Origin of the sequence: Zunongwangia atlantica 22II14-10F7 (genome assembly GCF_002094855.1) — a bacterium.
Taxonomy (GTDB): Bacteria; Bacteroidota; Bacteroidia; order Flavobacteriales; family Flavobacteriaceae; genus Zunongwangia; species Zunongwangia atlantica.
The window spans coordinates 230,686-288,356 of sequence record NZ_ARYN01000002.1 but is presented as its reverse complement, the minus strand read 5'-3'; the positions used below and the strand labels follow the sequence as shown (position 1 = coordinate 288,356).

Annotated in this window: 58 protein-coding genes (2 of these 58 only partly in view); 18 read left to right on the top strand and 40 right to left on the bottom strand. The window is 33.7% G+C overall.

Annotation, left to right across the window (positions count from 1 at the left end):
- The 8 genes from IIF7_RS03565 to IIF7_RS03530 all read right to left on the bottom strand — a co-directional run.
- A protein-coding gene (locus tag IIF7_RS03565; RefSeq protein ID WP_084840298.1) for a hypothetical protein crosses the window boundary here: on the bottom strand, nucleotides 1–157 show its 5' end (the start). Its footprint begins 191 nt before the window's first position; only the first 157 of its 348 coding nucleotides appear in the window; it begins with the start codon at nucleotides 155–157; the stop codon falls past the left edge of the window.
- A 42-nt stretch (nucleotides 158–199) separates the two neighbouring features.
- Nucleotides 200–685 carry a glycosyl-4,4'-diaponeurosporenoate acyltransferase CrtO family protein gene (locus IIF7_RS03560; RefSeq protein ID WP_084840297.1) on the bottom strand — a complete coding sequence of 162 codons (486 nt, stop codon included), beginning with the start codon at nucleotides 683–685 and terminating at the stop codon, nucleotides 200–202.
- Between the two features lie 225 nt (nucleotides 686–910).
- Complete coding sequence (locus IIF7_RS03555; protein ID WP_084840296.1) at nucleotides 911–2,329, bottom strand: serine hydrolase; 1,419 nt, start codon at nucleotides 2,327–2,329, stop codon at nucleotides 911–913.
- A 22-nt stretch (nucleotides 2,330–2,351) separates the two neighbouring features.
- On the bottom strand, nucleotides 2,352–3,008 hold the full coding sequence (locus IIF7_RS03550; protein WP_084840295.1) for a DUF2461 domain-containing protein: 657 nt from the start codon (nucleotides 3,006–3,008) through the stop codon (nucleotides 2,352–2,354).
- A 56-nt stretch (nucleotides 3,009–3,064) separates the two neighbouring features.
- Nucleotides 3,065–4,231 carry an MFS transporter gene (locus IIF7_RS03545; protein WP_084840294.1) on the bottom strand — a complete coding sequence of 389 codons (1,167 nt, stop codon included), beginning with the start codon at nucleotides 4,229–4,231 and terminating at the stop codon, nucleotides 3,065–3,067.
- A gap of 329 nt (nucleotides 4,232–4,560) precedes the next feature.
- Nucleotides 4,561–6,480: a S9 family peptidase gene (locus IIF7_RS03540; protein WP_084840293.1), complete on the bottom strand. Its 1,920-nt coding sequence runs from the start codon at nucleotides 6,478–6,480 to the stop codon at nucleotides 4,561–4,563.
- Between the two features lie 435 nt (nucleotides 6,481–6,915).
- Nucleotides 6,916–7,569, bottom strand: a complete 654-nt coding sequence (locus tag IIF7_RS03535; protein ID WP_084840292.1) for a hypothetical protein — start codon at nucleotides 7,567–7,569, stop codon at nucleotides 6,916–6,918.
- Between the two features lie 4 nt (nucleotides 7,570–7,573).
- Nucleotides 7,574–8,065 carry an RNA polymerase sigma factor gene (locus tag IIF7_RS03530; RefSeq protein WP_084840291.1) on the bottom strand — a complete coding sequence of 164 codons (492 nt, stop codon included), beginning with the start codon at nucleotides 8,063–8,065 and terminating at the stop codon, nucleotides 7,574–7,576.
- Nucleotides 8,066–8,257: 192 nt separating this feature from the next.
- On the opposite strand from IIF7_RS03530, the gene IIF7_RS03525 reads away from it, so the two are divergent.
- From IIF7_RS03525 to IIF7_RS03515, 3 genes are all read left to right on the top strand, one after another.
- The gene (locus IIF7_RS03525; RefSeq protein WP_084840290.1) at nucleotides 8,258–9,358 is read left to right on the top strand and encodes an SGNH/GDSL hydrolase family protein; all 1,101 of its coding nucleotides are present in this window, start codon (nucleotides 8,258–8,260) and stop codon (nucleotides 9,356–9,358) included.
- Nucleotides 9,359–9,386: 28 nt separating this feature from the next.
- Nucleotides 9,387–10,190 carry an alpha/beta hydrolase gene (locus IIF7_RS03520; protein ID WP_084840289.1) on the top strand — a complete coding sequence of 268 codons (804 nt, stop codon included), beginning with the start codon at nucleotides 9,387–9,389 and terminating at the stop codon, nucleotides 10,188–10,190.
- Nucleotides 10,191–10,295: 105 nt separating this feature from the next.
- Nucleotides 10,296–10,664 carry a PH domain-containing protein gene (locus IIF7_RS03515; protein WP_394335065.1) on the top strand — a complete coding sequence of 123 codons (369 nt, stop codon included), beginning with the start codon at nucleotides 10,296–10,298 and terminating at the stop codon, nucleotides 10,662–10,664.
- Between the two features lie 310 nt (nucleotides 10,665–10,974).
- On the opposite strand, the gene IIF7_RS03510 is transcribed toward IIF7_RS03515, so the two are convergent.
- The 20 genes from IIF7_RS03510 to IIF7_RS03410 form a co-directional block, all read right to left on the bottom strand.
- The gene (locus IIF7_RS03510) at nucleotides 10,975–11,553 is read right to left on the bottom strand and encodes an NAD(P)H-dependent oxidoreductase (protein WP_084840288.1); all 579 of its coding nucleotides are present in this window, start codon (nucleotides 11,551–11,553) and stop codon (nucleotides 10,975–10,977) included.
- A gap of 132 nt (nucleotides 11,554–11,685) precedes the next feature.
- Entirely contained in the window at nucleotides 11,686–12,084 is a 399-nt protein-coding gene (locus IIF7_RS03505; protein WP_139801258.1) for a hypothetical protein, read from the bottom strand.
- A 77-nt stretch (nucleotides 12,085–12,161) separates the two neighbouring features.
- Nucleotides 12,162–12,614: a hypothetical protein gene (locus IIF7_RS03500; RefSeq protein WP_084840286.1), complete on the bottom strand. Its 453-nt coding sequence runs from the start codon at nucleotides 12,612–12,614 to the stop codon at nucleotides 12,162–12,164.
- A 33-nt stretch (nucleotides 12,615–12,647) separates the two neighbouring features.
- Nucleotides 12,648–13,187, bottom strand: coding sequence for an STM3941 family protein (locus tag IIF7_RS03495; protein ID WP_084840285.1), 540 nt, complete (start codon nucleotides 13,185–13,187; stop codon nucleotides 12,648–12,650).
- 28 nt (nucleotides 13,188–13,215) lie between these two features.
- Nucleotides 13,216–14,163 (bottom strand): hypothetical protein, encoded by a 948-nt coding sequence (locus IIF7_RS03490; RefSeq protein ID WP_084840284.1) that lies wholly within the window; start codon nucleotides 14,161–14,163, stop codon nucleotides 13,216–13,218.
- A gap of 155 nt (nucleotides 14,164–14,318) precedes the next feature.
- The gene (locus IIF7_RS03485) at nucleotides 14,319–14,756 is read right to left on the bottom strand and encodes an SRPBCC domain-containing protein (RefSeq protein WP_084840283.1); all 438 of its coding nucleotides are present in this window, start codon (nucleotides 14,754–14,756) and stop codon (nucleotides 14,319–14,321) included.
- Nucleotides 14,757–14,846: 90 nt separating this feature from the next.
- Nucleotides 14,847–15,512, bottom strand: coding sequence for a spermidine synthase (locus tag IIF7_RS03480; protein ID WP_084840282.1), 666 nt, complete (start codon nucleotides 15,510–15,512; stop codon nucleotides 14,847–14,849).
- Nucleotides 15,505–15,918, bottom strand: a complete 414-nt coding sequence (locus tag IIF7_RS03475; protein ID WP_084840281.1) for a hypothetical protein — start codon at nucleotides 15,916–15,918, stop codon at nucleotides 15,505–15,507. Before IIF7_RS03475 ends, IIF7_RS03480 begins: the two co-directional genes overlap by 8 nt.
- Nucleotides 15,918–16,385 (bottom strand): hypothetical protein, encoded by a 468-nt coding sequence (locus IIF7_RS03470; RefSeq protein ID WP_139801257.1) that lies wholly within the window; start codon nucleotides 16,383–16,385, stop codon nucleotides 15,918–15,920. The genes IIF7_RS03475 and IIF7_RS03470 overlap by 1 nt, the downstream gene beginning before the upstream one ends.
- 150 nt (nucleotides 16,386–16,535) lie before the next feature.
- Entirely contained in the window at nucleotides 16,536–17,045 is a 510-nt protein-coding gene (locus tag IIF7_RS03465; RefSeq protein WP_084840279.1) for a hypothetical protein, read from the bottom strand.
- A 185-nt stretch (nucleotides 17,046–17,230) separates the two neighbouring features.
- Complete coding sequence (locus IIF7_RS03460; RefSeq protein ID WP_084840278.1) at nucleotides 17,231–17,896, bottom strand: response regulator; 666 nt, start codon at nucleotides 17,894–17,896, stop codon at nucleotides 17,231–17,233.
- Nucleotides 17,897–17,916: 20 nt separating this feature from the next.
- Nucleotides 17,917–19,824, bottom strand: coding sequence for a tetratricopeptide repeat-containing sensor histidine kinase (locus tag IIF7_RS03455; RefSeq protein ID WP_084840277.1), 1,908 nt, complete (start codon nucleotides 19,822–19,824; stop codon nucleotides 17,917–17,919).
- Between the two features lie 128 nt (nucleotides 19,825–19,952).
- Nucleotides 19,953–20,660, bottom strand: a complete 708-nt coding sequence (locus IIF7_RS03450; RefSeq protein ID WP_084840276.1) for a putative quinol monooxygenase — start codon at nucleotides 20,658–20,660, stop codon at nucleotides 19,953–19,955.
- Between the two features lie 229 nt (nucleotides 20,661–20,889).
- Nucleotides 20,890–21,243, bottom strand: a complete 354-nt coding sequence (locus IIF7_RS03445) for a hypothetical protein (protein ID WP_245801503.1) — start codon at nucleotides 21,241–21,243, stop codon at nucleotides 20,890–20,892.
- A 437-nt stretch (nucleotides 21,244–21,680) separates the two neighbouring features.
- Nucleotides 21,681–22,193, bottom strand: coding sequence for a hypothetical protein (locus tag IIF7_RS03440; protein ID WP_084840274.1), 513 nt, complete (start codon nucleotides 22,191–22,193; stop codon nucleotides 21,681–21,683).
- Nucleotides 22,194–22,926: 733 nt separating this feature from the next.
- Nucleotides 22,927–23,448, bottom strand: coding sequence for a hypothetical protein (locus IIF7_RS03430; protein ID WP_084840272.1), 522 nt, complete (start codon nucleotides 23,446–23,448; stop codon nucleotides 22,927–22,929).
- A 168-nt stretch (nucleotides 23,449–23,616) separates the two neighbouring features.
- Nucleotides 23,617–24,072: a hypothetical protein gene (locus tag IIF7_RS03425; protein ID WP_245801502.1), complete on the bottom strand. Its 456-nt coding sequence runs from the start codon at nucleotides 24,070–24,072 to the stop codon at nucleotides 23,617–23,619.
- A 226-nt stretch (nucleotides 24,073–24,298) separates the two neighbouring features.
- Entirely contained in the window at nucleotides 24,299–24,892 is a 594-nt protein-coding gene (locus IIF7_RS03420) for a hypothetical protein (RefSeq protein ID WP_084840271.1), read from the bottom strand.
- Nucleotides 24,893–25,318: 426 nt separating this feature from the next.
- A complete protein-coding gene (locus IIF7_RS03415; protein WP_084840270.1) occupies nucleotides 25,319–25,744 on the bottom strand; it encodes a hypothetical protein in 426 nt (141 codons plus the stop codon).
- Between the two features lie 18 nt (nucleotides 25,745–25,762).
- Nucleotides 25,763–26,155 (bottom strand): hypothetical protein, encoded by a 393-nt coding sequence (locus IIF7_RS03410; protein ID WP_139801256.1) that lies wholly within the window; start codon nucleotides 26,153–26,155, stop codon nucleotides 25,763–25,765.
- Between the two features lie 293 nt (nucleotides 26,156–26,448).
- Between IIF7_RS03410 and IIF7_RS03405 the strand changes: the two genes are divergently transcribed.
- The 6 genes from IIF7_RS03405 to IIF7_RS03380 all read left to right on the top strand — a co-directional run bounded on the left by IIF7_RS03405 (nucleotide 26,449) and on the right by IIF7_RS03380 (nucleotide 31,880).
- Nucleotides 26,449–27,303: a CHRD domain-containing protein gene (locus IIF7_RS03405; protein WP_084840268.1), complete on the top strand. Its 855-nt coding sequence runs from the start codon at nucleotides 26,449–26,451 to the stop codon at nucleotides 27,301–27,303.
- 145 nt (nucleotides 27,304–27,448) lie between these two features.
- Nucleotides 27,449–27,982, top strand: a complete 534-nt coding sequence (locus tag IIF7_RS03400; protein WP_084840267.1) for a DUF6252 family protein — start codon at nucleotides 27,449–27,451, stop codon at nucleotides 27,980–27,982.
- An 8-nt stretch (nucleotides 27,983–27,990) separates the two neighbouring features.
- Complete coding sequence (locus tag IIF7_RS03395) at nucleotides 27,991–29,052, top strand: hypothetical protein (RefSeq protein WP_084840266.1); 1,062 nt, start codon at nucleotides 27,991–27,993, stop codon at nucleotides 29,050–29,052.
- A gap of 79 nt (nucleotides 29,053–29,131) precedes the next feature.
- Complete coding sequence (locus tag IIF7_RS03390) at nucleotides 29,132–29,362, top strand: hypothetical protein (protein WP_084840265.1); 231 nt, start codon at nucleotides 29,132–29,134, stop codon at nucleotides 29,360–29,362.
- 29 nt (nucleotides 29,363–29,391) lie between these two features.
- Nucleotides 29,392–31,167, top strand: coding sequence for a tetratricopeptide repeat-containing sensor histidine kinase (locus tag IIF7_RS03385; protein WP_084840264.1), 1,776 nt, complete (start codon nucleotides 29,392–29,394; stop codon nucleotides 31,165–31,167).
- Between the two features lie 65 nt (nucleotides 31,168–31,232).
- Nucleotides 31,233–31,880 carry a response regulator gene (locus IIF7_RS03380; RefSeq protein ID WP_084840263.1) on the top strand — a complete coding sequence of 216 codons (648 nt, stop codon included), beginning with the start codon at nucleotides 31,233–31,235 and terminating at the stop codon, nucleotides 31,878–31,880.
- Here IIF7_RS03380 and IIF7_RS03375 read toward each other — a convergent pair.
- Entirely contained in the window at nucleotides 31,873–32,091 is a 219-nt protein-coding gene (locus tag IIF7_RS03375) for a hypothetical protein (protein WP_084840262.1), read from the bottom strand. The genes IIF7_RS03380 and IIF7_RS03375 overlap by 8 nt on opposite strands.
- A 227-nt stretch (nucleotides 32,092–32,318) precedes the next feature.
- Here IIF7_RS03375 and IIF7_RS03370 point away from each other — a divergent pair, with 227 nt between their 5' ends.
- Nucleotides 32,319–33,092 carry a helix-turn-helix transcriptional regulator gene (locus IIF7_RS03370; protein ID WP_084840261.1) on the top strand — a complete coding sequence of 258 codons (774 nt, stop codon included), beginning with the start codon at nucleotides 32,319–32,321 and terminating at the stop codon, nucleotides 33,090–33,092.
- Nucleotides 33,093–33,236: 144 nt separating this feature from the next.
- Nucleotides 33,237–33,890 carry a PAQR family membrane homeostasis protein TrhA gene (gene trhA, locus IIF7_RS03365; RefSeq protein WP_084840260.1) on the top strand — a complete coding sequence of 218 codons (654 nt, stop codon included), beginning with the start codon at nucleotides 33,237–33,239 and terminating at the stop codon, nucleotides 33,888–33,890.
- Between the two features lie 251 nt (nucleotides 33,891–34,141).
- Here trhA and IIF7_RS03360 read toward each other — a convergent pair whose 3' ends face one another.
- The 3 genes from IIF7_RS03360 to sbcD all read right to left on the bottom strand — a co-directional run bounded on the left by IIF7_RS03360 (nucleotide 34,142) and on the right by sbcD (nucleotide 39,794).
- Nucleotides 34,142–35,422: a carboxypeptidase-like regulatory domain-containing protein gene (locus tag IIF7_RS03360; RefSeq protein WP_245801500.1), complete on the bottom strand. Its 1,281-nt coding sequence runs from the start codon at nucleotides 35,420–35,422 to the stop codon at nucleotides 34,142–34,144.
- A gap of 123 nt (nucleotides 35,423–35,545) precedes the next feature.
- Entirely contained in the window at nucleotides 35,546–38,569 is a 3,024-nt protein-coding gene (locus IIF7_RS03355; RefSeq protein ID WP_084840259.1) for an AAA family ATPase, read from the bottom strand.
- 1 nt (nucleotide 38,570) lies between these two features.
- Nucleotides 38,571–39,794 (bottom strand): exonuclease subunit SbcD, encoded by a 1,224-nt coding sequence (gene sbcD / locus IIF7_RS03350; RefSeq protein ID WP_084840258.1) that lies wholly within the window; start codon nucleotides 39,792–39,794, stop codon nucleotides 38,571–38,573.
- A gap of 414 nt (nucleotides 39,795–40,208) precedes the next feature.
- On the opposite strand from sbcD, the gene serA reads away from it, so the two are divergent.
- Together serA and IIF7_RS03340 are read left to right on the top strand one after the other, a co-directional pair.
- Complete coding sequence (gene serA, locus IIF7_RS03345; RefSeq protein WP_084840257.1) at nucleotides 40,209–42,101, top strand: phosphoglycerate dehydrogenase; 1,893 nt, start codon at nucleotides 40,209–40,211, stop codon at nucleotides 42,099–42,101.
- A 121-nt stretch (nucleotides 42,102–42,222) separates the two neighbouring features.
- Nucleotides 42,223–44,181, top strand: a complete 1,959-nt coding sequence (locus tag IIF7_RS03340) for a glycoside hydrolase family 97 protein (RefSeq protein WP_084840256.1) — start codon at nucleotides 42,223–42,225, stop codon at nucleotides 44,179–44,181.
- Nucleotides 44,182–44,218: 37 nt separating this feature from the next.
- Here IIF7_RS03340 and IIF7_RS03335 read toward each other — a convergent pair whose 3' ends face one another.
- Entirely contained in the window at nucleotides 44,219–45,157 is a 939-nt protein-coding gene (locus tag IIF7_RS03335) for an oxidoreductase (RefSeq protein ID WP_084840255.1), read from the bottom strand.
- A 476-nt stretch (nucleotides 45,158–45,633) separates the two neighbouring features.
- On the opposite strand from IIF7_RS03335, the gene IIF7_RS03330 reads away from it, so the two are divergent.
- Nucleotides 45,634–46,545 (top strand): L,D-transpeptidase, encoded by a 912-nt coding sequence (locus IIF7_RS03330; RefSeq protein WP_084840254.1) that lies wholly within the window; start codon nucleotides 45,634–45,636, stop codon nucleotides 46,543–46,545.
- A 49-nt stretch (nucleotides 46,546–46,594) separates the two neighbouring features.
- On the top strand, nucleotides 46,595–47,341 hold the full coding sequence (locus tag IIF7_RS03325; protein WP_084840253.1) for a hypothetical protein: 747 nt from the start codon (nucleotides 46,595–46,597) through the stop codon (nucleotides 47,339–47,341).
- A gap of 71 nt (nucleotides 47,342–47,412) precedes the next feature.
- Here the strand turns inward: IIF7_RS03325 and IIF7_RS03320 are convergent, their stop codons facing one another.
- On the bottom strand, nucleotides 47,413–48,204 hold the full coding sequence (locus tag IIF7_RS03320) for a Cof-type HAD-IIB family hydrolase (protein WP_084840252.1): 792 nt from the start codon (nucleotides 48,202–48,204) through the stop codon (nucleotides 47,413–47,415).
- Nucleotides 48,205–48,413: 209 nt separating this feature from the next.
- Here IIF7_RS03320 and IIF7_RS03315 point away from each other — a divergent pair, with 209 nt between their 5' ends.
- Together IIF7_RS03315 and IIF7_RS03310 are read left to right on the top strand one after the other, a co-directional pair.
- On the top strand, nucleotides 48,414–50,879 hold the full coding sequence (locus tag IIF7_RS03315; protein WP_084840251.1) for a TonB-dependent receptor: 2,466 nt from the start codon (nucleotides 48,414–48,416) through the stop codon (nucleotides 50,877–50,879).
- Nucleotides 50,880–50,972: 93 nt separating this feature from the next.
- The gene (locus IIF7_RS03310; protein WP_084840250.1) at nucleotides 50,973–52,124 is read left to right on the top strand and encodes a PepSY-associated TM helix domain-containing protein; all 1,152 of its coding nucleotides are present in this window, start codon (nucleotides 50,973–50,975) and stop codon (nucleotides 52,122–52,124) included.
- Here IIF7_RS03310 and IIF7_RS21040 read toward each other — a convergent pair.
- Nucleotides 52,111–52,284, bottom strand: coding sequence for a phage holin family protein (locus tag IIF7_RS21040; protein WP_245801499.1), 174 nt, complete (start codon nucleotides 52,282–52,284; stop codon nucleotides 52,111–52,113). The genes IIF7_RS03310 and IIF7_RS21040 overlap by 14 nt on opposite strands.
- A 265-nt stretch (nucleotides 52,285–52,549) precedes the next feature.
- Entirely contained in the window at nucleotides 52,550–53,179 is a 630-nt protein-coding gene (locus IIF7_RS03300; protein ID WP_084840249.1) for a SanA/YdcF family protein, read from the bottom strand.
- Between the two features lie 124 nt (nucleotides 53,180–53,303).
- Here IIF7_RS03300 and IIF7_RS03295 point away from each other — a divergent pair, with 124 nt between their 5' ends.
- Complete coding sequence (locus IIF7_RS03295) at nucleotides 53,304–53,936, top strand: NAD(P)H-dependent oxidoreductase (RefSeq protein WP_084840248.1); 633 nt, start codon at nucleotides 53,304–53,306, stop codon at nucleotides 53,934–53,936.
- Here the strand turns inward: IIF7_RS03295 and ribB are convergent.
- The 4 genes in view from ribB to IIF7_RS03275 are tightly spaced (at most 35 nt apart) and all read right to left on the bottom strand, a layout consistent with a single transcriptional unit that may run on beyond the window.
- Nucleotides 53,933–55,081: a 3,4-dihydroxy-2-butanone-4-phosphate synthase gene (gene ribB / locus IIF7_RS03290; protein WP_084840247.1), complete on the bottom strand. Its 1,149-nt coding sequence runs from the start codon at nucleotides 55,079–55,081 to the stop codon at nucleotides 53,933–53,935. The two genes, IIF7_RS03295 and ribB, sit on opposite strands and share 4 nt — an antisense overlap.
- Before the next feature lie 35 nt (nucleotides 55,082–55,116).
- A complete protein-coding gene (locus tag IIF7_RS03285; RefSeq protein ID WP_084840246.1) occupies nucleotides 55,117–56,562 on the bottom strand; it encodes an LptF/LptG family permease in 1,446 nt (481 codons plus the stop codon).
- 10 nt (nucleotides 56,563–56,572) lie between these two features.
- On the bottom strand, nucleotides 56,573–57,214 hold the full coding sequence (locus IIF7_RS03280; RefSeq protein ID WP_084840245.1) for a LolA family protein: 642 nt from the start codon (nucleotides 57,212–57,214) through the stop codon (nucleotides 56,573–56,575).
- Between the two features lie 16 nt (nucleotides 57,215–57,230).
- Nucleotides 57,231–57,671, bottom strand: the 3' end of a protein-coding gene (locus IIF7_RS03275; RefSeq protein ID WP_084840339.1) for a DNA translocase FtsK. It continues 1,974 nt past the right edge of the window; 441 of the gene's 2,415 nt are visible here — the last part of the coding sequence; its start codon lies beyond the right edge, outside the window — the gene reads right to left on this strand; it ends in the stop codon at nucleotides 57,231–57,233.

Here is a 57,671-nt window from a genome sequence, read left to right as displayed (position 1 = left end):
TCTGGTCTAACATAATTTCGTAGTTAGGATTTGGAACCGAATCTGGCGAAAATAAATCAGTAATTAATTCTGCGGAATACGTCGCTTTCAGTTCCTGTCCAAAGAGCGGAGTCGCTAAAAATGAGGCGCATAAGATTAAAAAGAAGCTTTTATTCATATAAAATCGTGATGATTAATTATTTCATTGTTAATTGATAGATCATGCGATTCTTTTAGCCTCTTTTTTAGAAAGTACCTTTAAAAATCGGTCGATTCTGCCTTTATTTTCCTGTTGTAACAGTGAGGGATATAAATTCATTAAAATATTGACCAAAATGATCCAAAGCGAAAACAAAAATTCCGCTCTAATTACTTTAATTATGGCAAAGATCATCACAAATAAAAAGCCGATAAAATGACTAATTTCGGCAATAGTCATTTCCTGTCTTAATTCGATCAATTCTTTAGTGGTGGCTTTAGATTGTAACTGCAGCTTGGGATTAAAAAATTTGAAGAATGTGTTTTTTACGATCCATTTAAAAGCACCCAAACCAATAAATTTATTCAGTTTTCTACTTTTTACCAGGCTAATATTAGATAGTTTTCCGTAGAATTCCGTTTTTCTGAGCGCCGCATTTACGATCATTCCAACGATCCAGGAAATGAAACAAATAGATATACTAAAAGTGATATATTTCAAAGTCATCGAAAGATCAATCGAGGTTAAAACCCAAGGTGTCCAGTAGCTTAGGTTTTACTAAATTAAACAATCTTAGGTCTAAAAAGTAGAATTTTAGATTGAAAATATATATTTTTCTGTTAAAAATAGTGAGTCAGATTTTATTGAATTTCAGATGCTATACAGAATAAACAGAAAAAACTTTATGCGAAATAGCATTGTGATTTGAGTTTTCCCAATTGGCCAAAAGGATTAATTCTGACGCAATTTTCTGCATCGCTCTATATTTTCCAGCAAAGTTCCTTTTTCAGGATTAAGTTCGTAAGCTTTTTGATAAGCTATTTCGGCTTTTTTATATTCTTTTAATTTTTCTAGATTTTGGCCTTTAATGTCCCAAACTTCCCAGTCTTCGGGTAATTCTCGAGTCATGATCTCGCTTAATTGCGCGCTTATTTTCCAGTTTTTATTTCCGAAGTTAAGCCGCTCTAACCAATAAATATCTAATATGTTGCTTGGATTTTTCTCATTCTTAAGCTTATAATATTGTCCAACCAGATCATTAGTTTCTTTTCTTTCTATAGCATCGGCAAGGTCGTAAGCGATGGTGCGATTGGGGTGATTTAATTTAAATTCAGGATAAATGATCTTTAAACCAATATCATCAACCAGACTAACCGAATTAGAAAGCGCCACCACACCAGTTTTCGTATTCTTGTTATATGCAACAAATGAAGTATAGCCACCTGTGCCACCATTATGCAATAAAATTTCTGTAGAATTTTCTGGTTTTAAAACAAACCATCCATTCTTGTAAAACAGGTTGTTTACACCTAGATCGTCGATTCCGGTCACATGCAGATTTTCAATTTTTGGTGCTTGAAACTGATCGTTATTTTCTTTCTGAAATTTTAAATAGCTAACAAGATCTTGCGTACAACTTATCAAACCACCAGCATACCGGCTAGGTCCTGTAAATTTCCAGTTTTTATTTTTGGTGCCAATATTTGTGGGCTGCACCAGGAGTTTTTTATTTACAGTAGCATGTTCTAAGTGACTATGATACATTTCGCTATCCTGAAATAATTCACCAAAGAGATCTGGAAAATCACTTACAGTTTTCTTTTCTATAATTCTTCCCAAAACACCAAAACCAAAGTTAGAGTAGCTCCAGGTTTTACTTGTATCGATTTTTAAATTATGTAGTTCGGTTTCTAAAAGTGTATTGCTGTAGCCATTAAAAGGATCAGACCAGTCTTTAGGTGAAAATTGATTAGACAATCTAGGCAAACCAGATTTGTGATTTCTTAGCTCATTTACTTTTACAAGCATTAAATATTCATTTTCGATTTCTGGAAAAAAATCTGCGATCGACTTATCAAGCTGGTCTTCTAAATAAATTTCAGCAAGCCAGGCGGTAAAGGTTTTTGTTACTGAACCAATTTCGTACAAGCTTAAGTTAGTAGCTGTCTCTCCTGAAGTATCGATTTGCCCATAATTATAAAACTTCGTTTCTCCTGAAGGCAACAATATACCTATTGAAATACTCGGATTAATCTCAAGTTCAGTACGTCTTAAAATTTCATTTTCGACGGAATCTGAAATGATCTGTTGACTAAATACCAGATTAGAAAAAAAACTAAAAAGACCAAAAAGCAAAAACCTAACTCGCATCTAAATTGAATTTTAAATTAGCTTAATCTACCGCCTCGTTTAGAAAATGATTAAAAGGAAGCTGAATTTTATAGATTTTCAGCAATTGTTTTTCAAGGTCTTTTTGCGCCCAAAATTCGTTCGAAACAGGATGGATCATAGCATAGCTTTTATGCTTTAGCAATTCGACATCTTTAAATTCCTTCGGAAAATCCTTTGGAGCTCTTTTTAATTTTTCGCCATGAATTTCAGGGAAATAAGATTGAAATTGGTTGTTTTCAATGATATTTTTAAAATCTTCAGAATAATCATAAATATGCTGTCGAATCGCTTTTAAATTTTGGGAATCAGGTTTGTAAATTCCGCCGCCAATAAAACAATGATCGGGTTCAATATGCATATAATAGCCTGCGTGCCCACTTTTACGACCATCTTTTGCGAAAAAAGCTCCAAAATTAGTTTTGTAAGGCGCTTTATTTTTAGAAAATCGAACATCTCGGTAAATTCTGAACATGCATTTTTTAGGATCGTCTACATTTATTTGTGGATCTAGCGCTTTTAACTGTGGTAAAAAGTCTCCCAAAAATTGCAGAAACTCGTCCTTAGCTTCTTCATATCTTGATTTATTGTCATTAAACCAATTTCTATTATTATTGATTTGAAGATCGATTAAAAAGTGAAAAATTTTATCAAAATCCATAGTTGTAGCTCCTTTTAGGAAGGAAAGTTAGTACATTTTTTCAGCAAAATCCTGCTTCAATCAAATTTCTTCCTCAGTGCTATTAATCCTAAAATAGGACCGATAGCCAGAATCATAAAAATAGCGGTGCTATTTGTTGTTTCAGCAAGAAAATTCAGCAATAAAATGCTAAAGATCGTTATAGAGTAGCCAAGACAATTTACGATGGTTAGTGCCGTTCCTTTTACTTCTGGATCTGCATTTTGCGCCACCAGAGTAGAGAATAATGGTGAATCTGCAACCACCATAATTCCCCAAAATAAAAGAAAAGCGATGAAAATTTCTACGGAATTTATACTGAAGAAAAGGGGAGAAACAAGGCAGCAAATTCCTGAAAGGGCTAATGCTGAAATTGCCGTTTTTTTAGTTCCTTTTTTTTCAGCAATAAATCCGCCCAATACGCAAGCCAATCCGCCAACTCCAATAATCAAAAATGACCACAGCGAAAATCTGAAGCTGGTTTGATGAATTTCAGCATATAATTCTAGCATGACGGGAACAAAAGCCCAAAAGCTGTATAATTCCCACATATGCCCAAAGTAGCCAAAAGCTGAACTTCTAAAATTTTTATTCCTGAAAACCTTTAAAAATGATTTTAGATCTATGGATTTACTGGCACTTCTAAACGGACCGTCAGGTACAAAAAACTGAATTAAAAGTCCGCCTAAAACGGTCAAAATCGAGGTGCCAATTAATACCGACTTCCACGGAAGATTAGCCGTTAAACTTTTAAGTAAATGCGGAAAAGCGGTCCCAATAACCAGCGCACCGACTAAAAATCCCAGGGATTTTCCTAATCCCTTTTGAAAAAAATCTGTTGCGATCTTCATGCCTATGGGATAAATACCGGCTAGAAAAAAGCCGACGAAAAATCGTAAAAGGAGTAAACTTTCTATCGTATTTTGGGAGTAAATACTCGTTAAATTAAAAAGTGCACCGCCAAGAGCACTAAGAAAAAATACTTTTGAAGGCGAAAACCTATCGGCAATGCTAAGAATGGCGAAAAGCAGCGTCCCTAAAATAAACCCAAATTGCACCGCAGAGGTTAATAAACCTAAGGTTTCTTCTGGTAGTTGAAAGTTGGTAATAAGATTATTCATCACCGCGTTTCCTGCAAACCAAAGGGAAGTACAGCAAAATTGAGCAATTACGATAAGCGGGAGAATTCTCCTTTTAACCAACATGTATTTTTTTGTTGGGTAAAGATATGCATATTTGGTATGTTAGAATTTTGGATTGTTAGTAAGTTGGAATTTTAAATTATTGTCTATTGTCTACTGAGACTGCTCACTGAAGATTGAGACTGCCAATTGCTCAGTGAAAAAGACTTCTCGATACATTTTATTTTTTCGCTGCGCTACAAATTAAAACACTCGAAGTGACATTTTAAGATATTAGAATCTAGAAAATAGAGCTAAGACATGGATAAATAATGCAACACTATTTCATATTTACTGTAAAATGAGACTGTTCACTGAAAACTGCAACTGCCAATTCAATTGCCCAATAAATCCTAGTCTTTAACCTCTTTTACTTCCATTAAATATTTATCTAAAAAGGTTTTAATTTTTCCATAGCCTTCAATTTCGTTTTCTTTTTTCATAAAACCGTGGCCTTCATCATCAAAAACAACATATTCAACCGGAACTTCGTTTTTCTTAATTTCAGCAACAATTTCATCAGATTCTTCTGGTATTACTCTAACGTCGTTTAGACCTTGTAAAACCATAACCGGATTTTTAATTTCATCTGCATGAAAAAGAGGCGAGATTTCGTATAATCTAACCGAATCTTTTGTTGTTGGATCACCCATTTCGTCGTAAAGCGCCGTTCTAAAAGCTTCCCAGTAAGGAGGGATAGAATTTAGCGTTCTAAGCCAGTTGGTTACACCAAAAAGGTTTACACCTACTTTAAATTCGTCTGGTGCAGAGGTCATAGCAGCCATCGTCATAAATCCGCCATAAGACCCACCTAAAATACCAATCTTGTCTTCATCTATTACTCCGGTATCGATAAGAAAATCTTTGCCTTTTATGCAATCCTGCAAATCTTCAGAGCCATGTTTTTGATCGTCTAAGTGATTAAATTCTTTACCATAGCCGCCGCTTCCTCTATTATTTACGGCCAGTATTGCATAGCCATGATTCACTAAATATTGTATTAGTGTAAAATAACTTAATCTAGATTGACCGCCCGGGCCACCGTGTACCCAAACTAGTGCGGGCACTTTATTTTCTTCAGAAGCTGTTTTTGGTTGATAGTAGATGGCAGGAATCTCCAGGCCGTCAAAAGATGTATATCTCACCACTTTTCCTTCAACCAAATCTGCTTTATCGATTTCTGGGTTTAAGGTATTTGTAAGTTGTTTTAGTTCTTCGGTTTCAAAATTATAGACAAATAAATTACTAGGCGTTGCCGATGTACTTACTGTTAGCCGAATAAGTTTTTCACTTTTCGAAATTTCTACAGAAGAAATACTTCCACCTTCAATCTTGGGTAATTTTACCTCTTTGCCTGTTTCATTATCTAAAATAATTACTTTTGTTTTGGCATCTTCATTAATACCAATTACCCGATACTTTCCGTTTTCAGAATCATAAGCATACCAAACATCCCAATTTGTTTCGTAGAGTTTTTCAACCGCCCCGGTTTCCAGATCTCTTTTTGCCAGATATACAAAATCTGAATTCTCATCGGTAAGATAAAATAGGGATTTACTGTCTTTGCTGAAGAATTCTGGTTCGTATAAAGCATCACCCTCGTGTACACTTATATCCTCAGTTTCTCCAGTTTCAGTATTAAATAAGTACATTTTACCGTTGGCACTGGTAAGCATTTGTACCAATGCAATATATTTTTCATCCTGAGACATGGCATTGGGATCCAATCCTTCAGTATTTTCATACAGTATTTCCAGCTTAGTTTGTTTAGCGGTATCGATTTGCATTTTGTATAAATCGAAAAATCTTAGATCTCTTCTATTAGATCTTATGTACATAAATTCATCGTTCTCACTCCATCCCAAAAACTGATTTGCAACACTATCTTTTGGAGTTAAAACACTGGAAGAACCATCATCTTCTAAAAGATAAAGTTTATAATTTTCGTTACCGCCTTGATCTGCCGAGTATATAATTTGATTTGTTCCCGGAACATAAGATTCACTAAAATAACTGTCTATTTTAGAATCTGTAAGTTGTTCTTTTTCACCAGAGCTTAAAGTTATTTCATAGAGATTGAAAATTCCTGACTCATTTGAAGTATATAAAAGTTTTGATTCATCTTCAGAAAATGTACCGCCACCAATGTCAATATTTTTAAAAAATTGATTGATAGAGTAGGTATTAAAAGATTCTTCTTTCTTTTCTTCAGAATCTTTTTTACAGGAGATAACAAACAGAAAAACTAGGAAAAGAGTAGTGAATTTTTTCATGGGTTGGTTGGTTAGAAGTTGATAAATTACTAAGAAATAATATAATTTTAAATCTAAATATAATCTTAAAATTTATCATAAGTATTTTAAAATGAATAAATTATGAAATGGTATGGGGCGGAAGTGAAGTTTTGATTGGTTGGGATTTGAGTATTCTGGATTGTTGGTATGTTGGAGTTTTAGATTTTAAAGCATAGGGTATTTTAGATTACTGCAAACTGAGACTGTCATCTGATTACTGAAAAAGACTTCTCGATACATTTAATTTTTTCGCTGCGCTGTAAAATAAAACACTCGAAGTGACATTTTAAGATATGAGAATCTAGAAATTAGAGTTTAGATATGGAATAGTAGTGCTAAACTATTTTTATGTTTACTGTAAACTATAAAATGCGACTGCATACTGGCCACTGAGACTGTTCACTGAATAATCTATCATTCAAAATCTTCAATTTCAGCTAAAAATGATTTTGCTTCTTCGATCTGGCTGCCATTGCCTTGTAATATCCAGTTTACGTAATTTTTATCAGCATTTTTTGATTTCAGTTTTGCTGAAAAAAACAAAGCTAAAATTTGAAGAATTATGGTAACTCCTGCAAAGATCCATATCTGTTGTAGTGAAATAAATTCTGTAGCGTCAAAATTGAATAAAACTTTTAGTACAAAAATTCCGACGAAAGGACTAAAAGGTAAAATAGCTGCCGCGATCTTTAAATTAAATAGGATTGAAAGTTTAAGTTTTGAAAGTTGTCGCTGCAATATGGTAACAGGTTGCTGATAATCTAAACTCAAAATGCAATGTAATTGTTTAACAGAAGAAAATACAAAGGCAAAGCTAAAGAATAAGACTATACTGGCCGAAAATGCGAAATACCAGATTTCTAAATTGCGAATAAGAAATTGTACCGCATAGGAAATAAGCAGGCTAAAAAATACAAGGCTGCTAATAGGCAAAAAAAGCAGCTGATTAATTTTTGACTTTGCTTTATCTAATTTTAGCTCTTTTAAAACAGCTATGTTTAAACTTCTTATAGCTTCCAGTTTTTGTTCCTGATTTTGCCAGGCATCTCTTAATTGCTCGATATCCATAAGTTTATTTTTTAAATTTCTTTTTTAGCTCTTTTTTGATTCGGTTTATTTTAGTACCAACATTTGTTTCTGAAATTCCTAGAACTGCCGCAATTTCCTGGTGAGTTTTAGCATCTAAATACATGATCATTAAAGCCTTGTTTAAAGGTTTTAATTCCTGAATAAATTGGTTCAGTTTCTTAATGTTTTCGTCTTCCTCGGTTTTATTTTCCTCCTGAATATGAACAAGTTTTTCTTTTAACGGAACAAAATATTTTTCCCTGGTTTTTATTTTTCGGTTATACGAAATCACTACGTTAAAGGCGATTTTATACATCCAGGTGGTAATTTTTACGGCATGATCAAATCTATCATAGCTCTTCAAAAGATTAATGATGATCTCCTGGATAAGATCTTCCTGTTTTTCAGGATAATAACTATAAGCATTTACAATCTTAAAAATGAGATTTTTGTTTTCTTCGATATGTTGTAAAATGTCTTCTTTAGCCGATTTCATTACCTGTTTTTCTTAGGTCTTTGTATCATTAATCGTTTCTTGTTTTTAAAAATCACACTTTTTTCAGAAAAAAATCAAATTAAATAAGCTTTGTGCGGTGTTTGGCTTATAATATACTTTCTTTACAAAAGGATTTCAGATAAAAACATATTTTACTTAATTTAGTTTAAGGTTTTAGCAAAATTCATCATCATGAAAAAAATAATCTATGGACTGGCTTTAGTTGCCGGTTTTTCAAGTTGTAAAGAGACCGAAGATTTAACATCAAAATTTTATTCCGCTCAGGATTCTGAACATTTTACGATTTCAGGAAGGGTAGATAAAAGAGATTCATCGCTGGTAATGATTAGTCCGGCTTCAAAAATTGCCTTCAAAAATACACAAGATGATACTTTGAGTGTTTTTTCTAAAGTAGACGATCCTAAGCAACATGCATTTTGGGCCTTGGCTATAAACGGAGAATATAAAGGAAAGAAAAGAGTAGAGGGAGACACCATAAACGAATTAAAAATTCCGGTTTCCAAAAACGATACTTTAATTGAATTATATAAAGCTACCGAAGCAAGCACAGGGAATTTAATTTTTAGTGGTATAAAAGCAAAAGAGATTGCTGAAGCGCCTAAAAAGCCAGATCTTAAAATCGAGTTTATAGGAAACTCAATTACCTCTGGTTTTGGAAATGACAATAAAGAATTTCCCTGTGGTGAAGGTTCCTGGTTCGATGCGCATAATGCATATTATTCTTACGCAACGATAGCCGCAAATCGATTGGGTGCCGATTTTGTATTGTCCTCAATTTCTGGTTGGGGAATGTATAGAAACTGGAATGTTACGGGCCCAACCGTTCCCGATGTTTATGATAACTTATATTTAAGTACAGATTCTACTAAAACCTACACAGCAAAGGATTTTAATCCAGAACTTATCAGTATCAATTTAGGAACCAACGATCTTTCAGATGGCGATGGTCAGCATGAGCGTTTAGCATTTAGTGTAGATGATTATGTTGGGGCGTATATAGAATTTGTTCAACATCTTATCGATACTCGTGATAATCCAAAAATTGCCATTTTAGATAGTCCTATGATCTCTGGAGAAAAGGAAGAAATTTTACATCGCTCATTAGATAGCGTGGCTTCTTATTTTGAAACTAAAGGCAAAAAAATCCATGTTTTTGATTTTGAAACTATTCCTGAAACTGGATGCGGCGCACACCCTTCGATAGAAGAAGATAAAATGATGGCAGATCAAATCACGCCTTTTTACGAGGAAATTTTAGCTGCTGAAGAATAATCTTGAAATAACTTTTCAAAAAATAGAAATGAACTTAAAATTTAGTGTGTTCTTTTTATTGCTGTCTTTTCAACTACTGGCGCAGCAATATAAAGAGGTAAAGGATATTCAGTATTACGAAAATCCAACTTCAGAATATATGGAAAAACAATCCCGGTTGGATATTCATTTTCCAGATTCAGATAACAATAAAAAATATCCGGTGATCGTTTGGTTTCATGGCGGCGGATTAACCGGTGGAGGAAAAGAAATTCCGCAGGAATTAAAAAATAAGGAAGTTGTTGTGGTAGGTGTAGGTTATCGTTTGGCGCCAAAAATAAAGGCTGAAGAAACCATAGAAGATGCAACTGCAGCTATCGCCTGGGTATTTAAAAATATTGAAAAGTATCATGGCAATACTGAAGAGATCTTTATTTCTGGACATTCGGCCGGTGGATATCTGGCTTTAATGGTAATAATGAATAAAGAAAATTTAGCCCAATACGATATTGAGGCTAACGCTGTGGCGGGGTTAATTCCGTTTAGTGGGCATACCATTACACATTTTACGATTCGGGATCAGCAGGGCATTCCCGGGACGCAGGCAATTGTAGATAAATGGGCGCCTTTATTTTATGTTAGGAATGATGCACCGCCAATTTTATTGATCACAGGAGATCGTGAAATGGAAATGCTGGGTAGATACGAAGAGAATGCTTATTTCTATAGAATGATGAAAGTTGCAGGACAAAAAGAAATCGATCTTTATGAAATGAATGGGTATGGCCATAATATGGTTTATCCAGCTTTACCATTATTATTGAAATTTGTAAAAGAAAAATCCGACCAATAGCAGATAACCAACTACCCCAATAGTGAAATATGAAATTTAAAAGCCGAAAAGATTTCCTTTTTCTAAGCCTAAGCTTTGGTTTTACAGCCCTTGTTTGTTGTGTTTTTGTGTATCAGTTTTATTCTGAAGATACCAGAAACCAAAGTTTTTATAGTTGGCGATATTTTGATGCTATTGGTTGCAGGACTATTATTATGGCTTAATTTTGGAACCGAATACGAGCTTACTCCAAATTATTTTAAGTACAAAAGCGGGCCAATAAAAGGTAAAATTCCGTTAGAAAAAATCACCGAAATTGTTGAAGGTAAAAGTTTATGGATAGGTTTACGCCCTGCAACCGCAAGAAACGGATTAATCCTGAAGTACGATATTTATAACGAGATCTATATAAGTCCGCTTAGTAATCAAAGCTTTATTACTAAAATTTTAGAATTAGACGGTCAGATTAAAGTAACTCCTGTGAATAAAAAGTAGGCAGGAACAGTAAAAATAGAATAACTTATTTGATGAGGTAATTCTCAAATTTTAAATTATTGAAATATTCTTTCCCAACTTGTCTAAAGGTCATTTTTATATAAATTCATCTATATATTCTTAATTCACTTCGATTTAATATCGACTGAGCCTTTTCATAATTTTGACTCAATTTAGCAATTATGGCAGAGGTAAATTCTTCGATATTAGTATCATTAACACTATTTACTTCAAACTTATTATTAAAACCTTACACATATGAAGCAGGTTGCAAGCGTTGAATTTACTACTATTTCTCCTATAGCTGGTTTTATTTTTGATCTTGTCCTAATTTCTCAATTTTATTAATCCAATTTTGTCGTTTTTTATCATTCGATGATTTAATGGGACCAAAAGCCGTAATCTTTACTGGTTTGATTCCACAAAACTCTAAAATTCCTTTTTTCATTGAATTGTGTCCAGGATTTTTATAAATCAAGGAATAATACCATTTGGGTGTATCCATTGTCACAATAAGTCTTGCAGATTTACCTTTCAGTAATTTATCCCAAAGCAAAGAATTATCCCGATACTTAAAAGCAAATTTTGGTAGGAATACTCTGTCTATAAATCCTTTTAATAAGGCTGGGTAAGTTCCCCACCAAGTTGGATAGACAAATACCAAATGGTCTGCATCTAATATATCTTGTTGAATTTGTACCAAATCAGGTTCAAGTTCTGTTCGTTTTCTATAACCATAATGCAGATTCAAATCAAATTTTAAATCATTCAAGTTAACTAATTTGCAATCTGCTTTTGAAAGTTCAGCTCCATTTTTATAACTGATTGCTAAATCAGCACAAAAGCTTTCACTATCAGGATGTCCGTTTATTATTAAAATCTTTTTCATGATTGCTCGCGTAGTTTATCAAACTTGCTACCAACATCGATACAATCATATAATTGCTCTGATAGCTCTTCATATAAATTTTGAGAATTTGCGGAAAAAATAAAGCAGAAAAATAGTGTTGAAAGGTAGATATTAGTTTTCATTGGTTTGATTTTCTATAAAAATATCTTGAAATTTTAGCCCTTTGGCGAAGTATAAATAATGTGAACTTATATCCTTACAAAGTTTTAATTGTGTTTTTTCCAACTTACCCTTAATATAAAAATGATGCGAGCTAGTCTCTAGCGTTTTATCTTGAAAAGTACAAACTTTCAGTTTTTGATTCTTGTAATAATAGTTGATTTCTTGGTTTACCGAATCATTTTGTATTAAATACCTAATTCTAACCAATGTATCCTCTTTGGTAAAATGAATCAAATATTCAGTTTTATCAGTATTTAATTCCTGAATTTTAAGTTCGAATGGATAGTTTATAGGATTTCCGTTTTGATATTTTCCGTATTCTATCAACAGACTATATTCCTTTAGCACTTCCTTATATTTAAGATAATTGGGATTGCAGCTAACCAAGATAAAGCCGGCAACTAAAAGAAAATTCCTTAACCAGATCACATTTCCATATTCATCTGCCTGCCTTCTTTTTCAGCTTTTTTATCCATCTGTGCGCCCACTAACATTCCTATGCATAAACCAATAGGAAGACCAATACCTAGGAAGGCCATATTATCTAAAGCGAAACCAAAAGCAGCACCTAGCGGAAGTCCAAAAGCAGACATGCCTAAGAGCATCCATGTTTTCTTATAGTAATTTTTAGGAACCAGTTTTTGCTCTTTTTCAAGAATTTGAAGCATTTTTAACTGACTTCTTTTAATCTGTGTATTCAGTTTTTTAAGAGGTGCATCGTTAATTTTATCGATTTCCGCATTTAACTTTTCAATCACTTCATCGTTAAGATCCTGCTGTTTTAGTACCTCAATAAACCCCATGAATTGAGAAAAACTTTTATAAGCCTTTTTATCTTGCCCAATATCAGCTCTGGGATTTATGCTTTTTAATTCCATTTTTATAGAAAAGTTTTAGGGAAACTTAAATAATTATTCGTTAAACTTAAATTTTCTGTAATTTTCGTTTACTAATATAGTTACACTTTCAGGTGGCAAATTTAAACCATTCAGGGTAATACTAAAAGGAGTTTTAGCGATCGCTCCATTCATTTTTAAAAGCATCTTTTTCCATATTGAAGCTCTTTTTAGATATTTTTCAGGATCTTTTACAGTAATCATTAGAAACTCTCCAGAAGAGATATTTTTCGGTTCGATTTTAGTGATATCTTCCCATTCAATCAATCCAATGCTGCTGGCGCTGGTATGATCTACAATTCCTTTACTGTTTAAAGCAAGTGCATCCTCATTTTTACTTCTAAAAAGTAAATAAGCGGTTATACCTGCAAAAAACAGAAAGCTAAAAATGCTTAAACCCCGCACAATTTGCGGCGCAACAGAATCTGGGGTTTTTGCATAAAGATCTGCATTAATAAAAATAATGATCGATGCGACCACAAAAAACAATCCTGTAATAATCAGGTTATTTTGTTTTTTGATGTTAGACGAGATGGATATGGGTTCTATTTGCATGATGAAAAACTAACGTTGTTGTATAAATTTACTCAATATTATTTAAAAACTGCATCTTTTTACTTTCTAGATTTTCGATGTTATTTTTTAATTCCTGCAATTTATTTTTAAGTAGGTGTTCAATTTTAGAAACTTGTAAATAAACCTGCTGAACGTGAGATTTAGATTTCGAAATTTTCTCCTGAACAATAAAATCGAAAATGAGTCCGTCGAAAAAATAATCACCAAAAGTGTTAAAGCTACCAATATCGATGCTGCCATTAACCCGATCTGGAATATTTACATCTTTTAATTCTCTGGCAAAATTATCAAGAGAAAATTGCGCTTTAGAAATGCCAGATTTTGCCTCGTCTATCCTGCCATGCTTAATTGCAGTTACAATTAAACCACCACCAAACATCTCAAAAGTTCCCCAACTTTCAGCAGATTCCAGCTGTTTAAAGGTTTCTTTTAGATAATGCAGTGCAGGTTTTGCAGCTTCTATGGCTTCTTTTGTTTCTTGAATTTGTAGCTCTAAATATGCAATTTCATCTATAATTTGTTGCAAATTTTTGGAACTGTCATCTTGTAACGAGAGTAAAAATTCTTCTTTCTCTTTAGCTAGGATTCGATATTTTTCTTCGGAATTTTTTAAAAGATCGATCTCTACCTGAAGCTTTTTGATGTTTTCTGCGATTAATTTAATTTCTTCGAGTGCTTCATCATATTGTAATTTCGCTTTTAGATACTCTTGGCGTTCTTTTTCCTGTTTTTCTTCTTTATTGCCTAAAATGCTATAAAAAAGAGAGCTTAAACTAAGTTTTTCAAGCTTTTCAACATCTCGAAGTTCTTTTTCAAGAGTCTTTTTTAATTGGGCACTACGATTTTCTTTTGTATTTAATCGCTCTTTGGCCTCTAAAAAATGAGCTCGAAATTTATCTAATTTCGACTTTAATAAGGCTTGTTTTTGAAAGTCTTCCTCTTTTGGAAATTGCATACGTCAGAAATTTTATACAAAGCGAATGCTTGATAAAATATAAGTAGCAATTTTTCAGGAAATGTTACAGCTGAATCCACAAGCCTGTAGCAATCTTAATAGTAATTGAAGTCGAAAAATTCTTAAAATAATGCATCAGGCTTAAAGCGAAACTATTATTTATTGAGAGGTTGAAGTTCAGAATAGGTTTTAAAATTATTTAAAATTGCCTGCCAGCCCTGCTCTTGTAATTCTAAAGGGTTTTGATCTTCAGCCTCAAAAGTTTCAATAACCTTTGTGTTTGTATCATCAATTTCTTTAAATTTAATCATAACGTGGCGACCATCATCCAGTCGTTTTTTGATAAGTTCATTTTCTTTTATTTCAGTATAAATTCCAGAAAAATCGAAGCCTTCGCTATTATCCTTGGCTTCCATACGCCAAGAGAATTTACCATCGGTTTTTAGATTATTTTTTGCTGAAGTACAATGCCAATCCTCTGAAGCATAATTCCAATTTTCAATATGTTCAGGCTTTGTCCAGTAGTTCCAAACAAAATCTACCGGTTTATTAATAAGGGTTTTTACTTTTATCTGTGGTTTTTCAGGCTTCATTTTGGTGAAATATTTTCCTGAAAATACTGAAAATCAATTTTATTGATATCGATTTTTAGTTCGATTTAACGCTATTTTGTGATTCAGCTTTTAATGATTTTGGGAGTACTGCTTTTTTGCCAGTAATAATCGATTAATACCCTCAACTTTTTCTAGAGCCAAAACTGTAAAATTAGATGTGTTTTTAAAGAACCCTATCAAATTTTGACCTTTATCTCTGGTTTTTCTATTAAAACCAAGATTAAATAAGATCGAATTTTGACAAATTTCGATAAGATTTTGGCAAAATTCTTCTGAAAGGAAAACATCAGGAATTTCAGTATCAATAAATAAATCTACAATAATAAGATCGTAGATTTGCTTACTGTTTTTTACAAAACTCAATGCATCTTCATTATAAATCGTCAAATTTTTGATTGCTGAAATATCAAATTCGGTTTTAGCAAGTTCGATTATTTTTTTGTCGATTTCTACAGCGTGAATACTTCCGCAGAAATTAAATTTTTCCTGAAGTGACCTGGCTATGCTGCCACCACCCAAGCCTAAAATTAAAACCGAATTTATTTGTTGAAAATCGACATTTTTTAAGCCGTTTTCTAAAACTTTTTGAAGCGTCCCGTAAGAATAATTGGCGTTTTTGGTGTCTAAAACTTTTTTACCATCAATCCATGTAATTTCCAGTTTTCCACTAAAATCTGAGTCTTTTTTAGAGGTAATTGGCCACAGATAACTTAATATTTGCTTTAGTTTACTCAACTTTACTTTTCTTTTTTATTCCGCGATGTTCTATAAGTTTAGCGAGTCCTATAGCTACTAAAACGGAAATACATGCAGTAGTTCCCAAAGCGCCGCCAAAACCATTAAAAAACTTGCCCGTGTTTAAATAAATAAGGCTGAAAATGAACCCAGAAATGGCCACATAGATCCATTTAGCCATAATATTTATCGAAACCATCCCAACAAAAGAAGCACCAATAAATACTAACGGAATTTGTTTTGTAAGATATTCTGAAAGAAAATTAGGAAAAAAATAAAAGATTAAACCAACAATTAACGAGGGCAGGGCAGAAGCCCTAACTGCGCCCTTGGCTTTGTGATTATTAATAAACCAGGTGATTAAAGCACCAATTATTCCGGTTACGATAAGAATAAATGCTTCCATTAAAATATAAGATATACGATTAATGAAGATAATGCCACACCACCAAAAGCAATGGTTCCTAATTTTCCGCCAAAACCATTAAAAACGTTTTTGGCTGCAACAAATAATGCTCCCGTTAAAAACGCGCTAAAAATGATAAAAGTATGGCCTAAAGATACTGCAGGAGCCGTCATTCCTACAAATGCACCGCAGTATGCCGCAACCGGTACTCTTTTTATCCATGTTTTTTTTGGGAACATATTAGGCAGGTACGAAACTAATGTTCCTGTAAAACCAGCGGCGATAACCGAGCCAAATTCTAGATCTACGCTAATAAAATAGGTAAGTAAAGCGCCTAAACTTACGTAAACAACATCCTGAAGATCATCTAGAAAATGTTCTTCTTCCTCAATATTTTTATGGTAATAGGCATAGGTAATTAAAGCTGTAGAGACCAGGATTCCCAATATTAGCCAAAAATTGTTCACTTTTTCAAACAATATCGACATGAGAAAAGCCAAGTGACAGCCTATAAATAAGAAGAAGGCAATGATTCTAAAAATCTTTATCAAAACTAAATTTTTAGCAAAGATAAGACCTCAAGATTAATTGATTAAATCTAATTTGTACCCTATGTTTTATACGCTAAACTGCTTATTGAATGTTTTAGCTTTTTGTAACAGATAAATACTATAAATAAGGCTTCCTACAATAATTAATTTATAAATAATGCCGCGCATTGCGAGATTTGGATCTAAAATAAAGTTGACGGTATACAAACCTATGATCATGCCTAAAGGGAAAACGCTAAAAAACATAGGACTTTTTTTAAGCAACAATCCGCTTATTACAAAGCCCAAACCTAAAATAAGGTTTATAGAAATCGAGAAAACATCAACTTCTATAGTTGAAGACAAAATGGAAACCAGAATAAATAAAAAGTTATATCCAGAGATTAAAAATAAGATTTTTTTGCTGCGGGAAAGCGCTTCTTCAGCATCACTTATCACATTTTTTTTATTGATAAACTGGGCAATATGTATTGATTTTTCCTGAGTACTCCCGGTGAACGGAAACCTGCAATTGGTACAATTGGAAACATTAATTTCCTGAGATTCTTTGCAGGCAGGGCATTGGATAGATGACATTTACTGTTCGCTTTTTGATTGAATTTTAGCCGAAAATTGGAATAAAAAAGAAAATGCCAACAGATCATGTTTATCGCCCTACTCGATAAACGTCCCTATCAGCATTTCTCATTGCAAATTTAGTATGCTTACATAGTATTTCAATACGGTTTTCCGTAAAAATTGCAGCTGTAAGTGTTAAATTTTTAGATAATTTTAAGATCCTTCGCCATGCTGATTAATTGCGGATTGGTACGTGCCCCAAAGTCTTCTTTTAATTCTTTTAAACGCTTTTCTATAGAACTTTTACTATGCGGGTAAATACCATTTTCTTTAAATTTAAGATGAATTTCTTCTTGTGTAAACCCCTCAGATAAAAGCTTTAAAATGCGTACTTCATACTGAGCTATTTGTACAATATTATCTTGTTTTAATGTGTCTTTTAAAGATTTTGGTAAATATTTTTCATTCTTGTAAACCTTTAAAATTGCATCTTTAAGGTTTTGCATTCCGTTACGATCTTTGCAGATATAGGCATCAATTTTTCCAGACTCCCAAAGTCGTTTTACCGTGTTTGGATGATCTTCTACAGAGTGTACAATAATTTTTATGGAAGGGAAATCGTTCTTTAACTTCCAGATAAGTTCTTCGCCATTTTCAATTTTTTCCTGCCTAAAATCCTGTTTAAAACTAAGATCACAAATTAATAATTCAATAGGATCGCCATCAAGTTCAGCCTTTTTACATTTCAAAAATGCCTGATCACAATATTGTGTGTTTTCAATTTTAAAAACTCCTAAACGCTCAAACATTTGCTGTACCGCCAGGTTTACACTATCTAGATCTTCTGCTATTAAAACGTGCTTAAACATAAACTTGGTTTTAATTGGGTTTAGTTAGGAATTTTAATTCTTGCTGAAAAACCAGCATTAGGTTCGGTTTCAAATGTAAAACTTCCATTCACGTCTTTAATACGGTTTTCCGTATTTGCCAGTCCAGACATTTTTTTTAAGCCAGATTTATCAAAGCCAATGCCATTGTCTCGATAATTAATTTCTATAAATTTTTTCTGGTTTGCAAAACTTAAAATCAAACTTGAAGCCTTGCTATGCTTTCTGCTATTAACCAGTAATTCCTGAAGCACCCTATAAATGGTAATCTTTTTGGTTTCTTCAATCTGGTTCCAACTGATATTTTCAAAACCATTGGTGATTAATTTTATATGATTTCCGCTGGTTTTTGAAATCATGTAAAACAGATCTTCTTTAAAATTTTGATTGGTTTTTATAGCTGCGTTTTCTCTGGAAATATCTCTGGTACGGCGATATACGTTTTCTAATTGGTCTAAGATTTTGGCGTGTTTTTCTTCCTGAAGTTGCGCCATAATCTGGTAAATATCGTTAGCCAGCTCGTCGTGAACTTTTTTGGCTAATTGTTTTTCTGTTTTATAGCGCTCGTTTAGTTTTTCTCTTTTATGTTTTTGCTGAAGAAAAATATAAATAATCACTCCTAAAAAAAGAAGAAGTAAAATCGCAAAAATGGCTACTAATTTTTGATTTTTTTGCTGTAATAAGTCGATTTGTTGTTTCGCTGAAAGTTCCTGTAAATGATCTATTTCTACTAACTTTTGCTCTTCGTCGTATCTAATCTTAGCGAATAAATTTTTGGCATTTATTCTGGCCTTCTTTAAACTATCACTCAGTTTAATATAGTCTTGGGCATAAGATTTACTTGAGTTTCCTTCCGAAAGATCTACTAAATGATCCAGGGCAAGAAGAATATCATCTTCAGACTTTATGCTCTTTGAAGTTTCTAAAAGCTTTTCAGCATAAATTTTAGCGAGAGGAGATTTTTCTCTTGTGTAGATAGAGGTAAGATGGGCATAACTCGCTAATAACCCAGAATAGTCTTTCCAAGCTTCTCTTTTTTCAGCAATGATTTTTAGCGAATCAATTTCCCTGGTTCCATTGCTTAACCACTTATAAAAAAGGTGGTTTTCTTTAGCTCTAGCCCAATTGATACTATCCTTGGTGGGGATTTTAGATATTTCTTGCCAGATTTTTAATGCTTTTTCGTATTCTTTCAAATCGGCATGTATCAGGGCCATATTGTTTAAAATTGTGACCTTTTCTTCTGAAGCAGTAGAGTGATCCAGCGCATTCTGAAACTCTTTTAAAGCTTCTTTACGGTCGCCTAAGCGCCGATAAGTAATCGCTAAAGAATTATATAGACTAACCAAAAATGCCGAATCCTTGGTATGCTTCAGTAATTCTAAAGCCCTGGTATTACTTTGCTGACTTCCGGCTAGATCTCCCAGTCTTTCCTGGGCTATCGCAACTTCAACCAAACGTTTACCTGCCTTAATAGAGTCACCTCCTAAAAGATAGTATTGTTGCGCTTTGTACATGTTCTCAAGAACATTTTCATAATCTTTTTTGGCTAGGAATGTTCTCGCTTTTCTGTAATAAGACTGAGCAATAAGTAAGGTGTCCTTGTTTTTGAGCGCAAGATCCCGCATTTTGTTCGCAAAGAAGAAAGCTGAATCGTATTCTTTTAAATACTCAGAATAATAGATTTGATGATCTAAAATATAAGGTAGTATGGTATCTGAAACCTTCGCTTCTTTTGAAGCCAGCCGGTAAAATGATAATTTTTGAGAAATATCATCTGCTTTTTTTCCTTTTTCAAATAAAGTATAAGCTCTATCTTCTTTGGGTTGCTTGTCGAAATTGTTTTCTTGCCGGCAGCTAAAGCATAAAAACAGAACAAGAAATAATAGAATTTTGGATTTTGAAAGCATTAGGCAAAAGTAAAGTTTTTTAAGCGGTGCCTGCTGAAAAATTTTATGCTAATACGTTAAAAAAAGACATGAAACAAGCCACAATATGAACAAAATAATGTGGCTTGTTTTTTTAGGAAAACTTTATGTTATTCAGAGATATTTTTTAAGACCTCTCTTTTAAATTTTGGATCTTCGGTTAGCAGCCCTTCTAGATCTTTATTTAGCTGAAGACTATAATCATTTTGTAAATGAGTCTGGTGAACTTCAGGGTTTTTCCAACGCTCTATCACAATAAACTCATTAGCGTTTTCAGCGTTTTGATAAATATTGTAGCCTAAATTACCTTCGGCATTTCTAGCCTTTAGGATGGCTTTGCTCATAGCTTCAATAAATGCCGTTCTTGTATCTGGTTTAGTGGTAAACCAAACAATGATATTTTGCGTATTCTCTTCAGCAGCAACATCTTTAGTGGCTTCAGCAGGGATTTCAGCAATTTCATTTAGTGTGGTTTCATGCAGCATATTCATAGTAGCGGCAGGCGCAATACCTTCAGTAGATCTGGCATAAACGCTTTCTTCATGATTATTCCATGCTTCTTCGCTATTATATCGTTCTACCAGGTATACGGTGTAACTATCGTCTTTACCAAAAAGCGTAAAAGAAATATTGCCTTCTTCTTTTCGGGATTGTTCAATATTAATGCGCATTAAGGCTAAAAAGCTGTCGTATCCACCTTCTCTTAAAGGTAATTTCACCAATTTCTGAACAGTTTTTTGTTCCTGAGCGCTAGATAAATTAAAACTGCCAACGATTGCTAGCAGTGCTAACAAAGCTTTAAAGTACGATCGTTTCATATTTCGATATTAATGGTTCCTTCTTATAACGAAGATACTATTAAATAGAAATTTGTTTTTAAAGCTTTGTTAATTTTGATTTTCAGAACGGTTTCGAGTATGAAAAGATGGGGTTCGGTTTATCAGGTTGTTTCCGCAAAAAAATATAGTCAAAAACATCGAATATCGATTGAGGATGTTTTCGCAGTTGATTGAAGGCGTTATAGGGAACTCTTTCCCAATTCTATGTTTAATTAGCATTCTTATCTTTCCTATGATTTTCAAACATTTCGATTATAGCTTTCAAAAAACCAAACATACCTAAACTTAAAACAATAAGTCCAACAGATAAGTCTTTTAAAAGACTTTCTACACTATTATAATAACCAATTAGGCCAAAAGTTAGAATAAGTATAATCATAAAACATATTGAAAGTATAAAAGCTTTCCCTTTTTTTGGATTCTCATAAATTTTTTTCGAAAAGTTATTTTGAGTTTTAGTAGTATCTTGTAAAGAGGAAAAACTTACTGCAAGTCCCAAAAAAATTAAAACATTATTAAAATTTTGAAGAATTAAATTAGGGTTCTCCTTTAATTTGTCCATCTCTAGTAGATACGGACTAAATGTAAGATAGAGACCAATTACCATTAAAGGATATTGCAAATAGCTTAAATAATGGAATGTAGTTTTAAAGTTCATATTTACATTGAATTTGTTTCATTTTCTCGAATTCAGTTTTGTCTTAATTCTCTTGACGGCAATGGATAGTAACGGAAATATCGCGCTACAAGAAATTTCAACTGAAATCAAAGCAATAAATACAGGTTTATTCTAATTAATTAAGAATACATAAAATAAAATTATAACTAAGATAATAATCACTAAAATTAGAGCAATCGAAAGACCTTTAATAAAATTAATGTAAAATTTTAATTGTTCGTTCGATTTGTCTATTACGATTTAATTTTATGGCGCGCCAACGGTTTAGATTTCGCCTATTTGCCATGAAGCGGTGTTATACCCTAGCTCTTTGTCTAATTTTAATTACAAATTGTATAGGGACTTCCACATTGCATATCTGGCTCAATCCAACCTTTATATGTCTTATTTTTATAATTTAATTTAGCATTCGCCCATCTATTTTTACAATCTAAAATTTGATAAAAGTCAGGTGAATATTCGTGCAATTCCATCTTTACTTTGGAATCAAAATCTGGTTTTGAATAAAATTTTAATTTTCCCTCAGGTTCATAGTTTCTCGCATAAAACCCAACGTCTTTACTTTTTTTTATCCATCCAGTAATAGGGTTTGAATCAAAAGATTTCTCGATTATTACCTTCAAGTAATTTTTGTTTACATCCAATACTTTAAAAATTAGAAAGTTCTCTTTCTTTTGGTCATTCTGTAGTTGAGCAATCAACTGACCGCCAGGATTGCCCATTACATTTATAATTCTATCCGATTGCCAATCTATTAAACCTTCACAATCACATTTTTGTGCTTTGAGAACAAATGATGTTAGGAATAATAAAGTCGTAGTTATAAATTTCATAGGAGCTTGTGCGCACAACGGTTTCGGTTATCGCAAGTTGCGGAAAAAGGGACACGGATTTGTCGGCTTAACCTTTTCTTACCCGTTTCTAAAACTACACTTTTTTATTTAAAAACCGCTATTTGTGATGAGTTGTTGTTAGCTGTAGTGTTAAACTAAAATCAATATTTAGCTAGGTCGATTGTAATTATGTAGTATATATATGAAATTGGGATATTTAATAGGACAATCAAGACTGTTATTAAAATCTGTTTTTGATGTCCTTTTGTTGTAAAAAGTTGATAAAGTAGTCGGAGCAAAAAAATTGTATTTAATGGGATTGCTATTATGAAAAAAATAAAACCGACAAATGCATATAGCATTAACTCTGTTTGATAAAACAAAAGGAAAATGATTGTTCCAATAGTAAAAGATCCAAAAGCTACTTTTTGGCCAATATTAATCAGTGGTAAATTTTCTTTTTTTAATATCACTATTTTCAAATATTTAAGTCTGATTTTCTTTTACCGAAATATTTCTAACAATACAACCAAACGGTTACGGTTACTGCAAGTTGCGGGAGTAGGGACACGGACTCGTCGGCTTAACCTTTTCTTGCTGGGTTTCTAAAATTATAATATGTTATTCAACAACCGATATTTGTGATTAATCTTTGTTACCTGCTGGCGTTTTCCTTTTAATTTAATATATCTAGATTAATAACTAACAGAGAAATTAAAATTAATCTCATCAATTATAAAATAAGAAGGAATAAAAAGACAAAAATAATAAGACCAATTCCCCATTGAGTTAAATTTCTGTCATGCCACCGTCGTTCTTCTTTTTTGTTCTTTTTAAGTCCTTTAACCAACCTGTTTCTTAATTCAGGGTAATTTCGATACGCCGAGGAGGAAATCTTATAAGTAAAATCATCCCCTATTAAGGTTAGATCCTGCCATTTTCTATGAGCTATGCCTTGCCCTGCATTTTCTTTTTTAATTTCAGTGTAGGACTCTATTGTTGATAATAAGATTCTTCTCTTATCTTTTCCCGTTATTGTTTTAATAATTAACTCTTTCTGGGTAATTATCAATACTGGATAATTGTAAAAATGATAAATGCATAAGAGACTTAATGATAAATTAATTAGCCCAATTACTAAGTGAAATCTTTGATAGTTTATATAAAACAAAAAAATTACACCCAATAAACTAGTTATAATTATTCCTATTAATAAAAGTATCACTTCAGAAGTTTTGGTTTTTGATTTTATCATTTTTATTTCAAATCATTATTTAGCTTGCAGGTAACATTCTGGATTCTCGTAAGTAGCGGAGTTAGAAATGCGGAATTTTCGGTTTACCGTCTTTTATTTTGGTAATAAAATTACATTTTTTCTACAATACCAGTAATTTAAGATGAACTCCTGTTGGTCTGCATTTAATTACATTGTAAATTCAAAATAGTACGATTTTTTATTTTTTTCATCATACCAATAATATTTGAAATATTGATGGTTTTTATTCCAGGAATAAAGATCCAATTTAGCAATTTCTTCCTTGTTCCACCAACTAAAATTATGTTGTAAACCGAAAGCACTTTCGGAATGTTCATCTTTTTCCAAGTGATGTTTTTGAATTATTTTTTCTGAAGTTTCTGCATCACAATTGAAAGAGAACATATAATCAGAATCAATACCAATAATATCGTCAAAGCAATAAATATTTTTTATGTCAGGTGTTATTTCTAATCCTAAAAATTCTCGTAATCGCTTCTTATTGTTTTCTGTATCTGCTTTGTCGCTATTAAATATTGGAAAAAAAGATTCTTGGACTTTATCTTTTCCTAACTCAATTTTTTCAGTGGCTTTTTCTTTTGTAGTATAGCCAATTTTCTTCATTTCTCGCCTTATATTTTTGCAAGAAAATATCCCAAAAAGTGATAGTAGAATTAAATATTTAGTTCTATACTTCATTATTAAATGTTGCCCAAGAGTTTCGAGTATGGACTGTTGCGGTTTGATTAGCCAGGTTGTGACCGCTTAAAATGAATATAGCTAAAAACATAGAATATCGATTAAGTGTTTAGCTGCAATTGGCTATATGGGGTTTTATAATTAGTTATTTTTATATTTTTTCTGTTAATACTTTCGGTAATATTTTTTCCAAAATGAATTTTTGTTTTGGTTCAACAACTACAAATTTCCAATCAGACATTCCATTTTCTGAAATTCCAAATGCATTTTTAATAGAATGTATTTCATAGAATTCAGTTTCCTCATTAAACTTTACATTTTCTGAACCGAAAGTTTTTTCTAGTTGTAGTTTCGTTAAGTTTCTAGTCAGTGCTTTTTTTTCTTCATTTCCACCTTCCTCAATATTGTTGAATTTCATTTTTATATTATATGAATAAGTGATCTCCGAGTAATAATTGTCATTAATTTTTTTGGGTTCTCCGTATGAAATATCTTTTGGTTTGTCCATTTTAAACTCCAAGTCAGGATTATTATAAACCTGTTTCATTAGGGTAACCATTTGATTTTTTGGTATAATTTCAAAAAAATCAGGAAGCATATAATCCATAGATTTTTCAAATTCTTGATTTAAAATCAAGTTGTTATATTCGACGAAATCTTTATTTAAGTTTACTTGGTAGTTTTCGTTTGTTTGACTAAATGTTAAATTCGAAACTATAATCAATAGGATAAATATTCTTTTCATTTTTCGATTTTTTTAATAATTAATGCTAAGGGTTTCGAGTATGACAGTTGCGGGTTGATTATCCAGATTGTGTTCGCTTAAAATTAATATAGCTAAAAACATACAATATCGATTTAACAATTAGCGGTAATAGACCAAACGTGTTATTTTTTGTTGGCTTTTTTCTAGTAATTCATTTAATAGTTCGATTTCGATAATTTTTGCTTTTTCTCGAAACTAAAACTCCATTTTTTATTTTTAATTATGTTTTCGAGTCGAAATAATTCTAATTTAAACTGTTTCTTCTATATTATATAATCTGTTTAGATGAAAAATTGATTGTTTGAAGTCTATTTTTTTAAAACAAATTTCAGATGTGCATAATAACCAGAATTGGTGTTCTGAGTTTAGTTTTCTTTTTCAGTTTACCCAATAAAATTTGAATTTTCAATCAGCCGCCTTTATTTTTCTAATAGTATTTACGGAATAGATAAGTCCGATAGATGCTTTTCCGGTTTCCATTTGAAATTTAAGTTCATTCCCGTGAATTTCTATAACTCTGAAAATAGACAATTCAGGCTTAGTTATTTGTCCTTTAAAGTTTCCATAAACTACCTCATCCAAAAACTCAAAATTTAGACGTTTAATGTTTCCTTTACTTTGCTCTAATATTTGACGAGTAGAAATTAAAGTATGAGCGATTTCACTTTTAATTTCAAAAACAGGTAATTCATTTTCGCAGAGCTCAAATTTTTCAATCAAATTTTTATCATTATCATCCGCAATTCGTGAATATCTCCAAGAATCAATATCCATTGCATTTCTGTTGATTGAAGCAATTGTAATATTTCGGATTGATCTATCGGTTTTCATTTTTTAACTTCCATATAACTAATGTTTTGCACTATGTTTTTCGTCGTAGTTTTTTAGAAATCTTGTTACGACTTTCTGGGAGTTTTTAAGTAATTTTTTGGCATCTTTCGATTTGCCAGAAACACTAAAATTAAAATTATCGTAGCTAAATTCATCTCCCTTTTTTTCATCGGGGTTAGAGTAGCTTAGTGTAAATTTAAATTCTTTGTCATCGTTTGTATTTTCACTTAGCATTTCCAACATTTCATTCCAGTCAAATTTTCTTAAATCTTCAATATCGTCTGTTTCCAACATAATGGCAGTGACATTGTGGGTAGTTTTTACAGGTTTAGATTCTTCTGTTTTTTGTTGAGCAAATGCTGAAATCGAAACAATAAATAATGAAGTAAAAAGCAAAGATCTTAGAGTCATATTTTCTGAAAATTGAGATGAAATTAGCAGTTTTGTATAACTGAAACTTAAGCGACTGAAATTAAATAATTTATAGTTAAATCGCAATTTTATTGCGAAAAAATCTAAATTCATTGCTTCACTATGATAAAAATTAAACTTAAGTTAAAGTTTAAAAATGAGGTTTTGAGACTCAGTTCCTTACGTTTTAAAACGGTTTTTAACAATAAAATTACGCAACCCATCTGCCCGTTATCCATCTATACTACGAAAACCAAAAACCAATTTGTTAACCTTAAAATTGAAAAATTACAATGAAAAAATTTGGTGTTTTATTATTTGCCTTTTTAGGCCTTGTATCTTGTAGCGACGATGATGATGCAAATGTAGATCCGCCTTTTGAAGGGCAAACAGAAGAGTATGATTTAGGAGCAGTAGGTGAATCTGGCGTTTCTGGAACTGCAACTTTCGATGAAAACGAAGATGGTTCTGTTACCATTACTTTAGATCTTGAAGGTACCACTGAAGGTGCTATGCATCCTGCACATATTCATTACAATTCTGCTGCTGAAGGTGGAGACATTGCGATTAGCTTAGAGCCGGTAGATGGAGATACCGGAATTAGCGAAACAACTGTAAGTATGTTAGACGACGAGGAAACTTCAATTTCTTTTGAAGATCTTATCGACTTTGATGGTTACATTAATGTTCATGCCAGTGCAGATGATCTTGAAACTCTTGTGGCACAAACCGATATTGGTGGAAATGTTTTAACAGGAGAATCACAATCTTACGATCTAGCAGAGGTAGACGTTGAAGGTGTAAGCGGTACGGCTACTTTTTACGAAAGAGAAAATGGTGAAACTTTAGTAGAACTGGCTTTAGATGGTACTACTGAAGGTAATACTCATCCAGCTCACATCCATATGGGAGCGGTTGCAGATGCTCCTGGTGATATTGCCATTACGCTAACTTCTGTAGATGGAGCAAGCGGAATGAGTCTTACCAATGTAGCAAGCACAGATGGTACAGAAGATGAAGAGGGTACTAGTGTTTCCTATGAAGATTTAATTGGATTTGATGGTTACATTAATGTACATGCCAGTGCAGATGATCTTGATACTCTTGCAGCGCAGGGAGATATAGGAGCAAATGCTACTGAAGAATAGTACGCTTTTAAATTTTAGATTAGATGAAAAGCCTGGCGCAAGCCGGGCTTTTTTCGTTTTTAAATAAATACGGCAATTGCCCTATATTTTATAAGCTAGCCGCTATATAGTTTTACCAAAAAACTAATAACTAAATAATTATAATATGGCACAGCAAAACATTTTATTAAAGTCGGTAACCAAGTTAATGCTAATTTTTTCGATTATATTTTTGGTGGCCTGTTCCAAAGATGACGATGGAGGGGATGGTGGTACAGCTGCAGATGGTACTGTAGTTGCTAAGGTAGACGGAGATGATTTTCAGAGTTTTAAAGAAGGTACAACTGCAGCAAAAGCAACAGGAAATGCCGGTACAACATTAACAATTTTAGGCACAGATGCCAGTGGTTTTGCCATAAATCTAATTATTAATGGATATGAAGGTGTAGGAACCTATGATATTGGTGGAGAAAATCTGGTGTATGTTACCGCCACTTATGTAGAGGTAGATATTAATAATCCTATGAATAGTAAAACCTTTGGCGCTCCTTATGGTGAAGGGGAACTAGCAGGAGAAATAAGTGTTTCTGAAGATGAAAATGGACATTTAAAGGGGACATTTTATTTTGAAGCTTCAGATGATCAAAAATCTGCTTTTAGAAATGTAACCGATGGTTCTTTTAATGTTCAAATTCAATAAAAAATAAGATGAAAAAATTACTATTTATAGCATTTTTATGTTTCGGTTTTCAGCTTAAAGCTCAGGATTTAGGAGAATATAAACCATTGATCACCAAATTTAAACTGAACAAATTCTCTGATGCCAATAACCGAATTTACATCAATAAATTCAATGTCAATTTTCAGTTGTATAATGAGATGATCGACCATAAAAACGGTGGAAAAATGTGGCGTGGCGGAGTAAAAGGTGACGCTACAACCAGATTGGCCGTTGGTTTACAGGGAATTTCTGAAAAAGATCTTCAACAAACCGTAGATAAACTTTATGAGGAATTTATAAGTGATCTAAAGGCAAAAGGATTTACAATAATTACCGCACAGGAAGCTGGTAAAACCGAATATTATCAAGGCTGGAAGGCAGGTAAAGGCGGTAATGTAGAAATGTCTAATATCCCAGGAGTAGTTTCTATAAGCCCAAGTGGCTACGAATATTACTATCAGGCAAATAAGGATGGCGGAAAAAAGAAAGATGGTATGTTTTCTAATTTTTCTAAAATTGGTGAAAACACGAGCCTTTCTAAAGAACTTAATGATGCTATTATTGCTACGGTAGATCTAAGCATCATATTTGTAGAATTAGGTGATAATTGGAATCCTACAGGAGCAGCTAAAATTAAGATTAAACCAAATTTACGCCTGGCAAATTCTTACGGCATTTTAAACGAGAATAAATCCAAAAGTATTTTGAAGCTTAAAGGATCGGTTACTCAGGATAATGTGATGAGTGAGGTGAATTTTATTTCTGGTAAAAGCGGGCCAAATCCTACGGCCTCTTATAAAGCATCGCTAAAGAAATCTCTGGAAATTGATAATGTGGTGAATGAAGATAAAATTGTGAGTGTTGTAGCTCAGGATGTAGATAAAATAGGAAAAGAACTCCCATACTTCAGGCTCTATTCTGCAGAAGATAGAAGTGTAGAAAACCTTCAGGTTATCGATGTAGAAAGTGCAAAATACGCCAATGGCGTGTATTTAGCCTGCAAAAAAATGCTTATGGAAAATACAGCAAATGCTTTAGGGGGCATTTAATTTTCTTCTTTTTGTTACAATGTTTGGGTGTAGGAGGCTAAAAACTTTGGGTTTGAGGCCTCCTTTAAATTAAATCGAGATGATTATAGGAATAATAGTATTCGGGATATTGATTTTGGTTGAAATTTGGATGCTTTTTTTATTCCGAAGAAATGCGAAACAAGCACATCTAAATCGCTTAAAAAACCTTCAGGATCAAATCGACTTACATAAAAAACAGGTTTTACAGCGAGAAAATCAACTTTTAGTCTATAATTTCTTAAAATATAATCTTACTCAATCCCTTGTAATTCAGAAAAATGTATATTAGAACCGCTAACTAAGTATTTTATAAAATCAATGAAACAATTATTAATAGTAATTGTCTTTATTTGTTGCATTCCCCACCTTGTTGCTCAAAAAGCTGAAAAACTAAAAATCGATTCTTTAAATGCCCAACTGATACAGAACTCCAATCTGTCTACAGATTCTTTATTGAGCATTTATCAACAAAATTTAAAAGATGCAGAACGTATAGATTATCCCAAAGGCGTTGCAGATGCATTTTCCCAACTTTCCTTAGTGTATACCTATAAAGCTAATTACGATTTAGCGACAAAATATATGCTAGATGCCATAAATGCTTACGAGGAAATTGGTGATCTTAAAAAAGTTGCCAATACGTATGCCGAGCTTGGTTATGGTATGAAAAGAAGAGACCTGGAAAAAGCCCAATATTACATGCAAAAAGGCCTGAAAATGGCAAAAAGTAAGCATTTTGATACCATTTTAAGCCGAATTTATAACAATTACGGAGTTATAAAAGAATTTAAAAACCAGCTAGATAGCGCCAAATTTTTTTATAAAAAAGGCCTTCAACTTGTTCAGGAAATAAATTATACTGAAGGTTTGCCGTACAGTTATAGTAATCTTGGTGGTATTTACGGGCAATTGAAATTATATGATAGTGCGCGGTATTTTTTTGTTAAAGCAAAAGGCATAAGAACCAAACTTCAGGATAAAAAGGGAATTGCAGAGAATTATACGCAAATAGGTGAAGTTTATCTGGCTGAAGAAAACTATCCGGCGGCTATTTCAAGTTTTAAAAGTGCGCTTCCGCTGGCAATGGCAGAAGACTATCGTTTCCTGGTGCAATATAATTACAAGCAACTTTCTGATGCTTTTAAATTTCAACAAAAAACAGATTCGGCTTTACATTATTTAGAACTGCATAATGCGTATCAGGATAGTATTAATAATCTTGATATTCAGAAAAAAATTGCTGCTTTAAATATCGAATTTGAGACAGAGAAAAAGCAGAATGAAATTTTAAAACAAAAAGCAGAAATTATTTCTAAGGAGCTGGAAGTGAAGAATAAAAACTTTATTATCCTTTGTGTTTTAGGGATAAGTATTTTAATTCTCTTAGCCGGCGCTTTTGCAATAAACAAGCATAGAACTGAAAAACGCCAGTTGGAAAAAGAAAAGGAGCTTGAAATTGCTTTGGCGAAAATAGAAACGCAAAATAAACTGCAGGAACAACGGATTAGAATTAGTAGGGATCTTCACGATAATATTGGGTCACAACTCACCTTTATTATTTCGAGTTTAGATAATTTAAAATTCAGATTAAAAACTGAAAATCCTTTTATAGCAAAGAAAATCGCGGATATTGCTGTGTTTACTTCCAGAACGATTTCTGAATTAAGAGATACGATTTGGGCCATGAACAAAGAAAAGATCTCGATGGAAGAATTACAATCCAGGATATTAGATTATCTCTCGCATGCCCGCAATCTAAATGAATCAATTGATTATAAACAGGATCTTAAAATTAATGATCCAGATTATCGATTTTCGGCATTAGAAGCGGTAAATATTTTTAGGATCATTCAGGAGGCCATAAACAATGCTACTAAATATTCTGGCGCTGCTACTGTTGAGCTAAAAATAGAAGAAAATGAAGAGGATTTTTTATTTCAGGTAAAGGATAACGGAAGTGGATTTGAAACTACGATGAAAACTACTGGAAATGGATTAGGGAATATGAAAAATCGAGCTTCTGGGATAGGTTCTACTCTAAATATTACTTCTTCAGAAAAAGGAAGTAGTGTTACCTTAAATTTCAAAAAATAGGACAATTGCCCTATAGCAAACAGTAGCCATAGGTTTTAGTTTTGGAGAACATTTAAATCTTAAAAATGGTAAGAATAGGAATTGTAGACGATAATTATTTTTTGCTGAAAGCTTTAGAAGAGAAAATCTCTTTTTTTGAAGATTTATCGCATAAGTTTTCATGCAACTCTGGTGCAGAGGTTTTAGAGCAATTAGATCTTAAATCTACAATAGATCTTATTCTTATGGATATAGAAATGCCAGGTATAGATGGTATCGAAGCTACTGCGATTATTAAAAAAAGATATCCCCATATTAAAGTGATCATGTTAACCGTTTTTGATAACGAAGAACATATTTTTAATGCCATAAAAGCAGGGGCAGACGGCTATTTGCTAAAAGATACCGCTGCAGAAGATTTGCATGCCGGGATTCTGGAAACCATAGAAGGTGGTGCAGCCATGAATCCAAAAATCGCTAAAAAGACACTAAAATTATTAAGGCATCCAGACCTTAGTAATTTAACTACTGCAAAAGAACAGATAAGTTTAAGCGATAGGGAAACCGAAATCTTAGAACAGCTGGCCAGTGGTTTAAGTTATACCAAAATTGCTGAAAATCTTTTTATCTCGCCATCTACAGTAAGAAAACACATAGAGAATATTTATAAAAAACTACAGGTGCATAGCAAGCTGGAAGCAGTAGAAAAAGCTCGTAATTACAATATTATTTAGTGGGTTTCAGTCCGTTTAATAAATCAGCAATTACAAAACCTATGGCATCGTGTCTTTCTTCAGCTTTATCCATAAACTGAATTTTTCCCCAACCTCTAACGTCGCAAACCAATAATCCATTGGCATCTTTAATGCTTTGTCCCTGTTGATCGTAAGAAACAGGGAAACTTAAAGTTTCCAGTAAAGTTTTTGTTTGTTCTGGTAATGTCATTTGTTTTTTTTTGCAAAATTAATTGCTGAAGTAGAGTAAATGTTACTTCAGTTTTAAATGAATAGCAGCATGATTAATTTTGGATTAATTTTTAAAATACTACTTAAATTATAGCATATAGATTCCAAAACCTACCTATATACTAAGTTTAGAAAGCATTTAGAATGTTTATTTAGAATTATTATTTGTTAAAAAACGACTAAATTTGATAAAGTAAGTTTGCTTCAATGAAGAATCCCCTAGATAGGTTTACAGAAATTTTTAGTGAGAATACGCATTTAGATTCCAAAGTAATAGCACCACATATAGAGCGTTTAAAGGAGTTGGACAAAGTTTTACCTACCAGTTCTACCTTTTTAATGCTTACCAATACTATAGAGCAGCGTTACGAATATTTTACTAAAAATATAGAGTTAGGGATGGGCGTTACCAGAGACCAGCTTTATAAGGATGGGATAAAACTTTTCCTGGAGATGATTCATCCAGAGGAGGTAGAATTATGGTTGGGAATGATTCATGAAATGACTACTTATATTGCTGAAAACATCAAAATTGAAGATCGCACCAGGTTAGATATTCAGTATAATTATAGAATTAAAGTGCCAAAAGAGGGTAGGTATCTTAATGTTATTGAAAATCAAATCCCGGTTCATTATACAGCTGAAGGCCAGATCGCTCTATGTTTTGGCCAGGTTACTTTAATTGGTCATGACGAAGAGCTTCCCATTCGAGGAAAAATTAGAATGCTAAATAAGAATAATCAATACGAAACGATATTCATTAAAAACTATTCCAAAGAAATATTCCTTGATGCTTTAACCAACAGAGAAAACGATATTGTGCGGTTATTGGCCATGAACAATACCAGTAAAGAAATAGGCAATAAGCTTTGTATTAGTCATCAAACCGTAGATAAACATCGCAAAAACATTCTAAAAAAATTGGGTTTAAACTCTACACGAGACCTGGTTTCTAAATTAGAATATACCGTTTTAATTTAGTGTTGCTTTAGCTTTATTTTAGGAGCTTGCTTTCTCGATATTATATATTTTTGATAATAGAAATTTAAGATGAGCTGCAATAGTTCGTAGCATTTTATTTCAGTCAAAGTATTTTAATAACTAAAATCTCGATAGTGGTATACAATGAGAGATCGCGATAGGATAAAATATTACACAAAATCTGAAGAAAGACTAAACGTAGTTTCTCATGCAATTGGATTATTACTAAGTGTAGTAGGCCTAATATTACTTATCATTAAAGCAGGCCAACTTAGTGTTACGGCGTTAAAAGTAAGTTATTGGATTTTTGGAAGTAGTATGATTATTCTTTACACGGCGTCTACATTATATCACAGCGTAAAAGAGCGAAAATTAAGATATCGGCTAAATATTTTAGATCATGCTTCCATTTACATTCTTATTGCCGGCACGTATACGCCATTTTCTCTGGTGACTTTAGAAGGTATTGTTGGCTGGATTATTTTTTCTGTAGTTTGGGCGCTAGCTATTACAGGTGTAATTTTAAAATTGTTCTTTACGGGTAAATTTCAAACTTTAAGTACCATAATGTACGTAGCAATGGGGTGGATTATTGTTTTTGCTGTTAAGCCGCTAATCAATAATTTATCTCAGGATGGTTTAATTTGGCTTTTTTCAGGCGGAATTTCATACACGATTGGCGCAATAATTTTTAGTATAGATAAACTAAAATATAATCACGCAATATTTCATCTCTTTGTATTATTTGGTACTTTTTGTCACTTTCTGGCGATTTATTATCACGTAATTCCCAATTAAAATTGAATAGTAAATGTCTTCGTAGGGTTAAATTTATTGGCACCGCCAAAGGCTAAAATACCCCGAGGCTTGCCTCGAAATTAAAAATTTGTTTCCAACGAATACCTCTAGGGCTTGCTCTTAAGTAGTTTACGCTATAAAAAAACCGAGATAAAGCTTTAGATTAATATAAGCTTTATCCCGGTGTTCAACCCAAACAACTTAAACCATCTTTAGTCTTTCAGGAACTTTTCCCGAAAGCGCTAAATCTTTTATTCCATAATTTTTTTCTGAATTTTCTCTATTGCGTTTTGGATACTTTTATCGGGCTCGATAATATTATTACTTCCCCAAAAGTCTACATCGGCAAAACCTTCAATATCATCTACCATTACAATGGCAGGTTTTATAAATTCTTCATTGTGTGGTACAATGATATTGGCGATTTCCCATTCGGTTATGGCCATTTCACTATGTACTTTATAACGAGAATTGAAAATTTTATGCTTCCAGTTAACTACAAATTCCAGATCTGCTTTTCCGTAGCCATAAAACCATTTTCCGTTATTCTCACGATAATCTACCTGATATTGTACATTATCTGGATGTACTTTTACACCATTAGGTTTTTTGCTGGTAAACATTTTACTGGCCATACGTTTATTATCAGTATTTAAACTGTAAACTGCTTTCACCAGGGTAAAACTTTTACTATCGATAAATAATTTTCCAAAATACCAGGGCTCTTCACGATTTCTTTGTTTAAAATCTACAACGTAAAGATTGCGTTCGCCAATTTTTGTTGGTTCAGCATACTTAAAGCTATATAAGCCCAATTTATCGGTGTCAAATAAGAATTGTGGATATTTCATCACATCGATATAAAGGGTATTAAAAGGGCCGCCGCGTAATTTTAGGGCAACGGTGTCTAACCTTTTATAATCGGTGCTTTTTCTGGCTTTCAAAATAGCTATATCATCATCTTTGTTAGAAAGATAAGGCTGTTTGTGAAGTTCAGTCACCGCTTCAGATAAAGAAATATTTCTATTTCCTTTTTTTATGGTTTCACGATAAAAAGCTGTCATTAAGGCTTCATCACTTACATAATTTTCATCGCGATTATACATCATTTTTCTTACCAGATCTGTAGCATCACCTTTGGTATAAATATTTACTTCAGCTAATTCCTGCACGCTTTCTTGCATTGCGATAATCACATTTTCTCTTTTAAAATAATCTAGCTGAAGTTCTTTGGTCTGGTAGCCAAGTGCAGAAATACTTATTAAAGCATCTTCCATATCTGCAGGTAGTTTTAGGGAAAATTCCCCATCTGCATTCGATATGGTTGAAATTGTTGTTCCTTTTACATTGATATGTGCCGATTGGATTGGGCTTTCTGTAACCGAATTTATTACGCGTCCTTTAAAAGACTGGTAAGGATCTCCATTATTTTCTGTTAGGAGGCTTTTCGCCGTAACCGGACTCGCCATTAGGAAAGTCAGTAACCAAACAGAAAAACAAAACCGTAGTAGAGTATTGATTTTTGCTTTCATGCTGTAAGGTTTTAATTTAGAACTTATTAAGTTTAACTAAATATATTAATAAATCCTTAATTTAACACTCTTAAAATGTTAAATTAATAACTAAAACCTTTTATGTATGCAAAAATAATAATACTATCCTTTTATAGTAATACTACTATATCCCTGCCCATTTCTGGTGAGCATTACCTGTGTCGCAATTCGTTCTTTTAAAGAATCAACATGACTAATAATTCCGATGGTTTTCGACGATTCTGCCTGTAATTTTTCCAAAGTATCCAGCGTTTGATCCAAAGTTTCAGGGTCTAGCGTTCCAAAACCTTCATCTATGAACAGGCTATTGATCTCTACATTTTTAGAAGCCAGATCAGATAAAGCAAGCGCCATCGATAAACTTAAAATAAAAGTTTCCCCTCCAGAAAGGGTTTTTACAGAGCGTCGTTGCCCGCCCATATGCTCATCGATTGCCACCAAACCATCATCTTCTTCATCTAATGGTTTATCGATCACATAACGATCACTAAGATCGGCCAGGCGTTTGTTGGCTAAAGCAATAAGTTGCGTTAAAGTAAGATCCTGCGCAAATTCATTGAATTTTCTTCCCGTTGCATCGCCAATAAGTTCATTTAATAATCGCCAGCGCTTAATTTTTTGTTCTTTTTCGGCAATTCCAGCTCTAATTTTTTCCAGTTTTTGCAGGTTCTCTTTCTGGTTTTCCAATTGTCTGTAAAGCGCTTTACAGGTCTCATTAATTTCATTTAACTCCTGGCGCTTTTTGCCGAGTTGCTCTTGCAATTCGGTTGAGGTTTCTACGATATCCAGCTTTTGCTTTTCCTCTAATTGCTTTTGCAGCAACTTAAATGATGTATTAAGTTCAGATAATTTTTGCTGAAGTTTTTCTCGCTGCTCCCTAAGCTGCAAATAGTCTCTTTCTGGCAATAAATTTTCCAACGCCTGTTGCAAACTTTCGTAGCCTTTTTCTATTAAAACCGAAGAAAGCTCTTGCTCCAAATTCGATAATTCTGAAGCTAATTTTTGAAGCCTACTTTTCAAATTTTCCAGCTGCTCATCCAAGGATTTTTTCTCCTGCCGTAAAGTGGTAAACTGGCGATGATATAATCGGTTTTTATCGCCAATATCATCACCTTTATATAAATTCTCCTGTTCAGCCTTTAATTTAAAAGCATCACGCAGTAATTCCTGTGCTTTTTGTTGATCTGGAATCGTATTTTGGGCAATTTGCAGCTGTTTTTCCTCTTTTTCCCATTTTTCGATTATATCTATTTGAGCGTTTAGCGTCGCAATGTTCTGTTCCCAGGCTTCTTCAGATGCAAAATCAAAATCTTTGAATGTATTTTTAAAAGTTGCTCTTTTTTCTTCCAAAGTTGTCTTCCATTGTTGCTCTTCGTTTTCCAGCCTTTTTAATTGCTGTTGAAAACTCTCAAAATTCGCCTGAATTTTAGCCAAAATCGATGAATTTGCCTGAAATTCTTTTTGTAGCAATTCAATTTTTTGTTCCAGATCATTGTCTTTTTCAGGTGCATGATCTGCAAAAGGATGATGTTTGGCGCCACAAAGCGGGCAGGGCTCATTATCAATTAAATTATGACGTAAATCTTCTAATCTTGCCTCGAGTAACTGATTTTTTTGCTGTAATTGTAAATTTTCGAGGTCTTTTTGCTGAAATTTTACTTTAGTATCTACCTCTTTTATTTGCTGCGGAAGCGTTTCGCTTTGTTTTTCGATATTGGTTTTTTCTGAAGCGATTCTTTTTAATTCATTGTCGGCTTGATCGATCTTCTCATTCGCTTTTTGCGCGGCACGTGTTTTTTCGGTTTGTTCTTTTAGCTGAAACTTTAATGCTTCAGTATCGCTTAGATCGAAATTCGATAATTCAGCCTCATAATTTTTTATACGATTAGCAGCCGAATTCCCAATCGCTTGTAATTGTTTGATATTTTCATCTGGATTCTTACTGAAATTGATTGGTAGATCGGCAGTTTTCAGTTTAAATTCATCCATCAGTTTTTTATATTCTCGGCCTTTTTCTTTTCGTTCTTCTTCAAATTGCTGAATATTCTCAGTAAATTCATTCAGCTTAATTTCAAATTCATTTACTGAAACTTCCGTTTTTACCAATTGCGAAACTTCAATAAGTAATCCTGAAAATGCCTGCTTATTTTGCCCAATCTTAGCTTCTATTCCAGCGATTTCTTTCGCGACTCCGGCTTCGTTTTCTATGCCTTGTTTCCAGTTTCGCAGATCACCAGCATGTTCTTGTAAGTTTTCGTGAGCACTGAGTGATTTACCGTTATGCTCTTTGAATTGTTTTAAGCTTTCTTCAGCCTGCGTTTTTTCCGAAGCAATCTTGGTGATATTTTCTTGCTGATTTTTAATTTCCTGCTTCAGCTCAACGAATTTTGTTAGACGCTGAATCTCTTTTTCCAATGGCTCGCTGGCGGCTTGCTGTGCTGCGTAGTTTTTGGAAATTTCAGCATGATCGTCGTCATTCAGCAATGATTTTTGAATGATTTCGATTTCCTGTTGCTGCTGTAAAATTTCTTTACCAGCTTCTTTATTCTTTTCGTACGCTTTTTTACCAAGTTCGCGGTAAATTCCCGTTCCGGTGATTTTTTCTAATAATTCGCCACGCTCTGCTTTATTGACTTTTAAAAACTGCGCAAATTCACCCTGAGCCAGCAAAACCGCTTTGATAAACTGATTATAATTTAAACCGATCAAAGCCTCATTCTTCGCCGGAACTTGTGATTTCTTGAGGTCAATCAAGGAATTAGTAGCTAAATCTGCGATTTCCATTTCGTAATCTCGAAGATTGTCTTTAGAATTTGTTTCGATCGACCATCTTGAAGCATAATTTCCCGACTTGCAACTGTAAGTGACCTGGGCAAAAGCTTCTTTTTGATTACGGGTAAGAATCGCACCTTTTGCGATAATTTCGTTTTTGGTGATTTTCCCCAATCTTGGCACGTGGTTAAAAAGTGCCAGGCAAATCACATCTAAAATCGTACTTTTTCCACTTCCGGTTGGGCCGGTGATGGCAAAAAGAGAACTGGCAGAAAATGGTTTATCGGTAAAATCGATTAGCTGCGGCCCGCGAAGCGAATTGATATTTTCGAATTCAATTTTTAATATTTTCATGCTAGTTGGCAGAGTTTTCAGATTGGTGAATTTCTTCTAAAATTTCGTTGAAAGCGCTCCAAATTTCATTTTTGGTATCTTCTTCATAATCGTGTGCGCTAACTAATTCAGCAAAAACATCGGTGGGTTTTAGATCTTCCAGCTGTTGTGATTCTGCATACAAATCGGCTGTTCCCTTCAACTTATTTTTAAATTGTGCACGCTGCTTTACAATTTCGTATCCCGCTGTTTTAAAATTATTTACCAAAACATCGAGCGCATAGATCTTTTGGGCATCATATTGTTCTTCGATCAAATCGACTTCAATTAAATAATCTAAATGATCGTGATCTTCCAGCGTATTTAATTTGAATTCAATATCGTTAAGATCTCCACTAATTTTAAGCAGTTTTCGAAAATGAGGAACGGCTACACTTTTAGGTTCCCAGGAAGTTTCAGAATCTAAAATAAGGATTCGTTTATCATCTTTACGCTCGCTAAATGAAAGCGGAATAGGGGAGCCGCTATAAAAAACCGGAATTTCTGCGGAAACGCGTTGCGGTTTATGAATGTGCCCTAAAGCAACATATTTGAAAAAATCGCCAAATTGAGAGGCATTAAAAGCGGCCTGATTCCCGATCTGGATGTCACGTTCACTCTCTGAAGTTTCGATGCCGGCAGCAAATAAATGTCCCATGGCTACAGCCGGAACTTCGGGAAATTGATTTTGGCAGATTTCAGCTGCTTTTTCAAAAGTATGCTGAATTCCGTTTCTAATCGCTTCAATTCGATCTTCGTAAGTAATACCTTCGTTCGCGCTTCGTAGATCGGCATCCCGTAAAAACGGAATAGCTGCAATTACGAGTTCTACTTTATTTTCAGCATTATAAACAGGGATTATAGTTTCCTCAAGTTTTTCGGGTAAACCACCAATAATGGTAATATCGAGTTCGCGTAAAATTTCTTTTGGTGCATCCAGCATTGCCGGCGAATCATGATTACCACCGGTAGCAATGATCTTACAATCTAGTTTTTGCAGTTTGATAAGCGACTGGTAATACTGTTTGCGCGCATCAGACGACGGATTGGCCAAATCGAAAACATCTCCCGAGATCAATAAAAGATCTATTTTCTCTTCAGAAATTATCTGGCAAAGCCAATCGATAAATAATTCAAAATCGGCAAAAAGATCATGTTTATGCAGTTTTTTACCAATGTGCCAATCGGCGGTATGAAGAATTTTCATGCTGAAATTTGGGTTTAAAGAAGAAAATTAGGCGAACAAAGGCAAAGGTATTCAAATAAAAATCCTTTTTAAATTCTACTAATTCGATTTAGCTGAAATTCATTAAAAATAATTTCAAAAATTATATTAGCGTATTTTGAACAAAACACTGAAAAGCTTGCTTTTTATCTACAAAAAAACTGTTGGTAGAATAAAAAATAAAGACTTTTTAAAAAGCTTTGATTGCTTGTAAATTAAGTTTCTTTTTTACAGAATTATAGCTTAATAACTCTGGTAAAAATAGTAGTTTTGAAGAACTGATAAAGTAAATAACTTCGTGGCACGCCATCGAGAAATGGAGAAGAAATTTTACTATTTTAAGGCGGGCTTCGTTAATAAAACCCTTTTAGGGATTAAAGAGGACGAGACAAATAAATGGAAACCAAAAGAAATTACGTAATTGATTTCGACAGTACTTTTACTCAGGTAGAAGCTTTAGATGTTTTGGGAGAAATCTCCCTGGCAGATGCAAAAGATAAGAAAGCAAAGCTTGCAGAGCTTAAATCTCTTACCGATCGTGGTATGGAGGGAAAACTTGCTTTTAGAGATTCCCTTAGGGAACGTCTTGATATTTTGGAAGCTGAAGAAAAGCATCTGGATCCTCTTATAGAAAATCTTAAAACACGTATTTCTAAATCCTTTAGACGTAACGAAGAGTTCTTTAGAGAAAACCGCGACAATATTTATATAATGTCTAACGGTTTTAAAGAATTTATTATTCCTATTGTAGCAGAACTAGGTATTAAAGCAGAGCATGTTTTTGCGAACGATTTTGTGTTTGATGAAAACCGCAAAATTGTTGGTTTTAATACAGAAAATGTGCTTAGTAGCAATAATGGAAAAGTAAAACAATTACAATCACTAGATCTACAGGGCGATGTTTATGTGATAGGTGACGGCTATACCGATTATGAAATTAAAGCAGCCGGGCTTGCCAATAAATTTTACGCCTTTACCGAAAACGTGGAACGTGATAAGGTGACTGAGAAAGCAGATCATATCACCCCAAGTTTCGATGAATTTTTATATCTCCATAAAATGAATAAAGCGATTTCGTATCCAAAAAACCGAATTAAAGTTTTACTTCTTGAAAATGTACATGCAGATGCGGTAAAAATAATGAAAGAAGAAGGCTATAATGTACAAACAGTAGCCGGTGCTTTGGACGAAGAAGAATTAAGCGAACAAATTAAAGATGTTCATGTTTTAGGAATTCGTTCTAAAACTCAATTAACTAAGAAAGTATTAGAAAATGCCAACCGTTTAATGGCTGTGGGAGCTTTTTGTATTGGTACCAATCAAATCGACCTTGAAGCCTGTTTAGATAAAGGTGTGGCAGTATTTAATGCACCATATAGTAATACAAGATCTGTTGTAGAACTTGCCATAGGAGAAATTATTTTCTTAATGCGTAACCTGCCAGATCGTATTTCAGAAATGCACAAAGGAATTTGGAACAAATCGGCTACCGGTAGTTTTGAAGTCCGCGGTAAAAAACTGGGAATCGTTGGGTATGGTAACATTGGGGCACAACTTTCTGTAATGGCAGAAAGTATGGGATTTGATGTTTACTATTATGATCTTGTAGAGCGTTTAGCTTTAGGAAATGCTACAAAATGTAGCTCTTTAGATGAGCTTTTACAAACAGTAGATATTGTAACATTCCACGTAGATGGAAGAAAGGAAAATAAAAATATTATTGGAGATCGCGAACTTTCTTTAATGAAAGACGGTTCTTATTTATTGAATTTAAGCCGTGGATCTGTAATCGATATTGAAGCTTTGCACAAGCATATTTCTTCAGGAAAAATAAAAGGAGCCGGGATAGATGTATTTCCTAAAGAGCCAAAAACAAATCAGGAAGAATTTGTTTCAAAATTAAAAGGATTACCAAACGTAATTCTTACTCCGCATATTGGAGGAAGTACAGAAGAAGCACAAGAAAATATCGGGAACTTTGTTCCGGGTAAAATCATAGAATATATAAATACGGGGGGAACCACTAATAGTGTGAATTTCCCTAATTTACAGTTGCCAAGGTTAGAAAATGCACACAGGTTAATTCATATTCACCATAATAAACCTGGTATTATTGCGCATATCAACAGGATTTTGGCAGCGAATGATATCAATGTAGTTGGGCAACATCTTAAGACCAACGAAACCATTGGTTATGTGATCACCGATATTAATAAGAAATATGATAACGATGTGATCAAAGAATTAAAAGGGATAGAAGGAACTATACGTTTTAGAGTTCTTTACTAGACTTTTCTTTTTATTATATGTGAGCAAAAAGCAGCATCGAAAGATGCTGCTTTTTAGTTTTTAAGAAAAATTGGAGTATATTTAATCGATTTAGCAAATTATTAATTTAATATCGAAAAAAATGTACTTATCTAAAATACAAGATTGTTTAATCTGGCTGGCCTTTTTTATAGGTTTAGGAAATGCCGTTAACGCTCAGAATAAATACGAGCTTAATTCTCCAGATAAAGATCTTAAAATAGCCATAGAAATTTCAGATAGTATTTACTATTCAGTTTATGCAAAAGAAGAATTATTACTTGGTAGAAGTACATTAAGCCTACAGTTAAAAAATGAAATTTTAGGAGTACAACCAAATTTTAAGAAAGTCTCAAAATCGAGCGGAACGCAAGAAAGCGCACCAATAGTACCTTTGAAGTTTTCCAGAATAAAGAAAGATTTTAAAGGAATTAGAATACATTTTGATAAAGATTATGCGGTAGAGTTTAAAGCTTTTAATGAGGGATTTGCATACCGGTTTATTTTAGATAGAAAGGACAGTTTAGCTGTTTTTAATGAGAACCTTAATATTAATTTTCCTTCAGATTATAGGCTTCATCTTCAGCAAACGCCTTCTTTTAAAACCTCTTATGAATATCCTTATACGCATTTAAAGAGCTCAGAATTTACTTCCGACGAAAACATGTCTGTTTTACCGGTTTTAATTGAAGCTGCCAATAATCATAAAATATTGATTTCAGAATCAGACCTGTCAAACTATCCGGCAATGTTTATAAAAGGTACAGGTAATGGTCTAAAGTCGATATTCCCTAAAAATCCAATCGATTTTGAGGACGAAGGTGATCGTAGCATGAAGATTTTAAAAAGAGCTGATTATATTGCTAAGATCGAAGGAAAAAGGAATTTGCCGTGGCGTTATTTTGTGATTAGCGATAAGGATACTGAAATTCTTGAAAATACAATGTCTCAAAACCTGGCAACACCAAATGTTTTAAAAGATTTTGAATGGATTAAACCTGGCCAGGTTAGTTGGGAGTGGTGGAACGGTGCTTCACCTTATAACGTAGATTTTGTTGCTGGTTTTAATGAAGAAACCTATAAGTATTTTATTGATTTTGCATCTAATTTTGATATCCCATATATCATTATGGACGAAGGTTGGGCAGCAAGTACTACAGATCCATACACCCCAAATCCTGAAATAGATTTATTTGAATTGATCGAATACGGGAAAGAACGTAATGTGAAAATTGTGTTATGGTTAACCTGGCTTACGGTAGAACATCATTTTGATTTATTTGAAAAGTTTGCCGAATGGGGAATTGCCGGAGTGAAAATCGATTTCATGGATCGTAGCGACCAATGGATGGTTAATTATTACGAGCGTGTAGCCAAGGAAGCTGCCAAACATAAGCTTTTTGTAGATTTTCACGGTTCTTTTAAACCTGCAGGTTTAGAATATAAATATCCTAACATTTTATCTTATGAAGGTGTTTTAGGGATGGAACAGATGGAACGAGCTACCCCAGATAATAGTTTGTTTTTGCCTTTTATGAGAAATGCGGTGGGTGCTATGGATTATACGCCGGGAGCAATGATAAGCATGCAACCTGAATATTATTATAGCCGAAGACCAAACTCTGCCGGAGTAGGGACAAGAGCTTATCAAATGGCTCTCTTTGTTGTTTTTGAAAGTGGTTTGCAAATGCTAGCCGATAATCCTACCAATTACATTAAAAATAAAGAATGTACAGATTTTATCACAGAGGTGCCAGTTACCTGGGATGAAACGATCGCACTCGAAGCAAAATTAGGTGAATACGCTATTGTTGCTAAGCGCAAAGGAGATAAGTGGTTTTTAGGCGGAATAGCCAATAGTGAAAAAGAAGAGCGTAGCTTTAAAATTCAATTAGACTTTTTAGAGAAAGGTGAGGAATTAGAACTGACTTCTTTTGAAGATGGCATTAACGCCAAACGGCAGGCTATGGATTATGTGAAAAAGACAAAAACTGTGAAAAAAGGAGACATCTTAGAAATTACTATCGTTAAAAATGGTGGTTGGGCTGCTAAAATAGAATAGCCAAATAAAGAATGATAAATAGAAAACAAAGCTCAGTCTAAGATGCCTGAGCTTTTGTTTCTGAGTTTTTAAAATATTTGAAATCCACTATATCTTCAGAGGTTTTCCAAAGCTTCTTAGCTTTATGTTTATCTTTTGAATTATAATCTGAATCTACAATTACCGGATGTCCTTTGTATTGTTTTCTTCCTGAAGGTCCAATGTATTCGCCTCCATTTAATGTATCATCCAAACAGGCACGTAAAATAGGAAGAGCACCTTTTTCAGCAGATTGTGAAAATAATGGCATAAGCACTGGTGATAAGAATTTTGCCCATTTAGGCAGGTTTCTCATTAGGTTTGTATTAGAAACTCCTGGGTGAGCTGCATAAGAATGCATGTCGTATCCTTTCTTCACCAGTTTTTTATCTAAATGATAAGCGAAAATTAAGCAGGCCAGTTTACTTTGCGCATAAAATTGCCTCCTATCATATCCTTTTTCTGCATTAAGATTATCAAAGTGAATATCACCCCAACGATGCGCAAGACTACTTAAACTAATTACACGAGATCTAAAGGATTTTTCTAAAACGGGAATCAATAAACCAGTAAGTAAAAAATGTCCAAAATAATTGGCTGCCATTTGTAATTCTAAACCATCTTCAGTTTTCTGAAAAGGCGTCATCATTACACCCGCGTTATTTACAAGAATATCTAGTTTGTTGTACTTTGCTTTAAAATTTTCAGCAAAAGTTCGAACAGAAGAAAGGCTGGCAAGATCTATTTCCATAAGCACTAATTTTGCTTCAGGATTACTTTTAAGGATCTTTTGCTTTGCATTTTCAGCCTTCTTAAGGTCGCGGCAAGCCATAACGACTTCAATACCAACCTGTGCAAGACCTTTTGCGGTCTCGTAACCAATACCAACGTTTGCACCGGTTATAATAGCAATTTTACCTTCTTTGTTTTTAGCTTTACTTAAAGACCAAAAGTTCATAGGGGAAATATTGTTTGAGGTTTTTGAATAAGATTTTTCGGATAAAGCACTCTAATACGTGCTATTTATTGTAGGGAATGATCGGTTATCAAATTTAAATCTGGTCAAATTATATACTTCAAATTAGTTTTTGCACAAGCAATATTCTAGGAATTTAAGAGGTGTTTAAAACACCATTTTGCTATAAATGTAAAGCTCAAAATCGACTTATTTTGTTAAATAGGATATAATTCCGAATTCAGGAATTTTTCTGGTTTCAAATTAAAGATAATTGGTTTTAACCCATTTTAAATTAGCATTATCGTTATATTAAATACCTTCTAAGTTTAATAAGATCAACTTTTCGAACCATCAGCAATGGATTAATCTTAATAAGAATTCAACAAATAATTAACTCGTTATTAGTAGATTCAAGAAATCTTATCAGCTAATTTTGTTAATCGCAATTTTATCCCTTAACCCAGGATCGATAATTTATGATGACGAAAATCTATAAGAACATTTCAATTTTAATTATTCTAATTTGCTTTTTGGTGGCCTGTAATAAAAAGGATGAACCACAGCAGCAAACTGAAATTCCTGTAACGGTACTGGATACCATTAAAGTAGATCCACCTTTGCAAAGACTGGATGTTGTATATAGTATCGATTCTTTACAAACCAAAACAGCTCTAGACAGTTTTAATAATAGGTTTAGCAGTGAACAGCGTAAGATTATTTATGCTTTAAACAGAATAGACGAGCGCAAAGTTTGGACGGGTAAAGAATTGGTAATTCCAGATAGCATAAGTACAGATTTAATGGATTATAGTCCGTTTCCCAAAGACTTAGGGATGGTAGATACTATTCCAAAACTGGTTTTAATCTCACAACGTATACAGGCTTTTGGATTATATGAAAGCGGTAAACTTATAAAATGGGGACCGGTTAGTAGTGGTAAAAAATCGACACCAACGCCTAATGGATTGCATTACGGAAATTATAAAGCTAAGCGAAAGGTAAGTTCAGTAAACGAAGACTGGATTCTTCCTTATTATTTCAATTTTATGAATTTTGAAGGAGTGGGAACGCACCAATATGCGATGCCAGGCTATCCCGCAAGCCATGCCTGTGTGCGATTATACATGGCCGATGCGCAATATATCTATGATTGGGCGAATATGTGGACGCTTAACGGAAGCACTATAAAATCTAATGGTACGCCGTTTATTGTGTATGGCGAATATGATTATGATAACAAGAAACCCTGGCTTCAATTAGCCGATAGTATAGAGAGTAATAATTTTACAGAGGATGAGATCGAGGTTTTAAGAAATCACATTAAAAACTACCTTGCCGATCCTAAAAACTTCAGTGTAGAAGAAGAACCTGAAGAGCCATTAACTTAGCCTGTTTAAGTTTGATATCTTTTCTTATCTTTCGAGGAAAAGAGATCTTATGAAATTTTCTGGGCTTTTCGCTTTCGTATTTTTACTCATCAGTTTTAGTGGTGTAGCACAAACAAATATTATGATTCGTGCCAAAGCCAAAGATGCCAAATTCATTGGAAGTTCGATTGGTGGAGCTAAGATCATTGTTAGAGATGCGCAAACTAAAGAAATTCTTGCCGAAGGAATCACCAAGGGAAGTACGGGGAATTCAGAAAAAATAATGAAGCAACCAAAAGAGCGCTATCAGGATCTTTCAGAAAATAATACCGCAGGCTTTTTAGCGAAATTAGATGTTTCTAAGCCAACTTTTATTGAAGTTGAAGCCTACGCACCGATCAATAAAAAACAGGCAACTGTAAAATCTAGCACCCAACTTTGGGTGATTCCCGGGAAAGATATTATGGGAGACGGAGTAGTTCTTGAAATTCCTGGTTTTGTAGTCGATGTTTTGAGTCCGCAAACGCATGAGCGTATTCCTGGAGAGATTTCTACGGAAATTAAAGCGAATATCGTGATGATGTGTGGTTGCCCGGTAGAAGAAGGAGGTTTATGGGATGCTAACGGATTTGAAATTAAAGCGGTAGTAGAAGCTGAAGGCTTTTTTAAAGAAGTAGAATTGAGTCAGACTGAAAAATCCAGTACATTTTCGGGAAATATCGATCTGAACAAGGGAAATTATACGATTACCGTTTATGCATTCGATCCTAAAACCGGTAATAGCGGCTTAGATAAAACCAATATTGTTATAAACTAAAATATCCTGCAAAAGCAGGATATTTTATAAGTCGAAATTATATAATTTCAACACTAATTTTTTAGAAAGTATTAGTCGATCAGTCCCATTTCTTTAATGGTTCTTACCACTCCATTTTCATTATTATCGTATTTAGTAACATAATTACTTACTTTAATAATTTCAGGATGGGCGTTTTTCATAGCGTAACTGTACTTGGCGTTTTGCATCATTTCAAGATCATTTAAATAATCCCCAAAAACCATAGTTTCTTCAGGAGAAATATTTAACTCTTTTTGTACGCCTTTAATGGCATTACCTTTATTGGCGGTATTCGACATAATGTCTATAAATATTCTAGAAGCGATTGCTACCTTAAAATCATCCTGAAATTTTTCGAATTTCGGGAATGTATTTTCTTCAACACCTTCAAAATTACAAAGTGTAACTTTTAAAACTTTATCATCTACTTTTGTAAGATCGTCTACAACTTCAAGACGTTTGTAATATTTACCAACTTCAGTAATAAATTCTTCATCATCACTTTCAGCATAAGCCGAATTTACTCCGCATAAAACCAGATTACAATTTTCAGCTTCGCGACCAAGTTTTATAAACTCGTTTGCCTGCTCGCGATCCATAGTGTTAGTATATAATTCTTTATCCTGATGAACCACATAGCTGCCATTTTCAGCAAAAAACATCATGTGGCCTTTAAGTTGCTCAAAATTTGAAACCAGATTATAATATTGCCGTCCACTTGCTACAGAAAACATAATTCCTTTATCACGCAGCTTTTTTTCTACCTCCCAGAATTCTGGATGAATATTATGCTGGTCATCCAGCAAAGTGCCATCCATATCTGTGATTATTAATTTGATCATAGAATTTTTTTAAAAGCTTAAATATAGCGGTTTCTATGGAAATCTAGGCTTGCCAACTGTTATTTTAATGTTTCCTTAAGAAGCGGTTATATTTAAAATACAGATTATTTTTATTTAAAATAAATCTTAATTAGCTTTTGAAAATGATTAGAGGTTTATACATTTGCGGCGTTATTTAAAAATAGTCTAAATAAATAGATCAGAAAAAAATGTCGCAAAAACAACTACTACTATTTTTATCCTTATTCATTTCTTCTTTAGGATTTGCTCAAAATTCAGGAACACTTAAAGGACAGGTTGTAAATAGTGTCAATCAACCCATTTTTAATGTAAACGTTGCTTTAGAAGGAACCGCTAAAGGAACAGAAACTAATCAAAACGGATTTTACGAATTACGAAATGTAAGGCCGGGAACTTATACGATCAAGTTTTCTTACGTAGGTTATAAGTCTACTGAAATTAATGTCTCTGTAGAAGGCGGAGTAATTACAGATGTAGCTCCTGTAGTTTTAATAGGAAGTGAAGAGCAGCTAGGTGAAGTTTTACTTAATGCTGAAAATAAAACAAACGAGTTTACCAAAAGCTCTAGTGCGTATGTTTCTAAATTACCACTATCCAGAATGGAAAACTCTCAGGTGTATAATTCGATCACTGCAGATCTATTACAAAGTCAGGTAGTTACCAATTTTGATGATGCATTAAAAAATGCATCCGGAATCACAAAATTATGGGAATCTACCGGTAGAGGATCAGATGGAGCAGGTTATTACTCCTTAAGAGGTTTTGCCGTACAACCAAACTTAACCAATGGTTTACCGGCTTTAACCAATGGTAGTCCAGATCCACAAAACATCGAGGCGATCGAGGTTGTTAAAGGCCCATCTGGAACTTTATTTGGAAGCTCTGTGGTTTCTTACGGTGGTTTAATTAATGTAGTAACTAAAAAACCATATAATGATTTTGGAGGTAATGTTTCGTATACTTCAGGAAGTTATGGTTTAAATAGATTAACTGCAGATGTAAATTTACCTTTAAGTGAAGGGGTGAATTTAAGAGTAAATTCGGCTTATCATACTCAGGAAAGCTTTCAGGATGCAGGATTTAGAAAATCATTTTTCTTCGCACCGTCTTTATCTTATCAGGTAAATGATCGTCTTTCTTTCTTAATTAATACTGAAATTTATCAGGTAGAAAGTACCAACCAAACCATGCTATTTTTAGATAGAGGAAATGAGTTGGCAGTAAACAATTTAGATGAATTAGGTTACGATAACAATCGTTCTTATACTTCAGATGACTTAGGAATCGAAAATCCTATGTACAGCATCCAGGCGCAGATGAATTACAAGTTATCTGATAACTGGACGTCACAAACTGCAGTTTCTCAAAGTTCAGCAAAAGCGAGAGGTTATTACTCTTATTTATATGAAGGAACGGCAAACTTTACTGGTGATAATCCTGCTTATGGAGCGGCTTTAGAAAACGGAGTGGTTTTCGCAAGACAAATGAATCACCAAAACTCTACTACACTTACTACCGATATTCAACAAAACTTCATTGGAGATTTTGAAATTGGCGAAATGAGAAATCGTGTTGTTGCTGGTTTAGATTATTACAATCGTGAAGTTAGAAATAGCGGAACAGGTTATCTTCAAAACGGATTAATTTATATTGGTGATGCCAGTGCTGCAAATGTAAATGCGAGTGTTTTTGGGATTACAGATCCTAATGCATACATCACCAATTACGATGATACCGGGATCTTATCTGAGCCAGGAGTAGATGCACTTTTCGCAAATTCAGATGTTTCTCCTTCAATTTCAAGACAGGAAATTTACAGTGCTTATGTTTCAGATATCTTTAATCCTATTGAAGCATTATCCATTATGGCAAGTTTACGTGTAGATCGTTTTGAAAGTGAAAGCAACAGCCAAACGGCATGGTCTCCAAAATTTGGTGTTGTGTATCAACCAGTATTAGATAAGCTATCGATTTTCGCTAATTATCAGGATGGTTTTAGTAACGTAGCTCCACAGGTTGGTGAAGATATGAATGGAAATTCAGTGAATTATGAATTCGATCCAGAACATGCAACGCAGTTGGAAGGTGGGGTTAAGCTTAATCTTCTAAACAACAAAGTAGCGGCTACCTTATCTTACTACGATATTCAGGTGAGAAATACAGTAATGACGATCGCTCCTATGGTTTACACTCAGGGTGGTGAATTGTACAGCCGCGGTTTTGAAGCCAGTATTACCGCATCTCCTATAAAAGGTTTAAACATTAATGCCAATTACAGCTACAACGAAAGTGAACTTACCGAAGGTACTCCTGGAGACGATTTTCTAGGTCGCCGTCCAGAAAGTGCAGGGCCACAAAACCTTGCAAATCTTTGGGCAACTTATAAATTCTCTGGAAATGCTTTAGATGGTTTTGGTGCTGGTTTTGGTGGAAACTACGGAAGCGAAAACATGATTTTTAATAGAAATATTGCGGGTACGTTTACTCTGGATGATTATACAGTTTTAAACGCTTCATTATTCTATCAAAGTGAAAAATTTGGAGTTACTCTAAAATTAAACAACTTAAACGACGAAGAATATTATAATGGATGGTCTACAATAAACCCACAAATTGGGCGAAACCTGTCGGCTAACTTCACTTATAAATTCTAAAAATATTAAACTTTATTCTAGTTAGTTTGTGTTTAAGTCGGATGCTGTTATGGTGTCCGGCTTTTCTTTTTACATTTGTTCAAATTTTTAAAAATGGCAGGTAAAAAAGCTTTAAAATCAATAATACATCAAATTCATTTATGGCTGGGATTAGCCTCTGGGATTGTTGTTTTTATTGTAGCCATTACCGGCTGTATTTTTACGTTTCACGACGAATTAAAAGATGTTTTTTACGATTATCGATTTGTAGAAGATCAAGATTCGACATTTATAGCGCCTTCTTTTTTGCTGAAAAAAGCGAATGATTTTCAGCCAGATTTTGAAGCTACAATGGTGGTTTATAACGGATCGTCACGACCGGCTACCGTTACTATTACTGAAGACGGAACCAATTTTTTACTGAATTTTGATCCTTACACCGGTAAACTGATCAAAAAAGTGAACCTGGAAACCGAATTCTTCACCATTATTGAAGAATTGCACATGTATTTATTGCTTCCGCAGGAAATAGGAAAGCAAATTGTAGGGATTTCAAGCATCATTTTTGTGATCTTGTTGTTAAGCGGATTCGTACTGTGGTGGCCTAAAAAAATAAAGTATCTAAAACAACGATTATCGGTAAAATGGAGTGCTCGCTGGCGCAGAATCAATTACGACTGGCATAATGTTACTGGTTTTTATAATTCAATTGTAGCCTTGATATTGGCGATTACCGGGCTTGCTTTTGTATATGAGCCGGTACACGATTCATTTTATGCTATAGCAAATTTAGGAGAGCGATACGAATCAGATTTTTTTACTTCAGAAATAAAAAATAATGCTGAAAATAACCAAAATAAGCAAAATGCAATAGACCTGGCATTTCAGCAAACTTTAGATTTACAACCAGAAAGCGGAATGTACTTTGTTTGGAAACAGGACAAAAATTCGCCTATTATTACCGGAGCTTATCCCAAATCACTTCATTTTGATCATCAATCTAACTATCAATTTCATCCAAAAACAGGAGCGCTTTTACATCAATCTGGCTACGATTCAAAAAGTGGAGGATTAAAGCTTCAGGAAATGACTTATGGTTTGCATAGCGGGCAATATTTTAGACTTCCGGGGAAAATAATTGCATTTTTATGCAGTCTGTTCGTTGCAGCTTTACCTATTACCGGTTTTTACATTTGGTATGGACGAAAATTTAAAACGACCAAAAGAAAACCTAAGCGAAACCCGAAAATCGCTAAAAAAGCATAGTGTCTAAAATGCTTCCAAAAAGGGCCAAAATTACAGCAAGCCATAGTGAAGGTAAAAAGCCTTCGGTTTTAAAACCACTACTTAACTTATCGGTAATTTCAATAATAATGGCGTAAGCAACAATGCGGGTTACAAATCCTAAACCTAAAAAGTAGAACATTCCTAGTGTGGCGATATTTAAAACGGCAGTTAATAGCCAGCTTAAAAAGAAGCTTAAAACTCCGATAAGTTAGGCAACCAGAATGGCGGTTTTAAAGCTTTTAAGATGAACTTTGTTAAGAAATTTTGCTGCAATCATTAGGATTACTGCATCAATAAGAATGTGTATAATGGCAGTTAACATAAGCTGATTTTCGTTGATTTTTATTTATAATTGAAAAATACGAAAACGCCCGCAAAGCTTATTCAATTTAGAGAAAGCTTAACTATACCTGTTTTTTAGACCCTCTAGGTTCGATTTTAAAAATAACCTCGAAAACTGCTTTATAATTGGCTAGTTTTTCACGTTTCATGATTTTATTTTCAATTTTAAACGCGCGTTCTTTAGCCTGAAGTCCATGATAATCCAAACCCAAATGTTTGGCTATGAATATGGCTCTTGGTAAGTGAAACTCTTGGGTGACCACAATGGCATCTTTAATACCAAAAACATTATGCGCCCTGTACATGCTATCGTATGTGTCAAAACCTGCGTGATCTAACAATAATTTATCTTGTGGAATGCCATGATTTTTTAGATAATTTGCAATAGCATCTACCTCGTTATAGCTATCGCTGCCATGATCGCCACTAATTAAAATTTCTTCAACTTTATTTTCCTTGTAAAGATCTATAGCACTATCTACACGATCCTGAAGAATAGGGGAGAGTTGCCCATCTGAATGTACGCTGGCACCTAAAACTATTGCGGTTTTGGCAGTGGGAATGGTATTAACATTAGAGTAAATACGGCTAGAAGTATCTTGTGCTATAAAAGATTCTAATCCAAGAGTAATCAAAATCCCAAGCACAATTAGGATTACCGTATAAAGAATAGATTTTTTAAGAAAGCGCATGCATTCTCCTTTTCGTTTTTATTTCGAAGATAACCAATAAAATTTGATGAATAGGTTATTTCTATGGTTTAACGTTATAAATCCTGAAAGCATTGTTTAAATTTGTAAAAAAATTAGCATAAAAATGACCAATATAAAAGCTTTGCAATGGCGATATGCTGTTAAAAAATTTGACAGTGAAAAGATCTTACCCGAGGCGAAAATCGATGTTTTAAAGCAGGCTTTTAATTTAACAGCTACTTCTTATGGTTTACAACCCATTAGATTGGTGGTGGTTAAAAATAAAGAATTACAGGAATCGCTGAAAGAAAAGGCAATGAACCAGGCGCAGCTTTCTACTGCTTCGCATGTGCTTGTAATTTGTATTGAAGATAAAGTTGATAAAGATTTTATTCTGAATTATTTTGAAAGAGTAAAGCAAATACGAGAAACTCCAGATGAAATTTTAGATCCCTTTAAAAACTTTTTAGTGGATGACTTCGGAAAAAAATCTGCCGAGGATCTTACAATTTGGGCTAAAAATCAGGCGTATTTGGTTTTGGGAACTTTGCTTACCGTTTGTGCTACTGAAGAAATCGATGCCTGCCCAATGGAAGGTTTCTTACCTGAAGAGTACGATAAACTTTTAGAGCTTAAAGAGAAGAATTTGAAATCTGTTTTGGTATTACCTGTGGGGTATCGTGCAAAAGATGACATCTTCTCCAGTTTCAAAAAAGTAAGACGCCCTGAAGAAGATACCATTATAAATATTTACTAGTAGCTTACGTAGTCTACGATCTCTAAACCATAGCCAATCATACCAACACGTTTGGTTTGTTTAGAGTTAGAAAGTAATTTTATTTTATGAATGCCAAGATCGTGTAAGATCTGTGCACCAATTCCAAAATCCTTATTGTCCATAGAAGGTTGTGGTGCTTTTGTCTCACCTTCCTTCTGGCTGTCTTTTAATTCTGCTAATCTACTTAAAAGGCTTAGTGGTTTAGTAGCAGGATTAATAAAAACAATAGCGCCTTTACCATCTTTATTTAAGGCTTTAAACATACTATCTAATTTCTTATCGGCATCGTTGGTAAGCGTGCCTAAGATATCGTTGTTTACCAAAGTAGAATTCATACGAACCAGTACTTCTTCCTCTTTAGTCCAAGAGCCTTTGGTAAGTGCTATATGAATTTGATTATTGGTTGTTTGTTTAAAAGCTCTAAGTCGAAAATCGCCAAATCTGGTCTTAATTTCAAAATCTTCTTCTTTTACTATAAGCGAATCATGTTGCATGCGATAGGCCACAAGGTCTTCTATAGAAATAATTTTAAGATCAAATTTTTTGGCAACTTCCATAAGTTCAGGAAGTCTTGCCATAGATCCATCTTCGTTTAAGATCTCCACCAAAATTCCGGCAGATTGTAAACCTGCAAGACGGGCTAGATCGATAGAAGCTTCAGTATGGCCAGTTCTTCTTAAAACTCCGCCATTTTTAGCACGTAATGGGAAAATATGTCCTGGACGGCCTAAATCTTCAGGTTTTGTTTCTTTTTCAGTTAAGGCTTTAATAGTTTTTGCACGATCGTGGGTAGAAATTCCGGTAGTACAACCATGACCAATTAAATCTACAGAAACAGTAAACTGGGTATTGTGTAAAACGGTATTATCATCTACCATTAAATTTAATCCTAGTTCTTTAGAGCGATCTTCGGTAATTGGAGCGCAAATTAATCCGCGTCCATGAGTAGCCATAAAGTTAATCATCTCTGGCGTAACCTTTTCTGCAGCAGCAACAAAATCGCCTTCGTTTTCACGATCTTCGTCGTCTACAACAATAATTACTTTACCAGCTTTGATGTCCTCAATAGCTTCTTTAATTGTATTTAATTTAAAGGATTTATGTCCTTCATTAATTCCTGACATTTTGCAACTTTTTTATAATAGCAAAGGTATTTAATCTATTTATCTTTCGGCTTTACCAATCCTATCTTTTTAAAGAACTTTGAGATAGGCTCTGTAATCATGTCTAAAGAAAATAATCCTTGGTCTGTAGTGGCTCTATATGTGAAGTAAATCCCAAGAGGGAGCATAATTAGGGTACTTAGCCAGGTTGCTATAAACGGACTAATACTTCCATCTTCAGCACTGTTCTTGGCAAAGATTCCTATAAAGTGATAACTTAGAAAAATGATGATAGCAATTACCATAGGTAATCCCATACCTCCTTTACGAATAATCGCACCTAAAGGAGCGCCCACAAAAAATAAAACGATACAGGCTACGGCAAGTACATACTTTTCGTGCAATGCAATTTCATACTTATTTAATCGCCGAACACTTTGTTTAAATTCCTGCTTTTTTATGGATAAATGAGAGATTGCAGCATTTGTGGTGCGAATTGCATCATCTATAATTCTTTGTGATTGATCACTATTGTAATTATCTAAAATAGAATGCTCAAAGCTTTTGTATTTATCAGATTCTTCCGGATTAAAATTAACATCCAAAGATTTTACCCCGGTTCTGCTATACATCGAGGTCGCAAAAGCTTCTTTACGTTCATTTAAAGACACAGAAAAACTATCGATACTTTTGGTAAGTTCTCCAATTCTAAGCATACTTTGGGTAGTATAACTTTCATCTTCCATATCTACCTGATTTAATTCTGATAGGTCGATGTTTATCGTATACTCTTCAAAGTAACTTTTCATAAAAGGTTTTTGGTCTCTTTTAGAGTAGTCACTTGGTTCAACTTCCCTGTAGTAATTTCCGTCTGTAAGAATTAAAGACAGAACATTAGAATTTTCGCTACTTACTAATTCTCCTTCTCTGGATTTTATAACAGTATAATCACCACCACGCTCTGTTCCCGTATGGATAATTACATCATGAAGATATTGATCGTTATCTCCAGTTTTTTCATCGACCTTAATATTGATGTTCCCAACTTCGTTAAAAACACCTCCGGTAATTGCCATTGCCGGTTTCATTTTAGCGATATTCTTCCTTAGGTTTATAATCTTAAATTCGGCCGCTGGGATCACGTTATTTGCAAAAACAAAAGCAGTGACACTTACCAATAAGATAAATAGAGTAAGCCCACGCATTGCGCGCTGCAAGGAGATACCAGATGATTTCATGGCAGCAAACTCGTAGTTTTCAGCAAAATTCCCAAATACCATAATCGAGGTTAACAATATAGTAAGTGGTAATACCATAGGTACTAACTTTGGTGTGGTATACAGTAGAAATTTTAAGATGATTGCTACATCTAAATCTTTACCTGCCAGTTCACCAATGTATAACCAGATTGCCTGGAGAACAAAAATGAACATCAAGATGACAAAAACGGTAAAGAACGTTTGTAGATAAGTTACCAGTATGTACCTGTCTAGTATTTTCAAAGATGTAAGATTAATCTAAACGATTAATGTAATAGTTGCTATATCGGCTCTCGTCAAAAGTAAATAGATTTTGAGCAAGAGACTGGTTTGTTTTAAAACTTTTTACTGTAATCGTAATCTTGGTTCCGTTTGGCTGTGTTTGGATAAGATTATAAATATTTTTGGTCTCTTTATCGATTCCCAATAAAATATTTTTTACTTCAGCCTCGCTATCCTTAGGAGTTAACTTAACGTACTGAATCGTTCTACCATTCACGTTTTGTGTAATATCCCAATCAAAATTATATCCATCCTGATAGAAGGTGAACATTTTAGATGGAGTGATGTTATTTTCGTCTTCAGCGACGTAATTAGAGATATTAATCTCTTCGTCTTCTGGAATGATCGTATATACTTTTTTACCATCAAAAAGTTGGGTGGTTCCCATAAAATTCAGCACATATTTATCGCCTTTTATGCTGGCGTCACCACGAGTTTCCTGATGAATATTTTCTGAAGTATTCTCCAAAGCATATTTAAAATCGATCACCATATTGTCATAACTACTTACCTTCTTAGAAACTTCATTTAGAAGTTGCTCAGCTTTTTGAGAATTCTGAGCCTGTATCCCAAGGCTAAAACATGCAAGTATTAGAAATACTACTTTTTTCATTTTTACTTTTAAATCTTTATTTAGGTTCTTCGTTTAATAATTGCTCTAAGGCTAAAAGATCTGGTACTAAAACCTGTCTTGCTTTACTTCCTTCAAAAGGCCCTACAATTCCGGCAGCTTCAAGTTGATCTATAATTCTACCGGCCCTGTTATAGCCAAGTTTTAGTTTTCGCTGTAGCAAAGAAGCCGATCCCTGCTGGGCGGTAACAATAACTTCAGCTGCGTCTCTAAATAGCTTATCGCGTTCGCTCACATCTATATCAAGTCCTGTGCCACTTTCCTCACTTTCGTAAGCTGGCAGCATGTGGGCATCTGGATAAGCTTTTTGTGAACCAATAAACTCGGTTATCTTATCTACTTCAGGTGTATCTACAAAAGCACATTGCAAACGTCTCATAGAGCTTCCCTGAGTAAATAGCATATCTCCACGACCAATTAACTGATCTGCTCCCGGGCC

Bases quoted from the DNA above. Each gene is read 5' to 3' on its own strand.
- IIF7_RS03560 (WP_084840297.1), bottom strand. From the start codon at position 685: ATGACTTTGAAATATATCACTTTTAGTATATCTATTTGTTTCATTTCC.
- IIF7_RS03555 (WP_084840296.1), bottom strand. From the start codon at position 2,329: ATGCGAGTTAGGTTTTTGCTTTTTGGTCTTTTTAGTTTTTTTTCTAAT.
- IIF7_RS03550 (WP_084840295.1), bottom strand. From the start codon at position 3,008: ATGGATTTTGATAAAATTTTTCACTTTTTAATCGATCTTCAAATCAAT.
- IIF7_RS03545 (WP_084840294.1), bottom strand. From the start codon at position 4,231: ATGTTGGTTAAAAGGAGAATTCTCCCGCTTATCGTAATTGCTCAATTT.
- IIF7_RS03540 (WP_084840293.1), bottom strand. From the start codon at position 6,480: ATGAAAAAATTCACTACTCTTTTCCTAGTTTTTCTGTTTGTTATCTCC.
- IIF7_RS03535 (WP_084840292.1), bottom strand. From the start codon at position 7,569: ATGGATATCGAGCAATTAAGAGATGCCTGGCAAAATCAGGAACAAAAA.
- IIF7_RS03530 (WP_084840291.1), bottom strand. From the start codon at position 8,065: ATGAAATCGGCTAAAGAAGACATTTTACAACATATCGAAGAAAACAAA.
- IIF7_RS03525 (WP_084840290.1), top strand. From the start codon at position 8,258: ATGAAAAAAATAATCTATGGACTGGCTTTAGTTGCCGGTTTTTCAAGT.
- IIF7_RS03520 (WP_084840289.1), top strand. From the start codon at position 9,387: ATGAACTTAAAATTTAGTGTGTTCTTTTTATTGCTGTCTTTTCAACTA.
- IIF7_RS03510 (WP_084840288.1), bottom strand. From the start codon at position 11,553: ATGAAAAAGATTTTAATAATAAACGGACATCCTGATAGTGAAAGCTTT.
- IIF7_RS03500 (WP_084840286.1), bottom strand. From the start codon at position 12,614: ATGGAATTAAAAAGCATAAATCCCAGAGCTGATATTGGGCAAGATAAA.
- IIF7_RS03495 (WP_084840285.1), bottom strand. From the start codon at position 13,187: ATGCAAATAGAACCCATATCCATCTCGTCTAACATCAAAAAACAAAAT.
- IIF7_RS03490 (WP_084840284.1), bottom strand. From the start codon at position 14,163: ATGCAATTTCCAAAAGAGGAAGACTTTCAAAAACAAGCCTTATTAAAG.
- IIF7_RS03485 (WP_084840283.1), bottom strand. From the start codon at position 14,756: ATGAAGCCTGAAAAACCACAGATAAAAGTAAAAACCCTTATTAATAAA.
- IIF7_RS03475 (WP_084840281.1), bottom strand. From the start codon at position 15,918: ATGGAAGCATTTATTCTTATCGTAACCGGAATAATTGGTGCTTTAATC.
- IIF7_RS03465 (WP_084840279.1), bottom strand. From the start codon at position 17,045: ATGTCATCTATCCAATGCCCTGCCTGCAAAGAATCTCAGGAAATTAAT.
- IIF7_RS03460 (WP_084840278.1), bottom strand. From the start codon at position 17,896: ATGTTTAAGCACGTTTTAATAGCAGAAGATCTAGATAGTGTAAACCTG.
- IIF7_RS03455 (WP_084840277.1), bottom strand. From the start codon at position 19,824: ATGCTTTCAAAATCCAAAATTCTATTATTTCTTGTTCTGTTTTTATGC.
- IIF7_RS03450 (WP_084840276.1), bottom strand. From the start codon at position 20,660: ATGAAACGATCGTACTTTAAAGCTTTGTTAGCACTGCTAGCAATCGTT.
- IIF7_RS03445 (WP_245801503.1), bottom strand. From the start codon at position 21,243: ATGGACAAATTAAAGGAGAACCCTAATTTAATTCTTCAAAATTTTAAT.
- IIF7_RS03440 (WP_084840274.1), bottom strand. From the start codon at position 22,193: ATGAAATTTATAACTACGACTTTATTATTCCTAACATCATTTGTTCTC.
- IIF7_RS03430 (WP_084840272.1), bottom strand. From the start codon at position 23,448: ATGATAAAATCAAAAACCAAAACTTCTGAAGTGATACTTTTATTAATA.
- IIF7_RS03425 (WP_245801502.1), bottom strand. From the start codon at position 24,072: ATGAAGAAAATTGGCTATACTACAAAAGAAAAAGCCACTGAAAAAATT.
- IIF7_RS03420 (WP_084840271.1), bottom strand. From the start codon at position 24,892: ATGAAAAGAATATTTATCCTATTGATTATAGTTTCGAATTTAACATTT.
- IIF7_RS03415 (WP_084840270.1), bottom strand. From the start codon at position 25,744: ATGAAAACCGATAGATCAATCCGAAATATTACAATTGCTTCAATCAAC.
- IIF7_RS03410 (WP_139801256.1), bottom strand. From the start codon at position 26,155: ATGACTCTAAGATCTTTGCTTTTTACTTCATTATTTATTGTTTCGATT.
- IIF7_RS03405 (WP_084840268.1), top strand. From the start codon at position 26,449: ATGAAAAAATTTGGTGTTTTATTATTTGCCTTTTTAGGCCTTGTATCT.
- IIF7_RS03400 (WP_084840267.1), top strand. From the start codon at position 27,449: ATGGCACAGCAAAACATTTTATTAAAGTCGGTAACCAAGTTAATGCTA.
- IIF7_RS03395 (WP_084840266.1), top strand. From the start codon at position 27,991: ATGAAAAAATTACTATTTATAGCATTTTTATGTTTCGGTTTTCAGCTT.
- IIF7_RS03390 (WP_084840265.1), top strand. From the start codon at position 29,132: ATGATTATAGGAATAATAGTATTCGGGATATTGATTTTGGTTGAAATT.
- IIF7_RS03385 (WP_084840264.1), top strand. From the start codon at position 29,392: ATGAAACAATTATTAATAGTAATTGTCTTTATTTGTTGCATTCCCCAC.
- IIF7_RS03380 (WP_084840263.1), top strand. From the start codon at position 31,233: ATGGTAAGAATAGGAATTGTAGACGATAATTATTTTTTGCTGAAAGCT.
- IIF7_RS03375 (WP_084840262.1), bottom strand. From the start codon at position 32,091: ATGACATTACCAGAACAAACAAAAACTTTACTGGAAACTTTAAGTTTC.
- IIF7_RS03370 (WP_084840261.1), top strand. From the start codon at position 32,319: ATGAAGAATCCCCTAGATAGGTTTACAGAAATTTTTAGTGAGAATACG.
- trhA (WP_084840260.1), top strand. From the start codon at position 33,237: ATGAGAGATCGCGATAGGATAAAATATTACACAAAATCTGAAGAAAGA.
- IIF7_RS03360 (WP_245801500.1), bottom strand. From the start codon at position 35,422: ATGAAAGCAAAAATCAATACTCTACTACGGTTTTGTTTTTCTGTTTGG.
- IIF7_RS03355 (WP_084840259.1), bottom strand. From the start codon at position 38,569: ATGAAAATATTAAAAATTGAATTCGAAAATATCAATTCGCTTCGCGGG.
- sbcD (WP_084840258.1), bottom strand. From the start codon at position 39,794: ATGAAAATTCTTCATACCGCCGATTGGCACATTGGTAAAAAACTGCAT.
- serA (WP_084840257.1), top strand. From the start codon at position 40,209: ATGGAAACCAAAAGAAATTACGTAATTGATTTCGACAGTACTTTTACT.
- IIF7_RS03340 (WP_084840256.1), top strand. From the start codon at position 42,223: ATGTACTTATCTAAAATACAAGATTGTTTAATCTGGCTGGCCTTTTTT.
- IIF7_RS03335 (WP_084840255.1), bottom strand. From the start codon at position 45,157: ATGAACTTTTGGTCTTTAAGTAAAGCTAAAAACAAAGAAGGTAAAATT.
- IIF7_RS03330 (WP_084840254.1), top strand. From the start codon at position 45,634: ATGATGACGAAAATCTATAAGAACATTTCAATTTTAATTATTCTAATT.
- IIF7_RS03325 (WP_084840253.1), top strand. From the start codon at position 46,595: ATGAAATTTTCTGGGCTTTTCGCTTTCGTATTTTTACTCATCAGTTTT.
- IIF7_RS03320 (WP_084840252.1), bottom strand. From the start codon at position 48,204: ATGATCAAATTAATAATCACAGATATGGATGGCACTTTGCTGGATGAC.
- IIF7_RS03315 (WP_084840251.1), top strand. From the start codon at position 48,414: ATGTCGCAAAAACAACTACTACTATTTTTATCCTTATTCATTTCTTCT.
- IIF7_RS03310 (WP_084840250.1), top strand. From the start codon at position 50,973: ATGGCAGGTAAAAAAGCTTTAAAATCAATAATACATCAAATTCATTTA.
- IIF7_RS21040 (WP_245801499.1), bottom strand. From the start codon at position 52,284: ATGTTCTACTTTTTAGGTTTAGGATTTGTAACCCGCATTGTTGCTTAC.
- IIF7_RS03300 (WP_084840249.1), bottom strand. From the start codon at position 53,179: ATGCGCTTTCTTAAAAAATCTATTCTTTATACGGTAATCCTAATTGTG.
- IIF7_RS03295 (WP_084840248.1), top strand. From the start codon at position 53,304: ATGACCAATATAAAAGCTTTGCAATGGCGATATGCTGTTAAAAAATTT.
- ribB (WP_084840247.1), bottom strand. From the start codon at position 55,081: ATGTCAGGAATTAATGAAGGACATAAATCCTTTAAATTAAATACAATT.
- IIF7_RS03280 (WP_084840245.1), bottom strand. From the start codon at position 57,214: ATGAAAAAAGTAGTATTTCTAATACTTGCATGTTTTAGCCTTGGGATA.